At 71.8% G+C, this 56153-nt stretch carries 55 protein-coding genes and 1 pseudogene (2 of these 56 only partly in view); 31 read left to right on the top strand and 25 right to left on the bottom strand.

The features are described from left to right. Window positions 1-1090, bottom strand: the 5' portion of a protein-coding gene (locus ACQF4J_RS04910; RefSeq protein WP_427164731.1) for an MFS transporter. It extends 170 nt beyond the left edge of the window; only the first 1090 of its 1260 coding nucleotides appear in the window; the start codon lies at window positions 1088-1090; the stop codon falls past the left edge of the window. A gap of 93 nt (window positions 1091-1183) precedes the next feature. Between ACQF4J_RS04910 and ACQF4J_RS04915 the strand changes: the two genes are divergently transcribed. The 7 genes from ACQF4J_RS04915 (at window position 1184) to ACQF4J_RS04945 (ending at window position 8502) form a co-directional block, all read left to right on the top strand. Then, window positions 1184-1861, top strand: a complete 678-nt coding sequence (locus tag ACQF4J_RS04915; RefSeq protein WP_427164733.1) for an ArsR/SmtB family transcription factor — start codon at window positions 1184-1186, stop codon at window positions 1859-1861. A gap of 12 nt (window positions 1862-1873) precedes the next feature. Next, a complete protein-coding gene (locus ACQF4J_RS04920; protein WP_351563792.1) occupies window positions 1874-2395 on the top strand; it encodes a DinB family protein in 522 nt (173 codons plus the stop codon). Between the two features lie 510 nt (window positions 2396-2905). Next, window positions 2906-3232 carry a rhodanese-like domain-containing protein gene (locus tag ACQF4J_RS04925; RefSeq protein WP_351563793.1) on the top strand — a complete coding sequence of 109 codons (327 nt, stop codon included), beginning with the start codon at window positions 2906-2908 and terminating at the stop codon, window positions 3230-3232. A 48-nt stretch (window positions 3233-3280) separates the two neighbouring features. Next, entirely contained in the window at window positions 3281-4510 is a 1230-nt protein-coding gene (locus ACQF4J_RS04930) for an FAD-dependent oxidoreductase (RefSeq protein WP_427164736.1), read from the top strand. Between the two features lie 62 nt (window positions 4511-4572). After that, window positions 4573-5958, top strand: coding sequence for an MBL fold metallo-hydrolase (locus ACQF4J_RS04935; protein ID WP_351563796.1), 1386 nt, complete (start codon window positions 4573-4575; stop codon window positions 5956-5958). A gap of 76 nt (window positions 5959-6034) precedes the next feature. Beyond that, entirely contained in the window at window positions 6035-6640 is a 606-nt protein-coding gene (locus ACQF4J_RS04940; protein WP_427164740.1) for a class I SAM-dependent methyltransferase, read from the top strand. Window positions 6641-6771: 131 nt separating this feature from the next. Next, complete coding sequence (locus ACQF4J_RS04945; RefSeq protein ID WP_427164742.1) at window positions 6772-8502, top strand: aminotransferase class V-fold PLP-dependent enzyme; 1731 nt, start codon at window positions 6772-6774, stop codon at window positions 8500-8502. 76 nt (window positions 8503-8578) lie between these two features. On the opposite strand, the gene ACQF4J_RS04950 is transcribed toward ACQF4J_RS04945, so the two are convergent. Then, window positions 8579-9166: a rhodanese-like domain-containing protein gene (locus tag ACQF4J_RS04950; RefSeq protein WP_351563802.1), complete on the bottom strand. Its 588-nt coding sequence runs from the start codon at window positions 9164-9166 to the stop codon at window positions 8579-8581. A gap of 79 nt (window positions 9167-9245) precedes the next feature. Between ACQF4J_RS04950 and ACQF4J_RS04955 the strand changes: the two genes are divergently transcribed. Beyond that, on the top strand, window positions 9246-9533 hold the full coding sequence (locus tag ACQF4J_RS04955; RefSeq protein ID WP_142145811.1) for a metal-sensitive transcriptional regulator: 288 nt from the start codon (window positions 9246-9248) through the stop codon (window positions 9531-9533). A 21-nt stretch (window positions 9534-9554) separates the two neighbouring features. On the opposite strand, the gene ACQF4J_RS04960 is transcribed toward ACQF4J_RS04955, so the two are convergent. The 3 genes from ACQF4J_RS04960 to ACQF4J_RS04970 are packed head-to-tail and all read right to left on the bottom strand — an operon-like array spanning window position 9555 to window position 12107. Continuing rightward, window positions 9555-10301, bottom strand: a complete 747-nt coding sequence (locus tag ACQF4J_RS04960; RefSeq protein ID WP_351563804.1) for a sulfite exporter TauE/SafE family protein — start codon at window positions 10299-10301, stop codon at window positions 9555-9557. After that, window positions 10298-10684, bottom strand: a complete 387-nt coding sequence (locus tag ACQF4J_RS04965) for a rhodanese-like domain-containing protein (RefSeq protein ID WP_351804759.1) — start codon at window positions 10682-10684, stop codon at window positions 10298-10300. Before ACQF4J_RS04965 ends, ACQF4J_RS04960 begins: the two co-directional genes overlap by 4 nt. Window positions 10685-10742: 58 nt before the next feature. Next, window positions 10743-12107, bottom strand: a complete 1365-nt coding sequence (locus tag ACQF4J_RS04970) for an MBL fold metallo-hydrolase (RefSeq protein ID WP_351563808.1) — start codon at window positions 12105-12107, stop codon at window positions 10743-10745. Window positions 12108-12249: 142 nt separating this feature from the next. Between ACQF4J_RS04970 and ACQF4J_RS04975 the strand changes: the two genes are divergently transcribed. Beyond that, window positions 12250-12654: a DUF302 domain-containing protein gene (locus tag ACQF4J_RS04975; protein ID WP_427168563.1), complete on the top strand. Its 405-nt coding sequence runs from the start codon at window positions 12250-12252 to the stop codon at window positions 12652-12654. On the opposite strand, the gene ACQF4J_RS04980 is transcribed toward ACQF4J_RS04975, so the two are convergent. Continuing rightward, a complete protein-coding gene (locus tag ACQF4J_RS04980; protein ID WP_427164746.1) occupies window positions 12632-14242 on the bottom strand; it encodes a hypothetical protein in 1611 nt (536 codons plus the stop codon). The genes ACQF4J_RS04975 and ACQF4J_RS04980 overlap by 23 nt on opposite strands. A 335-nt stretch (window positions 14243-14577) precedes the next feature. Between ACQF4J_RS04980 and ACQF4J_RS04985 the strand changes: the two genes are divergently transcribed. Beyond that, window positions 14578-15822: a cytochrome P450 family protein gene (locus ACQF4J_RS04985; protein ID WP_351804753.1), complete on the top strand. Its 1245-nt coding sequence runs from the start codon at window positions 14578-14580 to the stop codon at window positions 15820-15822. Here ACQF4J_RS04985 and ACQF4J_RS04990 read toward each other — a convergent pair. Further along, window positions 15799-16233 (bottom strand): annotated as a pseudogene (locus tag ACQF4J_RS04990) (MFS transporter); the annotation flags it as partial. The gene ACQF4J_RS04985 and the pseudogene ACQF4J_RS04990 overlap by 24 nt on opposite strands. A 195-nt stretch (window positions 16234-16428) precedes the next feature. Beyond that, the gene (locus ACQF4J_RS04995) at window positions 16429-17244 is read right to left on the bottom strand and encodes an SAM-dependent methyltransferase (protein WP_351563814.1); all 816 of its coding nucleotides are present in this window, start codon (window positions 17242-17244) and stop codon (window positions 16429-16431) included. 204 nt (window positions 17245-17448) lie between these two features. Here ACQF4J_RS04995 and ACQF4J_RS05000 point away from each other — a divergent pair, with 204 nt between their 5' ends. Together ACQF4J_RS05000 and ACQF4J_RS05005 are read left to right on the top strand one after the other, a co-directional pair. After that, window positions 17449-18480 (top strand): ArsR/SmtB family transcription factor, encoded by a 1032-nt coding sequence (locus tag ACQF4J_RS05000; protein WP_351563816.1) that lies wholly within the window; start codon window positions 17449-17451, stop codon window positions 18478-18480. A 109-nt stretch (window positions 18481-18589) separates the two neighbouring features. Continuing rightward, a complete protein-coding gene (locus ACQF4J_RS05005; RefSeq protein ID WP_427164748.1) occupies window positions 18590-19045 on the top strand; it encodes a hypothetical protein in 456 nt (151 codons plus the stop codon). 65 nt (window positions 19046-19110) lie between these two features. Here ACQF4J_RS05005 and ACQF4J_RS05010 read toward each other — a convergent pair whose 3' ends face one another. Further along, window positions 19111-19806, bottom strand: coding sequence for a DUF899 domain-containing protein (locus ACQF4J_RS05010; protein WP_351563820.1), 696 nt, complete (start codon window positions 19804-19806; stop codon window positions 19111-19113). Between the two features lie 110 nt (window positions 19807-19916). Then, window positions 19917-20357 carry a flavin reductase family protein gene (locus tag ACQF4J_RS05015; protein WP_427168564.1) on the bottom strand — a complete coding sequence of 147 codons (441 nt, stop codon included), beginning with the start codon at window positions 20355-20357 and terminating at the stop codon, window positions 19917-19919. A 276-nt stretch (window positions 20358-20633) separates the two neighbouring features. Between ACQF4J_RS05015 and ACQF4J_RS05020 the strand changes: the two genes are divergently transcribed. The 5 genes from ACQF4J_RS05020 to ACQF4J_RS05040 all read left to right on the top strand — a co-directional run bounded on the left by ACQF4J_RS05020 (window position 20634) and on the right by ACQF4J_RS05040 (window position 28577). Continuing rightward, on the top strand, window positions 20634-22004 hold the full coding sequence (locus ACQF4J_RS05020; RefSeq protein ID WP_427164750.1) for a lectin: 1371 nt from the start codon (window positions 20634-20636) through the stop codon (window positions 22002-22004). A gap of 27 nt (window positions 22005-22031) precedes the next feature. After that, a complete protein-coding gene (locus ACQF4J_RS05025) occupies window positions 22032-24215 on the top strand; it encodes an RICIN domain-containing protein (protein ID WP_427164751.1) in 2184 nt (727 codons plus the stop codon). 8 nt (window positions 24216-24223) lie between these two features. Further along, entirely contained in the window at window positions 24224-24997 is a 774-nt protein-coding gene (locus ACQF4J_RS05030; protein WP_351803705.1) for an NPP1 family protein, read from the top strand. Window positions 24998-25234: 237 nt separating this feature from the next. Next, window positions 25235-26743 carry a glycoside hydrolase family 43 protein gene (locus ACQF4J_RS05035; protein ID WP_427164753.1) on the top strand — a complete coding sequence of 503 codons (1509 nt, stop codon included), beginning with the start codon at window positions 25235-25237 and terminating at the stop codon, window positions 26741-26743. An 85-nt stretch (window positions 26744-26828) separates the two neighbouring features. Next, the gene (locus tag ACQF4J_RS05040) at window positions 26829-28577 is read left to right on the top strand and encodes a cellulase family glycosylhydrolase (protein WP_351803707.1); all 1749 of its coding nucleotides are present in this window, start codon (window positions 26829-26831) and stop codon (window positions 28575-28577) included. A gap of 43 nt (window positions 28578-28620) precedes the next feature. On the opposite strand, the gene ACQF4J_RS05045 is transcribed toward ACQF4J_RS05040, so the two are convergent. Both ACQF4J_RS05045 and ACQF4J_RS05050 read right to left on the bottom strand, forming a co-directional pair. After that, complete coding sequence (locus tag ACQF4J_RS05045; RefSeq protein WP_427164755.1) at window positions 28621-29676, bottom strand: LacI family DNA-binding transcriptional regulator; 1056 nt, start codon at window positions 29674-29676, stop codon at window positions 28621-28623. A 266-nt stretch (window positions 29677-29942) separates the two neighbouring features. Further along, entirely contained in the window at window positions 29943-30242 is a 300-nt protein-coding gene (locus ACQF4J_RS05050; protein WP_351563832.1) for a hypothetical protein, read from the bottom strand. 244 nt (window positions 30243-30486) lie between these two features. On the opposite strand from ACQF4J_RS05050, the gene ACQF4J_RS05055 reads away from it, so the two are divergent. The 3 genes from ACQF4J_RS05055 (at window position 30487) to ACQF4J_RS05065 (ending at window position 33019) form a co-directional block, all read left to right on the top strand. Beyond that, complete coding sequence (locus tag ACQF4J_RS05055; protein ID WP_427164756.1) at window positions 30487-30885, top strand: OsmC family protein; 399 nt, start codon at window positions 30487-30489, stop codon at window positions 30883-30885. A gap of 128 nt (window positions 30886-31013) precedes the next feature. Next, entirely contained in the window at window positions 31014-32228 is a 1215-nt protein-coding gene (locus tag ACQF4J_RS05060; RefSeq protein WP_351563838.1) for a carbohydrate-binding protein, read from the top strand. 227 nt (window positions 32229-32455) lie between these two features. After that, window positions 32456-33019 (top strand): hypothetical protein, encoded by a 564-nt coding sequence (locus ACQF4J_RS05065; protein ID WP_351563840.1) that lies wholly within the window; start codon window positions 32456-32458, stop codon window positions 33017-33019. 80 nt (window positions 33020-33099) lie between these two features. Here the strand turns inward: ACQF4J_RS05065 and gap are convergent, their stop codons facing one another. The 3 genes from gap to ACQF4J_RS05080 form a co-directional block, all read right to left on the bottom strand. Beyond that, a complete protein-coding gene (gene gap / locus ACQF4J_RS05070; protein ID WP_427164757.1) occupies window positions 33100-34098 on the bottom strand; it encodes a type I glyceraldehyde-3-phosphate dehydrogenase in 999 nt (332 codons plus the stop codon). A 123-nt stretch (window positions 34099-34221) separates the two neighbouring features. Then, window positions 34222-35178: a GlxA family transcriptional regulator gene (locus tag ACQF4J_RS05075; protein WP_351563844.1), complete on the bottom strand. Its 957-nt coding sequence runs from the start codon at window positions 35176-35178 to the stop codon at window positions 34222-34224. An 80-nt stretch (window positions 35179-35258) separates the two neighbouring features. Beyond that, window positions 35259-36668 carry a DHA2 family efflux MFS transporter permease subunit gene (locus ACQF4J_RS05080; protein WP_427168565.1) on the bottom strand — a complete coding sequence of 470 codons (1410 nt, stop codon included), beginning with the start codon at window positions 36666-36668 and terminating at the stop codon, window positions 35259-35261. Window positions 36669-36815: 147 nt separating this feature from the next. Between ACQF4J_RS05080 and ACQF4J_RS05085 the strand changes: the two genes are divergently transcribed. Then, entirely contained in the window at window positions 36816-37247 is a 432-nt protein-coding gene (locus ACQF4J_RS05085; RefSeq protein WP_351563846.1) for a MarR family winged helix-turn-helix transcriptional regulator, read from the top strand. A gap of 25 nt (window positions 37248-37272) precedes the next feature. Here the strand turns inward: ACQF4J_RS05085 and ACQF4J_RS05090 are convergent, their stop codons facing one another. The 4 genes from ACQF4J_RS05090 to ACQF4J_RS05105 form a co-directional block, all read right to left on the bottom strand. Continuing rightward, window positions 37273-37449, bottom strand: a complete 177-nt coding sequence (locus tag ACQF4J_RS05090) for a hypothetical protein (RefSeq protein ID WP_351563848.1) — start codon at window positions 37447-37449, stop codon at window positions 37273-37275. A 116-nt stretch (window positions 37450-37565) separates the two neighbouring features. Beyond that, window positions 37566-38480, bottom strand: coding sequence for an SGNH/GDSL hydrolase family protein (locus tag ACQF4J_RS05095; protein WP_427164758.1), 915 nt, complete (start codon window positions 38478-38480; stop codon window positions 37566-37568). A gap of 175 nt (window positions 38481-38655) precedes the next feature. Further along, complete coding sequence (locus tag ACQF4J_RS05100; protein WP_351563852.1) at window positions 38656-40179, bottom strand: APC family permease; 1524 nt, start codon at window positions 40177-40179, stop codon at window positions 38656-38658. Between the two features lie 169 nt (window positions 40180-40348). Beyond that, window positions 40349-40924 (bottom strand): hypothetical protein, encoded by a 576-nt coding sequence (locus tag ACQF4J_RS05105; protein WP_351563854.1) that lies wholly within the window; start codon window positions 40922-40924, stop codon window positions 40349-40351. A gap of 308 nt (window positions 40925-41232) precedes the next feature. Between ACQF4J_RS05105 and ACQF4J_RS05110 the strand changes: the two genes are divergently transcribed. Next, entirely contained in the window at window positions 41233-41658 is a 426-nt protein-coding gene (locus ACQF4J_RS05110; protein WP_351563856.1) for an ATP-binding protein, read from the top strand. Here the strand turns inward: ACQF4J_RS05110 and ACQF4J_RS05115 are convergent. Genes ACQF4J_RS05115 through ACQF4J_RS05125 form a run of 3 tightly spaced genes read right to left on the bottom strand, consistent with a single transcriptional unit; the run spans window position 41655 to window position 44442 of the window. Continuing rightward, on the bottom strand, window positions 41655-42218 hold the full coding sequence (locus ACQF4J_RS05115) for a hypothetical protein (RefSeq protein ID WP_351803711.1): 564 nt from the start codon (window positions 42216-42218) through the stop codon (window positions 41655-41657). The genes ACQF4J_RS05110 and ACQF4J_RS05115 overlap by 4 nt on opposite strands. Continuing rightward, the gene (locus ACQF4J_RS05120) at window positions 42215-43765 is read right to left on the bottom strand and encodes an ATP-binding protein (protein WP_427164759.1); all 1551 of its coding nucleotides are present in this window, start codon (window positions 43763-43765) and stop codon (window positions 42215-42217) included. The genes ACQF4J_RS05115 and ACQF4J_RS05120 overlap by 4 nt, the downstream gene beginning before the upstream one ends. Further along, entirely contained in the window at window positions 43762-44442 is a 681-nt protein-coding gene (locus ACQF4J_RS05125) for a response regulator transcription factor (RefSeq protein WP_351563862.1), read from the bottom strand. Before ACQF4J_RS05125 ends, ACQF4J_RS05120 begins: the two co-directional genes overlap by 4 nt. Window positions 44443-44582: 140 nt before the next feature. Here ACQF4J_RS05125 and ACQF4J_RS05130 point away from each other — a divergent pair, with 140 nt between their 5' ends. Beyond that, window positions 44583-45440 carry a DUF3152 domain-containing protein gene (locus ACQF4J_RS05130; protein WP_427164760.1) on the top strand — a complete coding sequence of 286 codons (858 nt, stop codon included), beginning with the start codon at window positions 44583-44585 and terminating at the stop codon, window positions 45438-45440. Between the two features lie 4 nt (window positions 45441-45444). Here ACQF4J_RS05130 and ACQF4J_RS05135 read toward each other — a convergent pair whose 3' ends face one another. Continuing rightward, complete coding sequence (locus ACQF4J_RS05135; protein WP_427164761.1) at window positions 45445-46920, bottom strand: MFS transporter; 1476 nt, start codon at window positions 46918-46920, stop codon at window positions 45445-45447. Between the two features lie 305 nt (window positions 46921-47225). Between ACQF4J_RS05135 and ACQF4J_RS05140 the strand changes: the two genes are divergently transcribed. Next, complete coding sequence (locus ACQF4J_RS05140; RefSeq protein ID WP_427164763.1) at window positions 47226-48551, top strand: lipase family protein; 1326 nt, start codon at window positions 47226-47228, stop codon at window positions 48549-48551. 10 nt (window positions 48552-48561) lie between these two features. Here the strand turns inward: ACQF4J_RS05140 and ACQF4J_RS05145 are convergent, their stop codons facing one another. Continuing rightward, window positions 48562-49242: a dienelactone hydrolase family protein gene (locus tag ACQF4J_RS05145; RefSeq protein ID WP_351563871.1), complete on the bottom strand. Its 681-nt coding sequence runs from the start codon at window positions 49240-49242 to the stop codon at window positions 48562-48564. Between the two features lie 194 nt (window positions 49243-49436). Between ACQF4J_RS05145 and ACQF4J_RS05150 the strand changes: the two genes are divergently transcribed. Both ACQF4J_RS05150 and ACQF4J_RS05155 read left to right on the top strand, forming a co-directional pair. Continuing rightward, entirely contained in the window at window positions 49437-50156 is a 720-nt protein-coding gene (locus ACQF4J_RS05150; protein WP_427164764.1) for an FAD binding domain-containing protein, read from the top strand. 21 nt (window positions 50157-50177) lie between these two features. Next, complete coding sequence (locus ACQF4J_RS05155) at window positions 50178-50825, top strand: hypothetical protein (protein ID WP_427164765.1); 648 nt, start codon at window positions 50178-50180, stop codon at window positions 50823-50825. Between the two features lie 16 nt (window positions 50826-50841). Here the strand turns inward: ACQF4J_RS05155 and ACQF4J_RS05160 are convergent, their stop codons facing one another. Next, window positions 50842-51582 (bottom strand): GntR family transcriptional regulator, encoded by a 741-nt coding sequence (locus tag ACQF4J_RS05160; RefSeq protein ID WP_351563876.1) that lies wholly within the window; start codon window positions 51580-51582, stop codon window positions 50842-50844. Between the two features lie 212 nt (window positions 51583-51794). Between ACQF4J_RS05160 and ACQF4J_RS05165 the strand changes: the two genes are divergently transcribed. The 5 genes in view from ACQF4J_RS05165 to ACQF4J_RS05185 are tightly spaced (at most 53 nt apart) and all read left to right on the top strand, a layout consistent with a single transcriptional unit that may run on beyond the window. Beyond that, a complete protein-coding gene (locus ACQF4J_RS05165; protein WP_351563878.1) occupies window positions 51795-52946 on the top strand; it encodes an ABC transporter substrate-binding protein in 1152 nt (383 codons plus the stop codon). Next, entirely contained in the window at window positions 52943-53842 is a 900-nt protein-coding gene (locus tag ACQF4J_RS05170) for an ABC transporter permease (RefSeq protein ID WP_351563880.1), read from the top strand. The genes ACQF4J_RS05165 and ACQF4J_RS05170 overlap by 4 nt, the downstream gene beginning before the upstream one ends. Continuing rightward, window positions 53830-54645: an ABC transporter permease gene (locus tag ACQF4J_RS05175; RefSeq protein ID WP_351563882.1), complete on the top strand. Its 816-nt coding sequence runs from the start codon at window positions 53830-53832 to the stop codon at window positions 54643-54645. Before ACQF4J_RS05170 ends, ACQF4J_RS05175 begins: the two co-directional genes overlap by 13 nt. A 3-nt stretch (window positions 54646-54648) precedes the next feature. Continuing rightward, a complete protein-coding gene (locus tag ACQF4J_RS05180; protein ID WP_427164767.1) occupies window positions 54649-55725 on the top strand; it encodes an ABC transporter ATP-binding protein in 1077 nt (358 codons plus the stop codon). Between the two features lie 53 nt (window positions 55726-55778). Then, on the top strand, window positions 55779-56153 hold the 5' portion of the coding sequence (locus ACQF4J_RS05185; protein ID WP_351803729.1) for an HAD-IA family hydrolase. The gene runs 1092 nt beyond the window's last position; only the first 375 of its 1467 coding nucleotides appear in the window; the start codon lies at window positions 55779-55781; its stop codon lies beyond the right edge, outside the window.

Here is a 56153-nt window from a genome sequence, read left to right on the forward strand (position 1 = left end):
AGGTGCCCAGCGCGTTGGCCCGCCGGCTGGGGTGGGCGTGGTCGGAGACGGAGGCGATGAGGGCCGGGTAGACCATGGCGGTCCCCAGGCCGAGGGCGACGGCGGACAGCAGGCCGGCCGCCAGTGGACGCGACAGCAGGACGAGGGCGAGCACGAAGCCGCCGGCCTGCACGAACATGCCGGTGACGATGAGCGGTTTGCGGCCTATGCGGTCGGCGAGGTGGCCGGTGGGGATCTGCCCCAGGCCCCAGAGGATGGGGTAGAGGCCCTTGATCAGTCCGACGGCCGCGATTCCGAGGCCGTGGTCGGTGAACAGCAGGGGGAAGACACCCCAGGTCAGTCCGTCGTTGAGGTTGTTGACCAGTCCGGCCTGGCTGGCTCCGCGCAGAGAACGGTCGTGCCAGGAGGTGTGCGCGAAGGTGGCCCTCAGGCCGGTGTCCTGGCGGGTGGGCGGCGGCTGGGTGTGCTGGGCGAGTTCGAGCGCGACGTGGGCGGCGGTGTCGCGGACGACGAGCGAGAGGGCCAGTCCCGCGGCGACGAAGACGACGCCGATGAGTTCGGGGGCCGGGCGCAGCCCATGGGCGGTGGCGAGGTAGCCGGTGAACAGGGCGGTGGCACCGACGGCGGTGTACCCGGCGGCCTCGTTGAGGCCGGTGGCGAGGCCACGGCGGGCCGGGCCGACGAGGTCGATCTTCATGTTGACGGTCATCGACCAGGTCAGGCCCTGGTTGACGCCGAGCAGCACGTTGGCGGCGACGATCCATCCCCAGGAGGGCGCCCAGGCGAGCGCGAAGGGGACGGGGACGCCGAGGAGCCAGCCGGCCACCAGCAGTTGCTTGCGGCGGTAGCGGGCCGTCAGCGCGCCGGCGGCCAGGTTCGTCAGGGCCTTGGTGAGACCGAAGGCGATGATGAAGGAGAAGACCGCCAGGTCGCTGGTCAGCCCGAAGGTGCGGGCGCCGATCAGGGGAACGGTGGTGCGCTCCAGCCCGACCAGCCCGCCGACGCAGACGTTGACGATGACGAGCAGGGTGAACTGCAGCCGGTTCTCGCCCAGCCCGAGGCGTACGGTGCTGGTCGCGGCCAGGCTCACGGCAGTCCTCCAGGGTCCGTCAGGGGCGGTGTGGCGAAGCAGCCGACGCTCCGGCCTCATCTACACTATTCCATGGAATGATGGAGGATACTGATGGCGGACACTACGACGGCGGGTTCGAAGGCACGGCTCTACGACGCGTTCGCGGTCAGCGGCAAGGCGCTGGCCAGCGGAAAGCGTCTGGAGCTGCTCGACCTGCTGGCCCAGGGCGAGCGCACCGTCGACGCCCTGGCGAAGGCGGCCGGGCTGAATCTCACGACGGCCTCGGCGCATCTGCAGACCCTCAAGCAGGCCGGATTCGTCGCCACCCGACGCGAGGGCGTACGCATCCACTACCGGCTGGCCGGGGACGACGTGGCCCGCCTCTTCGCGCTGCTGCGCAAGGTCGCCGAGCGCCACCAGCCCGCCGTGCCCGCCGCCCGGGACGCCTACCTGCGCGGAGACGGGGCCGGGGAGATCGGCCGCGAGGAGTTGCGCGCCCGCGTGACGGCGGGAGAGGTGGTGCTGCTGGACGTGCGGCCGTTCGAGGAGTACCTCGCCGGACACATTCCCGGCGCGCGTTCCATCCCGGTCGGCGAACTGGGCGACCGCATCACCGAGTTGCCCGAGGACTCGGAGATCGTCGTGTACTGCCGGGGCGAGTACTGCGTGCTGGCCCACGACGCCGTACGACTGCTCACCGACCACGGACGGCGAGCGATCCGCATGGACGACGGCATGCTGGAATGGCGACTGGCCGAACTGCCCGTCGACTCGGCTGATCCCACCTGACCGGGAGGCCCCATGGACCGGAACGTCGTGCGCGCGGAACTCCGGGAGGCCGGTGCGGCCTTCCACGCACTACTGGACTCGGCGAGCGACGAGGACCTGCGCCGCCGCAGCAACGGAACCCGTTGGACCAATGAGCAGTTGCTCTACCACATGCTGTTCGGCTACATCGTCGTACTGGCCCTGCTGCCCCTTGTACGGCTGTTCGGCCGCCTTCCGCCGGGCGCGAGCCGTGCCTGGGCGCGCCTGCTGAACGCTTCGACGCGCCCGTTCGACGTGATCAACTACTGGGGAGCCGTGGGCGGTGCCCGGGTGTACGACCACCGCCGCATGGGCGCGAAGTTCGATCGCACTGTCGCGGCCCTCTCCCGGCGCCTGGATGCCGAACGGGACACGGAGTTGGCGCGGACGATGCACTTCCCCGTGCGGTGGGACCCGTTCTTCGCGGACACCATGACGCTCGAAGACGTCTACCGGTATCCCACCCGGCACTTCGACTTCCACCGCGCCCAGCTCAGCCTGGACACCCCCTCCTGATTCACTCGCCGGCGATCCAGTGGCCGAAGGCCTCCTTGTGCTGCTCCGAGGCGGCGAGCAGGTGGGTGTACACCTGGCGCGCGTCCGGGGCGGTGAGTCCCGGCAGGGCCTCGGTCAGTGCGGTGATGTCGTCGCCCTCGACCCTCCGGACAGGCTGTTCTGCCCCTGCTTCAGGAGCCGGTCGTAGGCGGCCTGGACGGCGGGGTCGGTGAACATGCCGGCTCCTCGGCTCCGCGGGAGGGCCCGTGCCGTTCCGCACCGTCGTCAAGGAGCTCGTCACCGCTCACGGCGGCACCGTCGCCGCGGCCTCCGGCCCGGACGGCGGGACGCGGATGACTCTTCGGCTGCCCAGGGCCGCGCCCCGGAGCGGATCACGGCTCCTGCGAGGACCCTCCGCCGAGCGGCGAGTTGCCTCGCGGGCAAATACCCCCAGGGGTATTTGACGCTCCACCCGGAGGCCCCGTACCCTCGCGACAAGACACCCCCGGGGGTATTTGAGGAGGCAACGACATGGCCCGTGAAGCAACAGTCGACGAGCTGGCGGCCGCGTGGACCGACGGCGGGCTCGTGATCGACGTACGAGAGCCCGACGAGTACGCGGCCGGGCACGTCCCGGGCGCCCGCCTGATGCCGCTGCGGACCGTGCCCGGCCGGTGCGGTGAACTGCCCGCCGATCGCCCGGTGTTCGTCATCTGCGCCAGCGGCAACCGCAGCAAGAGCGCCGTCGACTGGATGACCTCCCGCGGCATCGACGCCTACTCCGTGGCCGGCGGCACCGGCGCCTGGGCCCGCGGCGGCCGCCCGATCGCCGTCGGCCCCGCCGAGCGCGCGGCCTGACACCCGACCCGAACCCGCACCACCGGCCAACCGGAAAGGAGCACCGCCTTGGCCGCCACCCCCTCTCCCTCCGACGCACCGCTCGACGGCCGTCACCGCGTCGCCGTCATCGGCGGAGGCAGCGCCGGGATCAGCGTCGCGGCCCGCCTCAGGCGCGCCGGAGTCACCGACATCACCCTGATCGAACCGTCCGACACCCACTGGTACCAACCACTGTGGACCCTCGTCGGCGGCGGCCAGGCCCCGCTGAGCGGCACCCGGCGCCCCGAGGGCTCCGTCATACCCGACGGCGTCCGCTGGATCCGCCGCCGCGCCCTCGCCGTGGACGCCGAGGCCCGCACGGTAAGGCTGTCCGGCGGCGACGACCTGAGCTACGAGTACCTGGTCATGGCGCCCGGCATCCAGCTCGACTGGAACGGCGTGCCGGGCCTGGCCGAAGCGGTCGGCCACGACGTGGTCAGCAGCAACTACGCGCCCGAGTACGCCCCGCGCACCTGGGACCTCATCAAGCGGATGCGGTCCGGCACGGCCGTCTTCACCCACCCGGCCACCCCGCTGAAGTGCGGCGGCGCCCCGCAGAAGATCGCCTACCTGGCAGCCGACCACTGGCGTCGGCACAAGGTCCTCGACGACATCCGTGTCGTCCTCGTCATCCCCGACCCCGCGATGTTCAAGGTGCCCGCCTGGTCGCAGGTCCTGGAGAAGGTCGCCGCCCGCTACGGCATCGAGGTGCGGCTGCGCTCCGAGATGACGGCCGTCGACGGCGACGCCCGCGAACTCACCGTCACCGACCACGCGAACGGCACGAAGGAGACCCTCGGCTACGACTTCCTGCACGCCGTGCCGCCGCAGAGCGCGCCCGACTGGGTCAAGGAGAGCCCGCTCGCCGACCCCGCCAGCCCGCAGGGCTTCGTCGCCGCCGACAAGCACACCCTCCGACACCCGGTCCACGGCAACGTCTTCGCCCTGGGCGACGTGGCCAACCTGCCGACCTCCAAGACCGGCGCGGCCGTGCGCAAGCAGGCCCCGGTGGTGGCCGACAACCTGGTGGACGTCATGAACGGCCGTTCCCCGTCCCACCGTTACGACGGCTACACGTCCTGCCCGCTGGTGACGGCCCGGGACCGGATGCTGCTCGCCGAGTTCGACTACGACCTCAAGCCCACCCCGACGTTCCCGCTGCTCGACCCCTTCAAGGAACGACGCACCATGTGGCTGTTCAAACGGTACGGACTGCCGCCGGTCTACTGGCACGGCATGCTCACCGGCCGACTCTGAAACGGACTCCTCGAATACCCCCTGGGGTATCAACACCCCATCCTCACGGAGGTCACCCGACCATGTTCTTCGCCCAGTACTACCTCGACTGCCTCTCCCAGGCGTCGTACATGATCGCCGACGAGACCACCGGCAAGGCCGTCGTCGTCGATCCGCGCCGCGACGTCTCCGAGTACCTCACCGACGCCGCCGCCCACGGTTTCACCATCGAGGCCGTCATCAACACCCACTTTCACGCCGACTTCCTCGCCGGCCACCTCGAACTCGCCGACCGCACCGGCGCCTGGATCGGCTACGGACAGCGCGCCGAGGCCGAGTACCCCATCCGCAAGCTGACCGACGGCGAGCGCATCAGCCTCGGCGACGTGCAGCTGCAGATCCTCGAAACGCCCGGTCACACCCCCGAGTCGATCAGCGTCCTGGTCCGCGAGCACGCCGACGACGCGGTGCCCTACGGGGTGCTCACGGGCGACGCGCTGTTCATCGGCGACGTCGGACGGCCCGACCTGCTGGCCTCCATCGGCGTGACCGCCGACGAACTCGGCAGGATGCTCTACGACACCATCCAGCACAAGCTGATGGACCTGCCGGACGCGGTACGGGTCTTCCCCGCCCACGGCGCGGGCTCCGCCTGCGGCAAGAACCTCTCCACCCAGCGCCAGTCCACCATCGGCGAGCAGCGCGTCACCAACTACGCCTGCCGGCCCATGAGCGAGGAGAAGTTCGTGGAGCTGGTGACCGCGGGGCAGCCCTCCGCGCCCGCCTACTTCGTCTACGACGCCATCCTCAACCGCAAGGAGCACGGCCTGTTCGACGCGGCGGCCGCGCCCCTGCCGTTGTCCGTCGAGGAGTTCATGCGACGCCGTGCGGAGGGCGCGGTCGTCCTCGACGCCCGCTCCCCGCAGGACTTCGCGGCCGGCCACCTGCGCGGCTCGGTCAACGTGCCCGCCGACGGCCGCTTCGCCGAGCAGGCCGGCATGGTCGTCGCACCCGAGCAGGACGTCGTGGTCGTCGCGCCGCAGGACCGGGAGGAGGAGATCGTCACCCGGCTGGCGCGGATCGGCTTCGACAAGGTCGGCGGCTATCTGCGGGAGCCCGAGGGCGCCTTCCCGGCGCTGGCCCAGGAAATGGCGCAGGCCAGTCGCCTCACCGCGGACGAGCTGCGCTCCGCGCTCGCCGGGGCCGAGCCCCCGCTGGTCCTGGACGTGCGCAACACCGCCGAGCGCGAAGAGGGCTTCATCGAGGGCTCCGCGCACATCCCGCTGGCCGAACTCGCCCGCCGTATCGAGGAGATCCCGGCCGACCGTCCCTTGGTCGTGCACTGCGCCGGAGGCCACCGCTCCGCCATCGCCGCCAGCCTGCTGCGCCACGCGGGCCGCACCGACGTCTCCGACCTGCTCGGCGGCTACGGCGCCTGGCTCGCCCTGCCGGCACCGGCCGACGTGTGAATCCGCCGCGACCGGCCCTGTAGCGGCGACAGTGGGAGCGAGGCTTCCACACCGACCGAGGAACGAGGTGCCCACGGTGGACGCAGCGGACTGGGACCAGCGGTATCGGGGCAGCGAACTGGTGTGGCGGGCCGAGCCCAACCGGTTCGTCGAGGAGGAGCTGCGCGATCTGCGACCGTCCGGGCGGGCGGTCGACCTCGCCGCCGGCGAGGGCCGTAACGCGGTCTGGCTGGCGGAACGGGGCTGGGAGGTCGACGCCGTGGATTTCTCCGCCGTCGCGCTCGAGAAGGCGGAGCGGCTGGCCGCCGACCGCGGTGTGCGGCTGCGCACCGTCCGGGCCGACCTCACGGCCTGGACGGCACCGCCGGCGACGTACGACCTCGTCCTGATCTCCTATCTCCACCTGCCGTGGCCTCGGATGGCCGGGGTGCTGTCCCGGGCCGCCACCTGTGTCCGCGCGGGCGGAACACTCCTGCTGGTAGGCCACGACGCGGCCAATGCGGCGCGCGGCCACGGCGGCCCGCAGGACCCGGGGGTGCTGTACACGCCGGAGCAGGTCGCCGACCTGTGGCGGCCGTCGGCCGACATCGTGCGGGCCGAGACGGTCGCCCGGCCGGTGACCGACGCCGAGGGAGTCGGCCGCACGGCCCTCGACGCGCTCGTACGCGCCGTGCGCGACTGACACCCGCGCGGAACTCATGGTCGCCCTCCGGCCAAGAGCGTCCCGGCACCGGGCGCCGACCGGCCGACTGTGAGAAAATACCCTCCAGGGTATGGGGGGGCAGTGGCCGGCACCGGCGAAGGGACCCGACGATGAGCGACATCACCCCGCTGACCGTCGGCACGGATCTGTTCGCACCGGCCGCGCCGACGCTGGTCGAACGGATCAGGGCCGGCCTCATCGGCGACGACGAGGTGCTGGAGGGGCCCTACGGCCCGAAACTCATCGTCTACGCCGACTACACCGCGTCCGGCCGCTCGCTGGACTTCGTCGAGGACTTCATCCGCGAACAGGTGCTGCCGCGCTACGGCAACACCCACACGGAGAGCTCCAGCACCGGCCTGCAGACGACCCGGCTGCGCGAGGACGCCCGCCGGATCATCCGTGACGCGGTCGGCGGCACGGCCGACGACCTGGTGATCTTCTGCGGTTCCGGCGCGACCGCCGCGGTCAACAAGCTGGTCGGCATCCTTGGGCTGTGCCGCCCCGACACGCCGGAGCCGCACAGGCGTCCGGTGGTCTTCGTCGGCCCGTACGAGCACCACTCCAACGAACTGCCGTGGCGCGAGTCGGCCGCCGACGTCGTGGTGATCGACGCGGATACCGACGGCCACATCGACCTCGGCCGGCTGGAGGCGGAGCTGCGGCGGCACGCCGACCGACCGCTGCTGATCGGCAGCTTCTCCGCCGCGTCCAACGTCACCGGCATCCTCACCGACACCGACCGCGTCGCCGCCCTGCTGCACGCGCACGGCGCCCTGTCCTTCTGGGACTACGCGGCGGCTGCGCCGTACATCCCCATCCGGACGGCCGAGAGCACACCGGGGGCCGGGGACCACAAGGACGCGCTGTTCATGTCGCCGCACAAGTTCGTCGGCGGCCCGCAGACCCCGGGAGTGCTCGTCGTGCGCCGTGAGCTGGTGCGCAACCGGGTGCCCACCGTGCCCGGCGGTGGCACGGTCTCCTTCGTCGACCCCCTCGGCCACCGCTACCTCGACGACCCCGTCGCCCGGGAGGAGGGCGGCACCCCGGCGATCGTCGAGTCCGTCCGGGCCGGTCTGGTCTTCGCCCTCAAGCAGGCGGTCGGCACCGACACCATCCAGGCCGCCGAGGAACGGCACTGGCGGCACGCCCTCGCCCGCTGGGACCGCAACCCCGGCATCGAGATCCTCGGCGACCACCACGCCCGGCGGCTGTCCATCGTCTCCTTCCGCATCCGCCACGGCGAACAGTCCTATCTGCACCACCACTACGTCGCCGCCCTGCTCAACGACCTCTTCGGCATCCAGGCCCGCGGCGGCTGCTCCTGCGCGGGCCCCTACGGCCACCGCCTGCTGGCCATCGACGCCGTCACCTCCCACGCCCTGCGCGACGAGGTCGTGCACGGCTGCGACGGCATCAAGCCCGGCTGGATACGCCTGAACTTCAACTACTTCATCAGCGACACCGTCCGCGACTACCTCGTCGACTCGGTCGACCTGATCGCCACGCACGGCCACCGGCTCCTGCCCGACTACCGCTTCGACGCGCACACCGGGCAGTGGCGCCACCACAACGGACCCGCCGAACCTCCGCTGCGGCTGACGGACGTGCGCTTCGGCGCCGACGGGCTGATCACCGCCCCGGCCGTCCGCCGCCCGCGACTGGGTGAGGAGGCACTGGCCGGCCAGCTCGACCGCGCCCGCGAGACGCTGGCCGCTCGCCCCGGCCCTCTCGACGCCGGTCCGACCGGACTGCCCGCCGACTTCGAGCGGATGCGCTGGTTCCCGCTGCCGCCCGCCTGCGTGGAACAAACCCGGCCCGGAGCCGGTTGCCCCGACTGAATACCCCGACCGGTATCAACGACCCGCTACGGCCGGGGCACCCGCGCCGGCCGCACGGGTGCCCCGGATCGTGGCTTCAGCGGGTGCGCAGAACAGTGAGGGCGGCGTCCAGATCGGCCGCGCGCGGGCGGTTGTGCGGCAGCTTGCCGAGCACGACCGCCATGCCGCACGTGTTGGTGAGGGCGGAGAAGACCAGGCCGCCCGCCATGCCGGCCGAAATCAGCAGGAGGGCCGGATGCACGAGCACCCCCAGGGCGAGGCCGAGGAGGACCAGCGTGCCGACGGTGAAGCGCACCTGGCGCTCCATGCTCCAGGCGGAGCGGGTCGCGCAGGCCGCCGGCGTGTGCAGGTCGTGCCCCTCGGCCGCCCAGGCACCGGTGCCGCCGGCGAGGGTCGCCGTGGCGATGCCCTCCTCGGCCAGCAGCTTGCAGGCGTTCTCGGAGCGGGCCCCGGAGGCGCACACGACGAGGACGTCACCGCGCTCGGCGACGTGCCGTATCTCCGGCAGCGCCCGCCGGACGTGGTCCAGCGGGATGTTCACCGCCCCCGGGAGGTGACCGGAGGCGTACTCGGCGGGCGTGCGCACATCGATGACGGTGAGCTCCTGCAGCCGGGTGCGGGCCTGCTCGGGGTGGAGGGAGAGGGGGGAGGAGGGGTGGGTCATGACAGGTGTGATCCTTAATGGTCGACGCCGTCCCGAACCGGGACGTACAGTACCCCTAGGGGTATTTCAAGGAGTGATCGTGGAACTAGAACTCGAGGGCGCGGATCTCAAGGCCGTGCTGAACCGGCTGCGCCGCGCACAGGGTCAGATCTCCGGGGTGATCCGGATGATCGAGGAAGGCCGTGACTGCGAGGAGGTCGTCACGCAGCTCGCCGCCGCGTCACGCGCGCTGGACCGCGCCGGTTTCGCGATCATCGCCACGGGGCTGCAGCAGTGCCTGACGGACATGGAGTCCGGGCGCAAGAACGGCGAGGACCCGGAGGCGATGCGCGCCCGCCTGGAGAAGCTGTTCCTGTCCCTGGCCTGAGGGCGCTCGCCGCGCGGTCGCTCACCGCAGCGCGTCGACGAGCATGAAGGCCGCCACGGCCAGCAGCACCACCGCGAAGATCCGTTGGAGCGTGTGCCCGGAGACCTTCGCGGACAGCCGCTTGCCGTCCCAGGCACCGAGGACGGCGGCCGCGACGAACGGCCCGACGACCGTCCAGTCGAGGGTCTCGACCGTGCCGGCGCGCATCGACAGCGCGGCCAGCGAGTTGACGGTGATGACCAGCAGGCTGGTGCCCACCGCGTTCCGCATCCGCATCCCGAGCACCCCCACCAGCGCCGGGACGGCGAGGAAGCCACCGCCGACGCCGAGGACGCCGGTGACCGCGCCGAGGCCGGCACCGGCCGCCGCGGCCCGCCCGGGACGCACGGTCACTGTGCCCGCCGCGGCCGGCCGGGAGCGCAGCATGCGCACGGCGGCCACCCCCGCGACCACGGCGAAGGCCGAGGTCAGTACGGCCGCCGGAACACTGCCGGCGAGCGCGCCGCCCAGCATCGCCGGGCCGATCCCGGCCGCCGCGAACAGCAGCCCCGTACGCCAGCGCACATGGCCGTCACGGGCGTGCGCGACGAGCGCGGTCACCGAGGTGAGGGTGACGATGACCAGGCTCGCGGTCGTCGCCCCGACCGGACTGAAGCCCAGCAGGTAGATCAGCGCGGGGACGGCGAGGACGCTTCCGCCGCCGCCGAGCGCGCCGAGCGCCAGGCCGATCACGGCTCCTGCGGCCAGGGCGAGTATGACCGCGCTCACGCTATCGTGCCGTTGCCGCCGCGGGCGTCCACCACCGGCAGCCCCGCCGCGGCCCAGTCCCGCATCCCGCCGATCACGTCGACGGCCTGCGAGCCGCGGGCCACGAGCAGTTCCGCGGCCTGCCGGGAACGGTTGCCGGAGCGGCAGATCACGACGAGGGGCTGTGCCTGCGCGCGGGCGGGCAGTCCCGCGCCGGCGGCCAGCGCGGACAGTGACAGATGCACGGCTCCCGGCGCGTGCCCGGCCTGCCACTCGTACGGTTCCCGTACGTCCAGCAGTACGGCGTCGGCGCCGCCGTCGCCCTCGCCGTGACCGGTGCGTGCGGCCGCCACCTGCACATTCACCCGGCCCGGACCGGACCGTTCCCGTCGGAGGATGCTCATCTCGGTTTCTGGCTCCTGTTCTCGCGTGTCGTTCGGAAGTTCGGTACGCCGTACGGCGTCAGGGGGTCCGGACGGCGAGTCCCGCCTTGCCGGCCGCGTCGAAGGAGTCGTCCACCGCGACGACGTCCCGGCCGGCGGCGTCCAGCAGGGAGGCCGCGACGGCGGCGCGCATGCCGCCGGCGCAGTGCACCCACACCTCGCCGTCGGGGATCTCGTCGAGGCGGCGGGGCAGTGTGTGGATCGGGATGTGCACCGAGCCCTCGACGTACCCTTCGGACCGCTCCGACGTCCGGCGCACGTCGACGACGACCACGCCGTCCGCGGACCGTCCGGCCAGGTCGGCGAAGGTGCCCCGCGCGAAGGCGGCCGGGGCTTCGCCCTCGCGCAGCCAATCGGCCGGTCCGCCCGTGGCCGCGGCCGCCGGACGGTCGATGCCCACCCGCACCAGCTCGCGCTGTGCGGCGGCGAGCTGCTCGGGCGACTCGGCGAGCAGGGTGACCGGCTTGCCCCAGGGGATCAGCCAGGCCAGATAGGTGGCGAGCTGCCCCTCGGCCTCGAAGTTGAACGAGCCGGCGACGTGCCCTTGGGCGAAGGCGACCCGGTTGCGCAGATCCACCACCCACTCCCCCGCGGCCAGCCGGGCGGCGATCTGCTCGGCGTCGGCCGTCTCCGGCGGGGTCAGATCGACCGGCGCCGGACCGGCGGCGTTGGCCGGTCCCATGTGGGTGTAGTAGGCGGGGACGTCGTCCAGGCCCGCCAGCAGGTCGGCGACGAAGACGTCCACGTCCCGGGTCAGGGCCTCGTTGGACACCTTCTCCTTGCCGATGGTCGTGTCGCCGCCCGCGGACTGCGTGGACGAGCAGAAGCTGCCGAAGCCGTGGGTGGGCAGTACGGCCGTCTCGTCGGGCAGCTCGGCGGCCAGGCGGTGGGCGGATGCGTGCTGGGCGCGGGCCAGGTCCTCGGTCAGCCGGGGCTCGACCAGGTCGGGGCGGCCGACGGTGCCGATCAGGAGCGAACCACCGGTGAACACGGCGATCGCCGCGCCGTTCTCCTCCAGTACGTAGGAGGTGTGGTGCGGGGTGTGTCCGGGCGTGGCCAGCGCGCGCAGGACCAGGCCCGCCTCCGCGTCGATCTCGGTACGGTCGCCGTCGCCCACCGGCACCCGTTCGAAGGAGACGCGGGCCGCGGCGGGCACCAGGTAGGCGGCTCCGACGAGCCGGGCCAGCTCGAGGCCGCCGGTGACGTAGTCGTTGTGCACGTGCGTCTCGACCACGTGCGAGATCCGCACCCCGCGCCGGGCCGCCGCCGCGATCACCCGGTCGATGTCGCGGGGTGGGTCCACCGCCACCGCGGTCCGCTCACCCCCCGCGAGATAGCTGCGGTTGCCGAGCCCGGCGACCTCGATCGTGTCGACGAAGAACACGAGGTACTCCCTTCCGGTGAAGATTTACCCCTGGGGGTATATCAACGACGGTAGCATGAGTACCCCGGGGGGTATTTAGAGGGGCAGCAAAACCCCAGGAATGAGAACGGACGCGAGCGTCCAGAAAGAACGGATCACCACCATGCGCTACGACCGCACAGTCCGCCTCGACGCCGACTTCGCCACCGCCGTCATCCGCACCCGTGACGCCCTCGCCGAGCAGGGCTTCGGCATCCTCACCGAGATCGACGTCACCGCCACGCTCAAGGCCAAGCTGGATCACGACATGGAGGACTACGTGATCCTCGGCGCCTGCAACCCGCCCCTCGCCCACCGCGCCCTGGACACCGACCGCTCCATCGGGCTGCTGCTGCCCTGCAACGTGGTCGTCCGCCGCGACGGCGACGGCACCGTCGTACAGGCCCTCGATCCGAACACGATGGTGGCCCTCACCGAGCTCGACGCCCTGCGCCCGGTCGCCGAGGAGGCCACCCGCCGCCTCGACGCCGCCCTCGCCGCGCTCGTCAGGACGGACGGGGGGAACTGAGGCCTGTCGACGAGGACGGGGTGACGGCGGTGGCCGAGGAGTCGGGCGTGCCGGCACTCGGGGCCGTCGAGACCCCGTCCGAGGCGGGTGGCGCGGAGGCGGGGACGCCCGTCGTCGCCGTCGCCGAACCGCCGTTCGCGGTGGGCGACGAGGCGGTCGGCGCCGCGGACGGCGAGGTGCCCTGGGTCGCACCGGCGGGGCCGGGTGACGCGGACGGCCGGCCGAGGGGCGTGAGTACCGCGTCGGTCACCAGGCCCTGGCCGTCCGTGGTGAGCATCACGGGGTTGCCCGAGTGGAGCAGCCGGTCGCAGCCGAGGTTGGTGAAGGTCTGGTTCGCGCGTGAGGCCAGGAAGCCGAAGAGGTTCGGTGCGGTGCCCGGGTCGGGCGAGGGCGCGGCCCGCAGAAGCGCCCGGTCCTGGAAGACGCGGCGGATGCCGGACGGCTTGGTGAAGAGCGTCCTGCAGTAGGCCGCTCCGTTCCCGTCGTCGCCCGCTCCGATCGGGGGCATGTCGACTCCGGCGCGGTAGAGGTCGGTCTTGCGGACACTGGCGTGGCCGTCGACGAGCGTCATCGGGTCGTTCTGCGGGATCAGCGCGATCGGCGCCCGCTGTCGGGCGGCGGCGGACAACTCGTCCAGTGGCAGGGCCGACGAAGCCAGGCCGTCGCTGGACTGGTCGGGCGCGGTGAAGGGCGTGCAGCCGAGGGCGGGGTCGATGAAGTGGGTGAGCAGCCGGTTGTCGCTGCCGTTGGTCAGGTCCGTGGGCTTCGCGCCGGCCCTGCGCAGGGCCGCCCTGCTCGCGGCGTTGTTCTGGGCGACGCGTCCCTGGGCGTCGGCGAGATAGTGGGTGACCACGTTGTCGCTGCCGTCCTGGTCCACGACCGAGAAGTCCCGCGTGGTGGGACAGGGCAGGCCGTCCTTGGCGGTCCCCAGCGCCGGGATCTTGAGGTGCTTTTCGGCCGTCTGCGCGTTGGCGGCGCGGAAGAAGGCGGGTGCGTTGCAGTACGCGAACTGACCGAAGGCGGAGCCGGGCGTGCCGTTGACGCACCTGCCCTGCGCGAGGCTGTGGGAGAGGCCGCTCGACTTCAGGGTGAGCTGGGTGGCGTTGAACCCGAACCATATGCCGACCGTCGAGCCCCTCGGCACCCTGGGCCGGACGGTGCTCGCGGCCGGCCTCGTCCCTTGGTCGATCACCAGAGGGTCGTAGACGGTCAGCTTGCCGTCCTTGGTCAGGATCGCGGCCTCGACGAAGGCGGCCTGGTCGGGATTGGCCTCGTGGCAGGGGCCTTGGCGCGGGTCCGTCGCGACGAGCCGGTAGGGCGTGGCCAGCCCTCGGGCGGTGAGGGGGTGCTCGGGAACCACCAGCGTGCAGTTCGGATCGGGGTCGGCGGCCTGCGTCGGCTGCGCGGAGGCTGCCGCGCCGGGCGGACCGGCGTGCCCGTGGTGGACCCCTGCCGCGAACACCGAGCCGGCGACGACGGCCAGGATCATCGGCCCTCCGACCACGGCGAGCGACCACTTGGACCGCGCACGGCGGCGGGCATGCTCGCGCCGTACGGAATGCGGCGCCTGCGACTTCTTCCGGGGCACTGGTCTGCTCCTCACTCGCCTTCCCACCCCCGTCGGCCAGCGACGTTAACAGCGCGCACCTGGACAACCGACAGCACTTTGCCAACGAAACCAACGGCGGGCAATGCGACAGGCGAGTCACGGCTGTCCTGAAGTCGGTTCTGCGCAAGAGGGGTTCAGCTGGTACCGGACGAGGTGGGCGGTGAGAAACGGGGCGTGGAAGACGCGGCGAATTTGCGGTGGCGACATTACCTGCGACGGGCCTGAAGAGGGCGCCGCCGTCCACTGCCCCTGTTCCGGACGACCGCGGAAGGCGAGGATGAGGGTGACGGACCAAGACGACGGACAGAGGCCAGATGACGCAGACGGACACCACGCACACCGCTGACGGCCCGGTCGACCTCGGCGCCCTGGGCGAGGACTTCACCCGCGACCCGTACCCCGTCTACGCGCGGCTGCGTTCCCGTGGGCCGGTGCACCGGATCCGGATGCCCGGAGGCGCGCAAGCGTGGCTGGTCGTCGGATACGAGACCGGGCGGGCGGTCCTGGCCGATCCACGGCTGACGAAGGACTGGGACAAGGCCTCGCCCGCACTGGGAATGACCACGGTCGCGGCAGGCCGTCACATGCTCTCGTCCGACCCGCCCCACCACACCCGGCTGCGCAAACTGGTCGCCAGGGAGTTCACCCCACGCCGCGTGCAGGCCCTCGAGCCATGGGTACGGCGGATCACCGACCGCCTGCTCGACGCCATGCTGGCAGCCCCCGACGGGCGCGCCGACCTGGTGAGCGCCCTGTCCTTCCCGCTGCCGATGTCGGTGATCTGCGAGCTCATCGGCGTACCGGCCCTGGACCGGGAGGAATTCGCCGCCGCGTCGAACACGGCTGTGTCCTCCCCCGATCCCGCCGAGCAGCGGGAAGCGGCGCGGACGACCTCCCGATTCATCGGGCAGCTCCTGGAGGACAAGCAGCGCGACCCCGGCGACGACCTGCTCAGCGCGCTGATCCGCACTTCGGACGAGGGCGGTGACCGCCTCACCGCGAACGAACTGACCGGAACCGTCTGGTTATTGCTGGTCGCCGGGTTCGAGACCACCGTGAACCTCATCTCGAACGGAGTGCTCGCGCTGCTGAGCCACCCCGACCAACTGGCCCTGCTCCGCGCCGAACCGTCCCTGATCGACAACGCGGTCGAGGAGATCCTCCGCTACGACGGCCCCGTCGAGACGCCCACGTACCGCTTCACCACCGACGCCGTGGACATCGCCGGCACGACCGTCCCCGGGGGCGGCGAGCTCGTCCTCGTCGCCCTCGCCGACGCCGACCGGGACCCGGCGCGCTTCCCCGGCCCCGACCGGTTCGACATCCGCAGGGACGCCCGCGGACACGTCGCCTTCGGCCACGGCATCCACTACTGCCTCGGCGCCCCGCTGGCCCGGCTGGAGGCCAGGGTGGCGATCGACGCGCTGCTCCGCCGGTGCCCGGACCTCGCGCTCGACATCCATCCGGCGGCGCTGACCTGGCGGGGCGGAGTGCTCATCCGCGGCCCGCTGCACCTTCCCGTGCGGTTCTCCGCGTCAACGCAGACGCGAGTGGGCTGACGACTCCGACCGCGGGCCGTCTTCGCGCTGTTGCTCGGAGACCCGGTACAACTCCTGCGAGGTGGTGATCAGTTCCTGCCGCTCCGCACGCGAACCGACCATCGGCTGCGAGCCGTTGAGCGGAACCTGTGCGGTCTCCGGCAGGAACTTCACCGTCACCAGGCCGCTCACCCCGGCCGGCATCAGGTAGCAGGCGGGCATCAGATCGTCGCCGGTGACGTGGACCAGGGCTTCGGTGACGAGCGGGGTGGTGCCCCCGAACGCCGCGACCGCGATGTTGAAACCGATGCCCATCGCGGCGTACCGGACGGCCGTCGGGAACAGCGCCGGCAGGGTGGCGGCGCTCGGCGCGGCGAAGCAGGCGAGCAGCGTGGAGAGGATCAGCACGCCGAAGATCGGCGGCCATGTTCCGGACATCTGAAACCGGTGACCATGTAGTTGGTGACCTTGCCCGTGATCGCTGAGGTCACACGTGTGAGCTCGCCGCCCGGGGCGACACCGCGCGGACCCCTGGCGCACTGCAGCGGCGCAGAGGGCAGGGTCTGGGTCGCGCGGAGGTCAGCCCCGGGGGGCGTGGGTTCCGTCGTCGCGTACGGCCGTCGCCGGTCACGGCTTGCGGGCGAGACCTCCGTGCTCGGCGATGACCTCGGGTGTGGGTGAACCGGGGTCGGGGCGCCACTGGGTGACCGACACCACGCCGGGATCGACGAGTTCCAGTCCGTCGAAGAACCGGGTGATCTCCTCGACGGTGCGCAGGTTGTACGGGACGGCTCCGCTTTCGTTGTAGGCGTCCTGAGCCTCTTCGAAAACGGGGTCGATGCCGCGGGAGCCGTCGTTGATGGAGAGGTAACTGCCGGACGGCAGCGCGTCCATGAGCCGGGCGACGATGGCGCGGGCCTGGTCGTAGTCGGCGACGTGGCCGAGGATGTTGCTGAGGATGAGCGCGGTGGGGCGTTCGAAGTCCAGCGTCTCGGCGGCCGCCGCGAGGATGCGGTCCGGGTCCGTGACGTTCGCGTCGATGTAGGCCGTCGCGCCCTCGCGGGAGGAGTAGAGCAGGGCGCGGGCGTGGGCCAGGACCATCGGGTCGTTGTCGACGTAGACGATCCGCGTCTCGGGGGCGATCCCCTGGGCGACCTCGTGGGTGTTCTGGGCGGTCGGCAGGCCGGTGCCGACGTCGAGGAACTGCCGGATGCCCGCCTCGGCCACCAGATGGGTGATGTTGCGGCGCAGGAAGGCCCGGCTGCTGCGGGCGATGGTGACGATGCCGGGGAAGACGGCGGTGTAGGCGTCGCCGGCCTCCTCGTCGACGGGGTAGTTGTCCTTGCCACCGAGCCAGTAGTTCCAGATCCGGGCCGAATGCGGAACCGAGGTGTCGATCGTCTGGCTCAGAACTTTGTCGGGCCTCGCCCCGGGGTCGGTCATCAGCCGCTCCGCCTTTCACCACAATGAGATCCGGTCACAGCACAACCTACGCCCCAACACCCCCCGCTCGCCTGTGGGTTCGATGGTTGGTCGCGGCGCCGCAACCAACCATCGGTACGTCTCAGTCGTCACCCATGACGACGTGTACCGACTTTCACGCATTCCACCCTCGGCCAACCCCCCACAGCCCATGAGAGAGGCCGCATGCTCCGCATCCACTTCACGCCCGAGGACTTACAGAACATCCGGATCTCCCGTCGCCCCGATCCCCTGTGGGAGCTGGTCTGCGCGACCTGTCGGCTCCCCACGCACCAGGGGCCGCTGGAGTTCGGGGCCTGGCGCCGCTCCGTCCGTGAACGGCTGGCCACCGACCCGACGTCGCAGCGCGCCGTGCTCGCCCTGCAGACGCTCGTCCCACCCGTCGGATACATCCCCGACTTCCTCACCCCGTCGTCCGTCCCGGAGGGAGGTCTGCCCGCGGCGCTGGAGGAGGTGGGGGCCACTGCCCCGAGCCGTCTGCGGCACGAGTTGGCCAGGCTGGGCGCGGCGCGACCGCTGCCCGCGTGGACCACGGCACTCGGCCGACCGGACGGCCGCGGCATGCGCTCCCTGGTCAAAGCCCTCGAGATCTCCTCCAAGGCGCTGCTCGAACCACGCTGGCCCCACGTCCGCAGGGCCATCCACGACGAGATCGACGTGCGCTCCCGCATACTCCTCGACGGCGGCGTTCTCGCCCTGCTGGAGAGCCTGCGTCCGCTCGCCCAGTGGAAGGCCCCTGTCCTGGAGGTGGACTACCCCACCCACCGTGAGCTCCATCTGGAGGGCCGTGGCCTGCACATCGTCCCCTCCTACTTCTGCTGGCGCAGGCCCACCGCCCTCGCCGACCCCACCCTCGGCCCCGTCCTCGTCTACCCCGTCACCGCACGGCCGCTCGACGTGACCGGCCTGCGCCACGACGGACTGGACCGCCTGCTGGGCCGTACCAGGGCCTCGGTCCTCACGGAGGTGGCCCGCGGACGCGCCCGTACCACCTCCGAAGTGGCCACGGCCGTCGGGATCGCCCTGCCCAGCGCCAGCTACCAGCTCACCGTGCTGCGGGACGGAGGACTTGTGGCGAGCCGGCGCGAGGGGCAGTACGTCCGCCACTCGGTGACGCCCATGGGCCACCGGCTCCTGGACGGGGACGCGGAAAGACTGCAGGTGACGGGGGCGGCTTCGGGGCGCGGCCGGGCCTGAGCAGCGCGCTGCGGCGCCGGCGCTTCGAGCAGCTTCGAAAGGCTTCCACCCCGCCGGGCGTTCGGCAACCATCACCGACGGAACACATCACAGATCAAACGGGGGAACCATGAGTCCGTTCCGCGAACACCGCCTTGCCCGTCGCGCCGCGACGGCAGGTGTCACCCTTCTGACGGCCGCTGCCCTGGGAACCGCCGGAGCGACCGCGTCCAGCGCCGACACCACGGCGCCCCAGACCCGGCAGATCGCCTCGTCGGTGCTCGGCAGCACCTACAAGATCACCCTCACGGCGGTGCGGTCGACGCAGGACGAGTACGCCGCCTCGGTACGGATGCAGGTGTACACGCACACCACCGGCGCCTGGAAGGAGTCCGACCGGGTCACCGTGGGCGAGACCGACGGCTGGTTCTGGTACCCGCTGACCGGCGACGGGGCCGTCTGCGAGTTCTCGACCGCGAGCACGGAACCCGCGCCGGTCGCGGTCAGCCTGCTGGTCACGCCGTCCATCGGCTGCTCCGGCTCGGCGCACTACGTGGTGAAGCAGGGCAAGGTGTACGCCGGCTGAACGGTCGTCGGGGGTCGGTCGGTGCGCGGGGCGACATGTCGTCCCGCGCACCGACCGTTTCGCGCTCAGGTGCCGACGGTTCCCTCGCCGTAGAGCGCCGCGATGTCCTTCGATGTCGCCCACCGGCTGTAGGTGGGTGACTGAGGCCAGCCCTCGGGCGAGTCCTGCCACTCCTCCTGCCGCCCGTAGGGCAGGAGATCGATCAGCGCGAACGTGTGACCGAGCTGCTCGGTGCCCCGGCCGTCGGTGTGCCAGGTCCGGTGGACCCGGTCGCCGTCCCGCAGGAAGACGTTGACCGCGAACCCGCCGCCGGGCGCTGCCCCGACGTCGGCACCGAACGGGCTGTCGGCGGTCGAGTACCAGGTCATACGGTTGCCGACGCGCCGCTTGTAGGCCAGTGCCTCCTCGATCGGGCCCTGGGTGACGACGACGAACCGGGCGTCGTAGTTGTCCAGGAACTCAAGGCGGGTGTACTGCGAGGTGAATCCCGTGCAGCCCGGGCACTGCCATTCCTGGCCGGCCGACCACATGTGGTGGTAGACGATCAGTTGCCTCTTGTCCTCGAAGACGTCCACCAGCCGTACCGGACCGTCCTCGCCCTCGAGGACGTAGTCGGGCATCTCGACCATCGGCAGACGCCGGCGCTCGGCGGCGATGGCGTCGAGCTCCCTGGTCGCCGCCTTCTCGCGGGCCCGCAGTGCCCGCAGGCGGTCTTCCCACGTCGCGGCGTCGACGACCGGGGGTAGTGCGTGGGCTGTCATGGTTCCCTCACAGATCTCGTGGCGCTTGTCCTCCGGAGTGGGTAGACCCCGGCCGACCGCGGAACTCATCGGTCGGCCCGCCCCGGGGACGGCGGACGAGGTGACGGGGGTCAGTCCACCGGATGTCCGGGGGCGATGTCGAGCGCCTCGCGCAGCCGCAGCAGTTGCCCCTCGGTCCGCCCGCCCCACTCAACGGGCGCGAGAACGAAGCCCACGTGATCACCGTCCTCGACACGTCGTACGACGGTGCCGACGAACCACGCCGCGGCGTCCTCCAGCACGACCGTCCCGCCGTGTCCGCTCCGCCACCGCACACGCGCGAACTTGTCGGTCCGCGCGCCGCACTCCCCGCCGAACAGCTCGGCCAGGTCGTGCTGTTCGCGGTCCAGGAGGTGGACGGCGAGGAAGTCCGCGGCCCGGGCGACCTCGTAGGTGTGATTGGCCGTGGACACCCACACCATGAACCGCACGGGCCGGATGGAGCACTGCGAGAAGAAGCCCACCAGGCACCCCGCCCGCCGCCCCTCGGCGGCGGCCGTGACCACGCACATCTCCGGGTTCAGCCGGTCCGTGAACGAGTCGGCGCCGTCCACCTGCCATCACTCCCGTCCCTGCCGGTCGGTCCCTTCGTCCGGTGTGTCGGACCTTTCGGTACCAGCTCATCACACTCGTGCCCTGCCTACCCGACCCTTCACTTCCCGAAGCGGCCCAAGGAATACGTCCAGGCGACAACTCGCTTCCCTCAACTCTTACTTCACACCTTGACGGAAGTGGTCCGTACCTTTAGTTTCACCGGGCGACCCACCCCCCACGAAAGGCCGCCCGCCATGGCCAGACCCTTCCCCCTGCCCGCGTCCGCCGTTCTCGCGGTCACCGCTCTCACCCTCTCCGGCGGTCTGCTCGCCGCCTCCCCGGCGCAGGCCGCCACCGGCACCATCACCGGTCTCGCCGGCAAGTGCCTCGACGTGGCCGGCGCCAACTCCGCGGACGGCACGGCCGTTCAGCTCTACGACTGCAACGGCACCGCCGCGCAGCAGTGGACCGTCGGCAGCGACGGCACCGTCCGCGCCCTCGGCAAGTGCCTGGACGTGACCGGCAATTCGACCGCCGACGGCGCCAAGGTGCAGCTGTGGACCTGCACCGGCGGCGCGAACCAGAAGTGGACGGTCACCGCCGCGCACGACATCGTCAACCCGCAGGCGAACAAGTGCCTGGACGTCACCGACAACTCCTCCGCCAACGGCGCCCGCACCCAGATCTGGAGCTGCACGGGCGCGGCCAACCAGAAGTGGACGGCGCCCGCCGCCAGTGGCGGCGGCACCCCGGACGCACCCATGGCGGTGGCGCCGTATCTGTACAACGGCTGGGGCAGCCCGCCGAGCCCGACCACCATCACCAACGCGACCGGCGTGAAGTGGTTCACGCTCGCCTTCGTGCTCAGCAACGGCTACTGCAACCCGCAGTGGGACGGCAGCCGTCCCCTGACCGGCGGTGTCGACCAGCAGACCGTGAACACCGTGCGGGCGAACGGCGGTGACGTCATCCCGTCGTTCGGCGGCTACAGCGGCAACAAGCTGGAGAGCTCCTGCTCCAGCGCGGGCGAACTCGCCGCCGCCTACCAGAAGGTGGTGAGCGCCTACGGGCTGAAGGCGATCGACATCGACATCGAGGCCGACGCCTACAGCAACCCCACCGTCCAGCAGCGCACCGTCGACGCGCTGAAGACCGTCAAGGCCAACAACCCCGGCCTGAAGGTGTACGTCACGATCGGCACCGGCCAGAGCGGCCCCGACACCAGCCTCATCAACAGGGCCGCCTCCTCGGGCCTCGCCGTCGACGCCTGGGCCATCATGCCCTTCGACTTCGGCGGCGCCGGCCAGAACATGGGCAACCTCACCGTGCAGGCGGCCGAAGGTCTGAAGAACGCACTGAAGAACGCCTACGGCTACAGCGACGACCAGGCCTACCGGGACATGGGCATCTCGTCCATGAACGGCGTCACCGACAACAACGAGACGGTCACCGTGGGCGACTTCCGCACCATCCTCGCCTACGCCCAGCAACACCACCTGGCCCGGCTGACGTTCTGGTCGGCCAACCGCGACCGTCCGTGCACCGGCGGCCCGGCCGACAGCTGCTCCGGCGTCGGCCAGTCCGACTGGGACTACACCCGCGTCTTCGCGCAGTACACCGGCTGACACCCCCACCCCAGGCCAGGAGACCCCATGTCTTCCCTCCCTCACCGCGGCAGATCCCTCGCCGCCGCGGTCGTGGCCGTCACGGCCGCGTCCCTCCTCGGCACGGCCCCCGCGCACGCCGCGGCGTCCGCCCTGCCCGCCGGCTTCGCCACCGTCATGAACGCCGCGAGCGGCCGCTGCCTGGACGCCAAGGCGGCCGCCACCGCCAACGGCACCGTCGTCCAGCAGTACGGCTGCAACAGCACGAACGCCCAGCGGTGGAGCTTCACCGCCACCGACAGCGGTTATGTGCGGATCAACAACGCCAACGACACGGGCCAGGTCGTGGACGTCGCCGACGTATCCACCGCCGACAACGCCCAGGTCCACCTGTGGAGTTACGGCGGCGGCGCCAACCAGCAGTGGCTGCCGGTGGGCGACGGGGGCGGCGCCTACCACTTCGTCAACCGCAACAGCGGCAAGTGCCTTGACGATCCGGGCGCCTCGACCGCCGACGGCGTGCAGTTCGTGCAGTACACCTGCAACGGCACCGCCGCCCAGCGGTTCCAGGTCGTCCCCGTCGACCAGTCGGCCGCCGCCCCCGACCTCGGCCCGAACGTCCTCGTCTTCGACCCGTCGATGTCGTCCTCGACGATCCAGAGCCGACTGGACTCGGTCTTCCAGCAGCAGGAGACCAACCAGTTCGGCTCCCAGCGCTACGCCGTGCTGTTCAAGCCCGGCTCCTACAACGCCGACGTCAACGTCGGCTTCTACACCCAGGTACTGGGTCTGGGCCTGTCCCCCGACGCGGTGACCGTCAACGGCGCGGTGCACGCCGAGGCCGACTGGTTCCAGGGCAACGCCACCCAGAACTTCTGGCGCGGTGCGGAGAACCTGTCGGTCAACCCGACCGGCGGCAAGGACCGTTGGGCGGTCTCGCAGGCGGCGCCGTACCGCCGGATGCATCTGCGCGGTGGCCTCGCCCTCGACGACGGCGGCTGGTCCAGCGGCGGCCTGCTCGCCGACAGCAAGATTGACGGACAGGTGAACTCCGGCAGCCAGCAGCAGTGGCTGACCCGCAACTCCCAGCTCGGCAGCTGGACCGGCTCCAACTGGAACATGGTCTTCACCGGCAGCACGGGCGTGCCCTCCACCACCTTCCCCAGTCCGCCGTACACCACGGTGGCGCAGAGCCCGGTGACGCGCGAGAAGCCCTTCCTGTACGTCGACGGAAGCGGCGCCTACCAGGTGTTCGTCCCGTCCGTGCGGTCCAACTCCACCGGCACCAGCTGGGCGGGCGGCAGCCCCTCGGGCACCTCCCTGTCGCTCGACACCTTCTACGTCGTCAAGCCGGGCGCCACCGCCTCCCAGATCGACTCCGCGCTCGCGGCGGGCAAGAACCTGCTGTTCACGCCGGGTGTGTACCACCTGGACCAGACCCTGCAGATCAACCGGGCCGACACGGTCGTCCTCGGCCTGGGCCTGGCCACCCTCGTCCCCGACAACGGCGTCACCGCGATGAAGGTCGCCGACGTCGACGGCGTGAAGATCGCGGGCCTGCTGTTCGACGCGGGCACCACCAACTCGCCCTCCCTGCTGGAGGTCGGGCCCGCCGGCTCCGCCGCCTCCCACGCGGCCGACCCGACCTCGCTGCACGACGTCTACTTCCGCGTCGGCGGCGCTGGCGTCGGCAAGGTCACCACCAGCCTGATCGTCAACAGCGACAACGTCATCGGCGACCACATGTGGATCTGGCGCGCCGACCACGGCAGCGGTGTCGGCTGGACCAGCAACACCGCGGACACCGGGCTGATCGTCAATGGTGACGACGTCACCATGTACGGCCTGTTCGTGGAGCACTTCCAGAAGTACCAGACGATCTGGAACGGCAACGGCGGCCGCACGTACTTCTTCCAGAACGAGATGCCGTACGACCCGCCCAACCAGTCCGCCTGGATGAACGGCTCGACGCAGGGGTTCGCCGCCTACAAGGTCTCCGCCTCCGTCACCAGTCATCAGGCCTACGGCCTCGGCAGCTACTGCTACTTCAACGTCAACCCCTCGGTCGTCGCCGCCCACGCCATCGAGGCGCCGAACACCTCCGGGGTCCGCTTCACCAGCATGGTGACCGTCTCCCTCGGCGGCACCGGCACCATCAGCCACGTCGTCAACAACACCGGCGGGCCGTCCAACTCCGGTACCAACGTGGCCAACCTGACCAGCTACCCGTAGGAGTCGACGTGCGTCATCCCTTCTCCCGGTCGGGGAGGTCCGCGCTCGCCGCCGTGCTCGGCGCCCTGGCCCTGGTCCTCGCCCTGCCCGCCCAGGCGAACGCCAACGTGCTCACACTCCTGCCGCAGAACGCCGACGGCCTGGAGCAGACCTTCTCCCCCGCCTACGACTACGACGGCGACGGCTGTTACGCGACGGCCGCCATCGGCGCGGACGGCACGATCAACCCCGGCCTGAAGCTCGGCGGCGACGTCAACGGGCACTGTCACGACTACGCCCAACTCGCCAACGCCAACACGTACTCGCGCGAGAAGTGCAACAACGGCTGGTGCGCCGTGATGTACGCCAGCTACTTCGAGAAGGACCAGGCCACGCTCGGCCCCGCGGCCATCGGGCACACCCACGACTGGGAGCACGTGGTCGTGTGGATCAACGACAACCAGGTGCGGTACGTGTCGGTGTCCCAGCACAGCGGCTACCAGGTGGCCGCCGCCTCGTCCGTCCGCTTCGACGGCACCCACCCCAAGATCGTCTACCACAAGGACGGTGTCTCCACCCACGACTTCCGCTTCGCCAACGGCAATGACGACCCGCCGGAGAACGTCACGGGCGGCTGGTTCTATCCGCGCCTGGTGGGCTGGAACGGCTATCCCGCCGGCTACCGCGACAAGTTGCTGAGCGCCGACTTCGGCGCCGCCACCATCAAGATCAAGGATGGCGACTTCCCGTACGCGCTCGCCCACTCCATGCCGTCCGGCATACCTTTCGACCCCAACGCCTGACACTCGGCCCCAAAGACCGCCGGTCCTCGACGGACCGGCGGTCTTTTGCGTGCCCGGCACCAGGTCGAACTTCCGAAGTGTTGAAGCGCTTCGACGGTGCCACCGGCGGCACGGGGCTGTCAATGCGCGGTCAGGAAGAAAGTTTCGCGGCGCTATGGCTCTTGTTTCGTCAGAAACATGTCATTAACGTTCGCGGGCAGATGAAGCGCTTCGACGATCCAGAACGGAATCGACCGAGTGTCAGACAAGCAGCAGGCGCACACCACCGTGGCCAACCCCGTGATCCCCGGGTTCCACCCCGATCCCAGCATCTGCCGGGTCGGCGAGGACTACTACCTCGCGTGCTCGAGCTTCGAGTACTTCCCCGGCGTGCCCGTCTTCCACAGCCGGGACCTGGTGCACTGGACGCAGGTCGGCAACGCCCTGGACCGGCCGGGCCAACTGCGCCTGCCGCTGGACTCGCCGTCGTCGGGCGGGATCTACGCGCCCACCCTGCGCCACCACGACGGCCGGTTCTGGCTCATCGTCACCAACGTCAGCGCCGACGGCAATCTGCTGGTCACGGCCACCGACCCGGCGGGGCCGTGGTCGGACCCGGTCCTGCTGCCCGGTGTGCGGGGCATCGACCCGGACCTGGCCTGGGACGAGGACGGAACGTGCTGGTGCACGGTCGCCGGCGTCTCCCAGATCCGTCTCGACCCCACGACCGGGGAGACCTCCGGCCCCTCGCGGAGGCTCTGGTCCGGCATGCCCGGCGCCAAGGCCCCGGAGGCGCCGCACCTGTACCGGATCGGCGACTACTGGTATCTGCTCATCGCCGAGGGCGGCACGGAGCGCTGCCACGGTGTCTCCATCGCCCGCGCGCGCACGCCCGAGGGCCCGTTCGAGCCCTGCCCGGCCAACCCGGTCCTCACCCACCGCGGCACCGACCACCCCGTGCAGAACACCGGGCACGCGGACCTGGTCCAGGCACCCGACGGCTCCTTGTGGATGGTGCTGCTCGGGGTGCGCCCCGGCGGCGGCACCCCCGGCTGGCACGTCCTGGGCCGCGAGACCTTCCTGGCACCGGTGACCTGGGCGGACGGCTGGCCGGTCGTCGGCGAGGTGGCACTCGACCTGCCCGCGCCCCCGTGGCCGCTCGTGCCCGGGCCGGTGGAGCCCGTCCGGGACGACTTCGACCTCGGCGAGCTGCGGCCGCAGTGGGTCTCCCTCCGGGACCGTCCGGCAGAGCTCTGCACGACGAAGGAGCGGTCCGGCTGGCTCACCCTGCGCGCCCGGGGCGGCTCGCTCGACGAGCCCGACGTCGTCTTCGTCGGCCGCCGACAACAGCACCTGACCTGCGAGGCACGCACCCTGATCGACCCGGCACAGGGGCGCGGCGGGCTCGCGGTGCGGCTGGACGAGGAACACCACTACGAGATCGAGGCGTCCGAGGGGGAGGTGCGGCTGCTCAGCCGCATCGGCCCGCTGCGCTCCGTGGTGGCATCACGGGCGGTGCCCGCCGGACCCGTGGTCCTCCGCGTCCGGGTCTCCGCCATCCCGCTTCGGGACGCCCGCACCGGCCCGGACGCCGTCACGCTCGGTATCGAGGAGGCGGACGGCACCTTCACCGGGCTCGGCACCCTCGACGGGCGCTATCTGTCGACCGAGGTGGCCGGCGGCTTCACCGGCCGGGTCATCGGCATGTACGCCGCCGCCGGCACCGTCCACTTCGACTGGTTCGACTACGAGCCCCTCACCCCCTGACACGACCCGCCCCCTATCTCGGCCCCCTGTCCTCACCATCCCCCCACGGGCGGAACTCCGCTCGGCCAACACAGAAAGGTCGGAGATGAAGGGAACGAAATACCCCGGTCACCGCAGACGCGGACCCGGCCGTGCGCTCGGCCTGCTCCTGGCGCTGGTCGCCGCGATCGGGCTGACCGGCACCACCGCGCTCGCCGCGACGGGTCACGCCGGGACGTCCGCGGCGGCCACGCCGCGGACGCTCGGCCCGAAGGGCGTCGTCGCGGCGATGCAGCCCAGCTGGAACCTCGGCAACACCCTGGACGCCATCCCGGACGAGACCTCCTGGGGCAATCCGCCGGCAACGAAGGCCCTGTTCGACACCATCAAGGCCCAGGGCTTCCGCAGCGTCCGCCTCCCTGTCACCTGGAGCGGTCACCAGTCCTCCACCGCCCCCTACACGATCGACGCGACCTGGCTGAGCCGCGTCAAGCAGGTCGTCGACTGGGCCCTGTCCGACGGTCTCTACGTGGTGATCAACGTCCATCACGACTCGTGGCAGTGGATCTCCTCCATGCCGACCGACCACGACAACGTCCTGGCCCGCTACAAGGCCACCTGGACCCAGCTCGCCGCCGAGTTCAAGGACTCACCGCAGGCCCTGCTGTTCGAGAGCATCAACGAACCGCAGTTCGACAACACCACCGACACGCAGGGCAACCAGTACCTCGACGAACTCAACACCACGTTCCACACGGTGGTGCGCCAGTCCGGCGGCAACAACGCGACCCGACTGCTGATGCTGCCCAGCCTGGGCTGCACACCTTCCCAGGAGCGCATGGACCCACTGGTCGCCGAGATCGGCTCGCTGAACGACCCCAACCTCGTGGCCACGGTGCACTACTACGGCTGGTATCCCTTCAGCGTCAACATCGCAGGCGGTACGCAGTTCGACGCCACCTCGCAGAAGGACATGAGCGACACCTTCACCCGGATCGGCAACACCCTGATCGCCAAGGGAATCCCGGTCTACATGGGCGAGTACGGCCTGCTCAGCTACCCCGACTACAACCACCCCCCGCGCGTCGAACAGGGCGAGGGCCTCAAGTACTTCGAGATGCTGGGCTACGAGGCCCGCACCACCGGGGTGACCACGGCCCTGTGGGACGCCTTCAACTTCCTGAACCGCACCACACTGCAGTGGCGCGACCCCGACCTGGTCAACCAGATCAAGTCGGCCTGGACCACCCGCTCGGGCACCGCCTCCTCGGACCGGGTGTTCCTGGCCAAGTCGGACGCGATCACGGCCAGGACACTGACCCTGAACCCCAACGGCCTGACGTTCAAGGGGCTTTGGCAGGGCGGCACGAAACTCGCCCAAGGCAGGGACTACACCGTCTCCGGCAGCCGGCTCACGCTGACCGCCTCCGCGCTGACCCGGCTGGCCGGCAACCGGGCCTACGGCACCAACGCGACCGTCGAGGCCAGGTTCTCGGCCGGCCTGCCCTGGAAGATCTACGTGACCACGTACGACAGGCCGGTGCTGTCGAACGCGAACGGCACCACCGGCGGACTCACCCTCCCCACCCGGTTCCGCGGTGACCTGCTGGCGACCATGGAGTCCACGTACGCCGACGGCAGCAACGCCGGCAACACCAGCTGGACGCCGTACCAGGAGTTCAACGCGGCCTTCTCACCCGACTACCCCAACGACGCGATCACCCTGACCCCCGACTACCTCAACGCCCTGCGCGACGGCGCGCAGGCGACGCTCACCTTCCATTTCTGGAGCGGGGCCACCGTCACGTACCACGTGACCAGGTCCGGTGGTTCGGTGACGGGCACCGCCGCCTGACGGCCGCCCCGGGTGCCGCACGGCCGGCACCCGGGGCGACCGGTCACCTCTTCGGCGGAGCAGTGCTCTCGCGCACGGTGAGCGTGGTCGCGATCTCCACCCCGACCTGGGGCACGTCCTCCCCGCGGCCCAGCGCCAGGGCCAGTTCGGTGGCGGCCACCGCCATCTCGGCGAGGGGCTGGTGGACCGTGGTCAGCGGCGGATCCACCCAGGCCACGGCCGGTACGTCGTCGAAGCCCACCACGCTCAGGTCGTCCGGGATGCGCAGCCCGAGCTCACGGGCGGCCTGGTAGACGCCGAGGGCCTGCATGTCGTTGGCGGTGAAGACGGCGGTGGGGCGATCGGCCCGGGAGAGCAGGTCATGGGCCGCGGTGCGGCCGTCCTCACGAGTGAGGAGGGTCTTGACCACCAGGTCCGGGTCCAGCGGCAGACCGGCCTCGGTGAGTGCCGAGGTGTAGCCGGCGTTCCGTGCGAGGCAGAACGGATGGTCGGGGCCGGTGATCATGGCGATGCGCCGGTGCCCCAGTTCGATCAGGTGCCGGGTCGCGGCCTGGCCGCCCCTCCAGTTGGTGGCACCGACGAACGGCACGTCGTCGGGGAGGTCCTCGTTCGGGTCGAAGACGACGAACGGGATGCCCTTCGCCCTCAGCTGCTCCCGTTCCGGCTCCGACAGCTGTGCCACCGACAGCACGCACTGCGGGCGCCGCCCGAGGGTGTCGTCGATGGTTCTGGCCGGTCTGTCCTGGAGGCCGAACTCCGAGACCAGCACGCCCACTTTGTTCCTGCGGGCCACCCGCTCGACGCCGCGGATGATCTCCACGGCCCACATGCTCTCCAGCTCGCGGAAGACCAACTCCACCAGATTGCTGCGGTTCTTCGGGGGCTTGCGGTATCCGTACCGGTGGATCAGTTCCTCGATACGGGCCCGGGTCTCGTCCGAGACGCCGGACCGCCCGTTGAGCACCTTCGAGACGGTGGGTACGGAGACGCCGGCGGACTCGGCGATGTAGGCGATGGTGACGGCCGCCGGGCCTGCACCGCCCGCGCCGGGCTCTTCGGTCTCCTGAGCGGAGAGTGCTTCCGATCCGTCGTCCGGCACGTCGCCCTTCCCCGTCCCCTCGCCCGCTGAAGCCCCTCGTGGCGGCACCCCTCGCCCTCCCGAAGGTGACGAAAGCATACCCGGGCTTTCGCGGGGCGGCGGAAGCCGTGAGACCGGCTCGCACAGGCCAGTTGAGCAGGCACTGAGCTGATCGCGGCCGCTTCCGACACATCTCTTGGACACCGGAGCCGGACACGACACTTTCGCTCGATCCGGGCCTTGCTCCGGGGCGGGCGACGCTCCGCCCCGGAGCAGGGCACGAGGACTCAGGCCGCGCCGGTCACTCCCGGAGCGACGAAACGCCTGTGCAGCGGGGCGAACTCGCTCTCGGGTTCGCCCACGATCCCCGCCTTCTCGACCGCGGGGGCGAGCCGTTCGACGAAGAAGGCCTGGAATGCCTGCTCCGACTCCCACACGTCCACCACGTGCAGCCCCGCCGCGTCGAACCAGGCGACGTGCAGTTCGGCGCCGGCCGGCGCGGCCTCCTCCCAGCCCACCGCGTCCCGCACCAGGTCGTACTGCTCCGGCGTGACCCCCGCCCACCTCATCGACAGCACCACAGCCATGCCCCACCCCTCTCGTCGTGTTGCGAGCTCAGGCATCGTCCCCCCGGAGGGCGTCGCCGACGAAGAGCGCACCGGGGTGCGCGGCGGCCCGCCCGCGTCCCCTCACGCCCGGCGCACGGGCCTGCGAGCCTCGGCACGGGCCGCTTGAATGGCCACGGGCTGTTTGAATGAGCAGGGGTTGTGTGAATGACATGCCGCGGCGTTCCGCCGGGAACGCCGTCCGACGCTCACCGAAGGACCGCCCATGGCTGACGATTTCGGCGTCGTGGTCAGTGCCGGGAGCCTGCGCTCCGACGACGGGCACGCGGTGCGCTTCCCGCATCGCTGGACGCCGGAGGGCGTCACCGTCGAGGCCGACTTCACCGGGGCGCACCTGCTGCATCTGGCAGCGGCGGGCTGCGTGCTCAACGATCTGTACCGCGAGGCGGCGGGCCTGGGGATCATCCTCGACGGGGTACGCGTCACCGCGTCCGGAGCGTTCGACACCGACAACTGGGCGTCGACCGGCATCGGTTACTCAGTGACGCTGGACTCGCCGGCCCCCGCCGCGGACCTGGACCGGCTGCTCGCCGTCGTGGACGAGGTCGCCGAGATCCCCAGGGCGCTTCGCGCGGGCGCGCCCGTCAGCCGTCGTGCGCGGTGAGGCGCAGGCCACGCAAAGAACTCGTATGGTCTAGACCAAAAGGAGGTTTGGTCTAGACCGAAGCGTGGACGGGGGCCGTGCGGCGGCACGAAGCTTGGGCTCCTCCCCCACCCCACCGGAGGCACACCGTGAGACGTCTTCGCGCATGTCTCGGCGCAGCCGCTGCCGTCGGGCTCACCGCCGCAGGGACCACGGCGCTCGTGGCGGGCAACGCCTCGGGCGCGACCACCGCGCTCAGCAACCGCTGGTACGCGGCCGCCCCCTATCTGATGCCCCTCGACAACGACCCCCCGGACCCGGCCGCGATCATGGACGCGACCGGCCTCAAGGCCTTCCAGCTCGCCTTCGTGCTCGCCCCCAACGGCGGTGGCTGCTCCCCCACTTGGGGCGGCACCGCCCCGGTCTCCGCCGACACCGCCGTGCAGTCCGTGATCGACTCCGTCCGCGCCAGGGGCGGCGACGTGTCGATCTCCGTCGGCGGTTACGGCGGCACCAAACTCGGCCAGACCTGCGCGGACGCGGCCGCCACCGCCGCCGCGTACCAGCAGGTCATCACCAAGTACGGTCTCCACGCCATCGACTTCGACCTGGAGGAGCCGGAGTACGAGAACACCGCGGCGATCAAGAACGAGATCGGGGCCGCCAAGATACTCCAGCAGAACAACCCCGGCCTGTACGTCTCCGTCACCACGGCCGGCACGGCCGACGGCACCGGCTGGTTCGGCAAGCAGATGCTGTTGGAGGCCAAGTCGCAGGGCTTCACGCCGAACAACTTCTCCATCATGCCGTTCGACGGCGGCTTCAACGGCGCGGCCTCGCAGACGAGCGCGCTGACCAACTTCAACTCGATCCTCCAGTCGACCTTCGGCTGGGACCAGGCGACGGCCTATGCCCACGAGGGCTTCTCCGGCATGAACGGGCGCAGCGACTCCGGCGAGATCTTCTCCCAGTCCGACTTCCAGACCGTCCTGGACTACGCCACCGGTCACAACATGGACCGGTTCACCTTCTGGTCCCTCAACCGAGACCGCCAGTGCACGCCGGTCGACAACGGCGGGCGGACCTCGGGCACCTGCTCCAGCGTGGCCCAGAACTCCTGGGATTTCGCCAAGTACTCGGTCCGGTTCGCGGGTGCCACGCCGCCGTCCACCACCCCCACCCCGACGCCCACCCCCACTCCGACGCCGACGGGGTGCAAGACCGCCTGGAGTTCCACCGCCGTCTACACCGCCGGTGACGAGGCCTCGTACAACCACCACAACTGGAAGGCCAAGTGGTGGACGCAGAACGAGACGCCGAGCGCCACCGACTGGGGTCCGTGGCAGGACGAAGGAGCCTGCTGACGGCCCTGACAGCGTGACGGCCCGCGCTCCCCCCGGGGGGGAGCGCGGGCCTTTCCGTCCCCCTGCCCGTGCTTCCGTGCGCCCGCGCGTGTGACCGAATCGCTCCATGGGATCGAACAACCGGTCCCCCGCTGGGTATCTCTTCAACACGGTTGGAAGCAGGCGGTGTTGAGGGGGCTGGCACTGTGGCGCGCCGATCCAGCTCGTCCGGGCCGACGTTCCGTGACGTGCTTCCCGCTCTCGCGGTGGTCGTCGTGGCGGTGTGCGCGCTGGCGGCCGCGCTCGCGGCGGGCTACCGCGCCGCCGGAATCGGTGTGCCCCTGGCCGGTGTCGTCCTGCTGCTGCTGATCACCACGGTGGCGGTCCGGCGCAGGCGCCCCGGAATGCGGCGCCGCCTGGGGTACTACACCCCGGACGAACTCCTCGAACTCGACACCCAGGGGCTGGCGTTGGCCGTCGCGCGCATGCTGCGCCGGGACGGCTGGCGGGTACGCCTGCTGCCCGCCCCGGACCGGCCGCGCTTATGCGCCCAGGACCGCGGCGGCCGTCAACTGGACGTGGTCTTCCGCCCGGTGGCCGAACCTCTGCCCGACGAGGATCCTCCGCATCCGCACCGCCATCGCGGCAACACGGAGAAGCCGCTCCAGCTGATCGTGCACCGGGGCAACTTCCGCGCACGGGACGTCCAATGGGCCCGACGCCAGGGCAACACCCGTCTCCTCGACGGCTCCGCCCTCAGGCGCTGGGCCCAGGGAACGTACTTCGGCGAACTGTTCTCGCCCGGGTCGTGAACCGCCGCCCCGGGGGCGAAAGGCCGCGGTGGCCCGAGGCGCGGTCGCGTCTCGGGCCAAGCGGCGGGAACGACTCCGTGTCAGCCGGCGGCCAGGAGTTCGAGGGTGTCGATCACGCGGTTCGAGAAGCCCCACTCGTTGTCGTACCAGGCGACGACCTTCACATGGCGGCCGTCGACCCGGGTGAGGGCCGAGTCGAAGATCGACGACGCCGGGTTGCCCGTGATGTCGGAGGAGACGAGCGGGTCCTCGGAGTACTCGAGAACGCCGGCGAGCGAGCCCTCGGCCGCCTTGCGGTACGCGGCCAGGATGTCGTCGCGCGTCACCTCACGCGCGACCGTGGTGTTGAGCTCGACGATCGAGCCCACCGGAACGGGCACGCGGATCGAGTCGCCGGACAGCTTGCCGTCCAGGTTCGGCAGCACGAGGCCGATCGCCTTCGCCGCGCCCGTGGTGGTCGGCACGATGTTGACCCCGGCCGCGCGGGCCCGGCGGGCGTCACGGTGCGGGCCGTCCTGCAGGTTCTGCTCCTGCGTGTAGGCGTGGACGGTCGTCATGAAGCCGTGCTCGATACCGGCGAGCTCGTCGAGCACCGCGGCCAGCGGTGCCAGCGCGTTGGTCGTGCACGAGGCGTTGGAGACGATCGTGTGCACGGCCGGGTCGTACGCGTCGGTGTTGACCCCGTACGCGAGCGTGACGTCCGCGCCGTCCGACGGGGCGCTCACGAGGACCTTCCTCGCACCCGCGTCCAGGTGGGCCCGGGCCGCCTTGGCCGAGGTGAACCGGCCGGTGGCCTCCAGCACGATGTCCACGCCCAGTTCGGCCCACGGCAGCTGCGCCGGTTCGCGCTCGGCGAGCACCGTGATGCGTCGGCCGTCCACGACGAGGGCGTTCCCGTCGACGGTCACCGGGCGGCCGAGCCGGCCGGCCGTCGAGTCGTAGGCGAGCAGCCGCGCCAGCGTGGCGGGTTCCGTGAGGTCGTTGACGGCAACGATCTCCAGGCCGCTGTCGCGCTCCAGCAGCGCGCGCAGCACATTGCGTCCGATGCGGCCGAATCCGTTGATGGCGATGCGAGTCATCAGCTGTGTCCCTTTCGTTCGCCACCAGGTTCGCTCGCCGTGTCGGCCGCTGACAGTGGCGCGATCGCCACGGTTCAAAAGGATCGCGCCAACGCGTGGGGACGCGACGGCGGTGGGCGCCGGCTACTCGCCCTGGGCGAAGGTGCGCCGGTATTCGCTGGGTGTCGTGCCCAGGATGCGGTGGAAGTGCAGCCGCAGGTTCGCGCCGGTGCCCAGACCGACGTCGGCGGCGATCTGCTCCACGCTGCGCTCCGAACGCTCCAGCAGTTCGCGGGCCATGTCGATACGGGCCCGCATCACCCACTGCATGGGCGTGTACCCGGTCTCCTCCACGAAGCGGCGCGAGAACGTGCGCGGCGAGACCGCCGCCTGCCGTGCCAGTGTCTCCAGGGTGAGGGGCTCGTCGAGATGGTGCAGCGCCCACTCCCGGGTCGCGGCGAACCGCTCCCCCAGCGGTTCGGGCACACTGCGCGGCACGTACTGCGCCTGACCGCCGCTGCGGTAGGGAGCCGCGACCAGGCGCCGGGCGGCGTGGTTGGACGCGGCGACTCCGAGGTCGCCGCGCAGGATGTGCAGGCACAGGTCGATGCCCGAGGCGGCGCCGGCCGAGGTCAGCACGCTGCCCTCGTCCACGAACAGCACGTTCTCGTCGACCCGGACGAGCGGATGCCTGGCCACCAGCGCGCGCGTGTAGTGCCAGTGCGTGGTGGCCCGCCTGCCGTCGAGCAGGCCCGTGGCCGCGAGCGCGAAGGCGCCCGTCGAGATCGCGGCCAGCCTCGCGCCCCGGGCGTGGGCGGAGCGCAGCGCCTCGACGACGGTCCGCGGCGGGTCCTCGCGGTCGGGGAAGCGGTAGCCGGGGACGAAGACGATGTCCGCCCACTCCAGTGCCTCCAGGCCGTGGGCGACGTGGTACGACAGCCCGTCGCCTCCGGTGACCAGGCCGGGCGCCGCGCCGCACAGCCGCACCTCGTACGGCATGCTCGCGCGCGTCGTGAACACCTGCGCCGGGATGCCGACGTCGAGCGGCTTGGCTCCTTCGAGCACGAGGACGGCGACGCGACGCAGACGGGAGGCTGACACGCGGACACGATACGCAGCGCGCGCCGTCCGGCCCGTACGAGGCCGTACGGGCCGTGTCGGCGCTCGCGCGGGGGCCGGTGTCAGCGCGTCCGTGCCCCGCGGGACCGCAGGGGCACCGAGCGCCTCGAGACCGTGGTGGTGCCGCCCGCGGCCGCGCGGGCCGGGGCGTCCGGCACGGTGAAGGCGAAGACGGCGGTCACCGCCGCGATGGCGGCCAGCACCAGATAGGCGTGCTGGTAGGCGCTGACGGGCGGGTGCGCGGCGGCGGCCGCGGGGGTGTTCAGGACCAGGGCCGTGGTCACCATGGCCGGGGCGAGGGCGCCTCCGGTCTGTCGTACGACGGTGTTGAGCGTGGAGGCCTGTGCCAGGTCGCGCCGGTCGACGGTGGCGAGCGAGGCCACCGTCGTGGGCATGAAGACGCCGCCCATGGCGATGCCGAGGAGGAACATGTAGGCGCGGAAGGTCCACAGGCCGGTGTGCTCGTCGCAGGTGGCGAAGAGCAGCAGGACCAGGGTGACGCCGGTCAGGCCGCAGCCGACGATGACGCGGGGGCCGACCCTGGCGTAGAGGATGCCGGCGACCTGGACGGTGAGCAGGACGCCGAAGGCCTCGGGGAAGGTGCTGGTGCCGGATTCCAGGGCGGTGCGGCCCTGCGCCTCCTGGAGGAAGAGCGGGCCGAGGAACATGGCGCCGAGGATCGGGACCAGACCGACGAGGTTGATCAGGTTGGTGTCCCGGAACAGCCGGTTCGCGAACAGGCGCAGCTTCAACAGCGGTGTGGGCGTGCGCAGTTGATGGACGGCGGCGGCCACGAGCAGGATCGCGCCGGAGACCAGGGCCGTGACCACGACCGTAGAGGACCAGCCGCGGTTGGGGCCCTCGCAGACGCCGAACATCGTGGTCCCGAGCGCCGCGGCGCTCAGCAGCAGGCCGGGCAGGTCGAAGCGGGGCGGCCGGTGGCCGCGGTGCCCGGCGAGGAACAGGGCCCCGAACAGCACGGCGGGCAGTCCCACCGGCAGGTTGACGTAGAACACCCAGCGCCAGGAGAGGTGGTCCACCAGCAGACCGCCCAGGACGGGAGCCGCCGCCGGGGCCATCTGCTGCGGGACGATCATGTAGCGGGCGACGCGTACCTGTTCGGCGGAGCTGAAGGTGGAGTAGAGCAGGGCGGCCGAGGCCGGGAAGAGCACGCCGGCGGAGAGGCCCTGGACGGCGCGGGCGGCGACGAGTTGGGACAGGTCGGCGGCCGCACCGCACAGCAGCGAGGAGCCGAGGAACGCGGTCAGCGCGGTGAGCAGGACGCGTTTGGCGCCGAGACGTTCGACCAGCCAGGCGGAGGCCGGAATGGCCATGGCCAGGCAGACCGGGTAGACCACGACCACACCGTCCAGGGCGGCCGTGGTGAGCCGGAACTGGTGGGCGATGGAGGGGAGCGCCACCGTGGTGATCGCTCCGTCGACGATGGCGATGAACGTCACGCTGACGCACATCACCGGGACGACGAGACGCTGGTCCAGACGGGAGGACAGGGCGGACAGACGGGTTCGGCGGGGGAACGACAGCACATGCTGAGCATACTCACTATGTGCGTGCTCATAGAATCGGGTTTTCCGGTGGAGCGTGGAACGGGGAGCGGCATGGCAGTGCAGGGCAGCAGCGACATCCTGATCGACGAGCTCTACGAGACGACCCACCAGCTGCGCAACTTCGTGGAGGCGCGGCTGCGGACCGGCGGCGCCTCCGTCGCCCGCCTGCGCACCATGCGCATGCTCGCCCGTGCCGAACGGCCGCTGCGGATGCGGGACCTGAGCGAGATGACGGGCGTCGCGGCGCGGACCACGACCAGCATCGTCGACACGCTGGAGCGCGACGGCCTGGTGGAGCGGGTGCGCCATCCCCATGACCGCCGCGCGTTCCTGCTGCGTCTGACCGACGAGGGCCTGCGCTGCCACCGCGAGGCCGAGGAGGTCGACCGCCTCGCGCTCGCGGAGGCGACGGCGGGGCTCGACGACGAGGACCGCGAGCGGCTGCGCGCCTTGCTGGCACGCATCCGCAGCGCCACCTCCTGAGGCCGGCCCCCTCAGCGCACGCGGGTCAGCGTCTGCGGCCCCGCACGTTCCAGCCGCTGCCGACGCCCGCCAGGTGCAGGGCGAGCGCCGTGAGGCCGAGCAGCATCACGTTGGTCGACGTGAAGGTGTCGTTCGTCGAGATGTCCGCGGCGTTGATGAGGAAGGCGATGAAGAACAGGATCGCCGAGACGATGGCCAGCATGATGGGCGTCCTTTCGACCGGTGGGGTCCCCGCGGGATGTGGGTTCCGGATGCCCCCAACTCGGCCGTACACACCGGCGAGCGCCTGGGTGAGGAACGCGGTCGTTCACTCGCGGCTCAGTGGCCTCGCCCGCTCTCCAGCCGGTCGAGGACCGCCTGCGCCATGGTGGCCTCGCCCTTGGCGTTGGGGTGGGCGGGGGCCGCGGGTGAGGCCGGCCGCAGCGGCTCGATCCAGCGGTCGGCGGGCGCCTTGCACATGTCGTGGCCGCGGGTGGGCCCGTAGGTGTCGACGTACTCGGCGCGGTTGAACGCCGCCGTCAGACGGAGCATCAGGTTGAGGCGTTTCTCGGTGTCGCGCAGGTAGGGGAAGTCCTTAGCGGCGAAGGGCACCGAGGGGTAGCAGCCGCTGCCGTCGTCGGGCAGGAGGTCGGGGTATCCGACGACCACCACGCGCGCGTGCGGCGCCCGGTGGTGGACGGCCCTCAGCACCTGGGTGATCTTCGGTGCCGTTCGCAGGACGGCCAGCGCCAGCTCGTCGATGCCGGAGGCCGTGTAGTGGCTCTGGCACGGGTTGCCCGCGAGGTCCTGCGGGGCGAGCTGGGCGCAGGTGGCGATGATGGAGCCGAACCCGACGTCGTTGCCGCCTATCTGGACCGTCACCAGGTCGGTGTCCCGGTCCACCGCGTCGAGTTGGGGCGGGTTGGTGCCCTGGGGCTTCCACATCTCCTCGGTGGTCGCTCCGGCGCAGCTCACGTCCTCGAGTACGGTCGCCGTCCGCTGCGCCGCCACCAGGGAGGGGTAGTTGTGGTCGGAGCGGGCGCAGTTGGCGTCCACCTGCGTCGGGATGAGCGGCCCCGAGGTGTAGGAGTCGCCCAGGGCCACGTACTGGCGCTCGTGACCGCCGGGTGAGCCGTGCGCCAGGGCCGGTGTGCCCGCGGCCAGGACCATGGCACAGCCGCTGACCGCCGCCGCGGCCGCCCTCGCCCGTCGACGTCTTCGCGGCCCAGCGGCCGGGTGCGTGTCACGCATCATCGAGAGCCTCCTCCTCGCGGCCGTCGCGTCGGGGCGTGCCCCCGTACGGCCGTCACCGGTTCAACTGCGCCTGTATACCCGCGAGTAGCGCATACGGGCCAGAGCCGTACGACAACCAATTTCCGGGGATGGGCCGCGGGTGCGGAGGAGTTGGGCGGATCGCCGTCGGCCGCGCTCAGTCGGCGGCGGAGGTGCGGGTCGGCTTGCCCAGGGCCCAGAACAGCACGCCGAGGAGCATGAATCCGACGAGCGGGACGGCCTCCGTGAGCAGGTACTGCAGGCGCTCGCCGTGCGTCCAGCCGTCCGGCGCGTAGGCGGAGCCGAACCAGTGGTCGCCGGCGCCGGGGGCGACCAGCTGCACGGTGGCGAACAGGACGAGTGCGGTGAGCACCACGCTGATCGCGAGCGGGAAGGGCGCCCGGTAGGGGCGGTGCACGTCCGGCGCCTTGCGCCGCAGGACCGCGAGCGCCGGGAAGATGCCCAGGTAGCTGACGAGGGTGGTGGAGACGGCGAGGCCGAGGACGGCGCCGAAGAGCTTCGCGGCGCTGCCGTGGGTCAGCTCGTGGGCCAGGATCAGTACGAAGGTGGAGACCAGGCCGCTGAGGACGTTGACGCGGACCGGGGTGCCGAACCGGCTGGAGATGACGCCGAGGAAGCGCGGGGCGGCGCCGTCGTAGCCGGAGACGGCAAGGGCCCGGTCGGAGCCCATGACCCAGGTGACGCCGGAGGACAGCACCGTGAGGATGAACATGATCGCGGCGAGGTCGCCGAGCAGGCTGCCGGCTCCGCTGAGGGTGGCGGTGCCGTCGGCGGCGACATGGCCGCCGTAGACGGTGAAGACCTGGCGGATCGCGTCGATGAACCCGCCGAGACCGGTGATGGCCTTCACGGGCAGGACGAGCAGGATGCCGAGGATCGGCAGGGCGTACAGCGCGATGGCGAGGCCGGCGCTGCGGAAGATCGCGAAGGGGACGTCCTTCTGGGCGTCGGTCATCTCGTCGCCGGCGGTGTTGGGCAGTTCGAAGCCGACGTAGTTGAACATCAGGACGGGGACGAGGGCGACGAATCCCGCGTACGACGGCGCGAAGTCGACGAGGCCGAACCCGTGCAGGCCGTGCCGGACGCCGTAGATCGCGACGGTGACGGTGAACAGGCCGAGCAGGAGGAAGCGGCTCCAGGCGCCGATGGTGGGGATCCACTTGCCGATGTCGAAGGAGAGGATCGCGGCGAGCACGCCCACCCACACGAAGAGGAGGGTGAAGGCGTAGAAGGCGGGGGTGCTCAGGTCTTTGCCGTCGTTGAAGAAGGTGGTGTACGCGGTGACGGCCGAGACGGAGAGGGTGCCGCCGAGCCAGACGGGGTTGGTGATCCAGTAGAGGAAGTTGTTGACCGCGCCGGCCAGGCGGCCGAAGGCCCGGCTGGTCCAGATGTAGGGGCCTCCCTCGTCGGGGAACGCGGCGCCGAGTTCGGCGGTGAGCAGCGCGGAGGGCACGAAGAACACGGCGGCCAGGACGATGAGCCAGGTGAAGGCCTCGGCCCCCGACGCGGCCACCGTGCCGATGGTGTCGACGCCGACGATCGTGCACAGCAGGAAGAAGAGGATGTCGAAGCGGCCGAAGTGCTTGCGCAGCTTCTGGCGCTCGGTCTGCGCGGCTGCCGGCGTGCCGGCCGATTCGGGTGCTATGGGGCCAGCGGTCACCGGGCGCTCCTGTGTGCTTGTGCCGGGGCGAGATTCGGCCAATGATCCGTGGCGCCCCAGCACCGCACAAGCGCCGCTGTACAAGTTTTGACCATCGCTTCGCAGTATCAATACGGCGGAAACCGCATGGAAACAGAGCATCCGGCACCACCTGTGCCGGGGGCGTCGATCAGCCCGGCAGGAGGTAGTGGGAGAGACGGGCCTCGGCCGCGGCCGGGGTGATGCCGAGCCCCCTGCCGATCGTCTCCGGCGCGAGTTCGTCGGCCCGGGCGGCGTAAGCGGCCTCCTGGCCGATGCGGCGGGCGAGACGTTCCAGGGCGGCCACCGACTTCAGGGCGGCGACCGGGGCCTGGTCGGCGAGGACGGTCAGCCGTTCGTCCAGCCGCCGTATCAGGTCGGTGACTTCCTCGGGCAGGGGCACCGTCAGCCGTTCGACCGCCCGGACGTGCTCGCGCCAGTCGTCGAAGGCGGCCGAGGTGTCGAGGTCGTCCAGGGGGTCGTCCGGAATCCGCTGCCCGTCGAGGGGATGGCTCTCGCCCCGCCAGCCGCACGCGCAGACGGCGCGGAAGGCGGCGGCCTGGGGCCGGCCCAGCCGCCCGTCGTAGGCCCACAGCTCGCGGGTCTGGCGGCCCTCGCCGCCACCGCCGATGTCGAAGTACACCGGCGGAGGCTCGCCGCCGTCCGCGAGGACCGCGCCCACGATGCCCTCGTGCGAGTCGCCGAACTCCTCGGTGCGCCACCCCACGGCCGCTCCCCTTCCTCCCGGGGCCGCCCCACGACTCCCGGAGATCCGAGAATGCCGCAGGCCGCCCGCGGGCGTGGCGGGATTTCCGGCAACCGGGCGAACAGCCGGGCCTCGCCCACCGTCCGGTCGGGGCCCGTCAACTCCGCACGAGGTCACGGGAATCGGGCGCGGCAGGACGAAAGGGGTTGACGATCTCCCGCTCGGGGCATCAGGACTGGACAGGGCCGGCCGCGCGCGAGGTGCCGCGGCCCCGGTGGGCGGACAGACCGCGGGGATACCGGATGCGCCTGGAGGGGATGTGATCCGCGATGCGTGCGCAGGGGCGTACCCATCGGCGTTCCGTACGAGTGGAGTACCTGCTGCCCGACGAGGCCGCGTCGGCCGGCCGGGCGCGAGGGCTGACCTCGAGATTCCTGACCCATTCCGGTCATCGGGCGACGCGGGTCACGGCCGAGCGGATCGACGACGTGAAGCTCGTCGTGTCCGAGCTGGTCGCCAACGCCACCGAGCACGGCAGGAACGGCTGCCGCCTGCGCCTGCAGGTGACGGACGGCCAGGTGACCGTCGAGGTGTACGACGACAACCCGGTCCCGCCACGGATCCGTCCGTTCACCGCGGAGGGCGAGAGCGGGCGCGGCCTGGCCATGGTGCGCTGTCTGGCACAGCGCCTGGACGTCAGGTCGGTCACCGGCGGCGGCAAGCGCGTGCGCGCCGTCCTGGCCCTTCCCGTCTAGCCGGCGGGACACCGCCGTCCGGTGGCCTCGACGCGCCGGCCGTGCGGGTCCGTGACGGTGACCGGGCGGGGTGTGGTGGTGGGAGCGGCGATGCGCTGGGCGTCGAGGGCCGTGCAGGCGATCTGGTCCGCCGCGAGGCCGTCGACGCTGCCCAGCGGCACGGAAACCTCGATGTTCACCCGGGAGTCGTCCGAGGTCACCGTCACCGCGTCCGAGAGATCGCTGCCCGCGGTGGGCGGAGCGGGAGTCGCGCCGTCCGTGGGCGTCGGGGCTTCGACGGCCTCCTGGCTCGGCAGGAGGGTCGTCAGGCGCCGGGCCCGCTCCTCGGCGGTCGGTCCCTGGAACAGCAGTCGTACGGCCGCCTCGACGCCGACCGGATCGGCGGTCTGGCGGAGCACGGGGACCAGGGCGTCGTCGTGCACGAAGTACACCCGGACCCTCGGCACGACACCGCCGGCGGGCCCGCCCGCCTCCACCACGCCGGTCGTGGGGATGCCGCAGGAGGTGAGCCCGGCGAGCGCCGCGAGGAGCAGCAGCGCGGATCGGCGTACGGATCTCATCGCCGGGTCTCCTTCGCCGGTACGTCCATGGTCGGCCCGTCCTGCGCCGACTCCTCCGCGTGCAGCGGGAGTTCGACCGTGAAGACGGCGCCGCCCTCCGGCCGGTTCGCGGCGCGGACGGTGCCGCCGTGCACGCGGACGTTCTCCGCGGTGATGGCGAGGCCCAGGCCGCTGCCCTCGGTGCGGGTACGGGCGCCGTCGGACTTGTAGAACCGCTCGAAGACATGGGGCAGCACGTCGTCGGGGATGCCGGGTCCGCTGTCACGCACCTCGATGACGGCCAGCCGGCCCGTCCGCGGGGTGCCGCCCTCGGTCAGGCTCAGACGGACCGGCCGGGCGCCGTGCCGCAGGGCGTTGCCGACCAGGTTGGCGACGACGACGTCGAGGCGGCGCGGGTCGACGCGGCCGCGCAGTGCGTCGGGCGGCGGCAGACGGGTGTCCACGACGTCCGTCCAGGCGCGGGCGGCGAGGGTGCGGCGCAGCGACTCGGCGAGGTCGATCTCGTCGAGATGCAGCACCGCGGCGCCGGCGTCGAAGCGGGAGATCTCCATGAGGTCGTCCACCAGGCGGGCGAGCTTCACGGTCTCCTCACTGATCAGCCGGACGGCGGTGGCGGTGTCCGGGTCGAGGCGGGCGGCGTCCTCGTCGAGGACGTCGGTGACCGCCGACATGGCGGCCAGCGGGGTGCGCAGTTCGTGGGAGACGTCCGCGGCGAACCGGCGCGCCCGGGCCTCCATGCCGCGCAGTTCGGCCACGGACGTCTCCAGGGCGGCCGCGGTCTCGTTGAACGTGTGCGAGAGGTCGGCGAGTTCGTCGGAGCCGTGGACGGCGAGCCGGGTCTCCAGGCGTCCCTCGGCGATGCTGCGGGTGGCGCTGCGCAGGGCCCGCACCGGCCGCAGGACCCCGCGGGCCGCGAGCAGCGCGAGCAGGACGGCCAGCGCGAGGGCGGGGACGGTGGCGCGTTCGACGGCGGTGACCAGGGCGTCGACATAGGCCTGTTCGGTTCTCTGCGGCACGGTCAGGAAGATCTGGACGCCGGTCGCGGTGGCGCCGGGGTCGGCGAAGGTGAGGGACATGCCCACGACGAGGGCGGTGTGGTCGCCGCTGCGCACGCGCTGGAAGACGGTGGCGCGGCTGGAGTCGACGGCCCGGCGCAGGGCGGGCGTGACCTCCTCGAACCGGTCGCCGGGGACCGAGGTGGCCCGCGCCCGCCCGTAGGTGACCAGCACCCGCCAGGTCCCTGACGGTTCGGCGTCCGCCACATCCGCGGCGAAGCGCCGCAGGTCACCCTCGTCCGGCGGCATGACCAGGGACGAGGCGAGCCGGTCGGCCCGGCCGCGCAGCAGTGAGATCACCGTGTCCTGGCTCTGCTGGAGCACGCCGGTGCGGGCCTCGCGGAAGGTCAGGGCCCCGGTCGTCATGGCGGTGAGCGCGGCCACGAGGGCGAACGCCACGACCAACCGGGTGCGCAGCCCGCGCAGTTGGGGCACTCCGAGGCGGCGGATCGGCAGCGGCCGTGCGGTGCGGGCACGGGGTGCGGGCCTCATCGGGCGGCGAACCGGTAGCCGAAGCCGCGGACTGTCTGGATGTAGCCGGAGTCGCCCATCTTGGCGCGCAGCCGCTTGACGCAGGCGTCCACCAGGCGGGCGTCGCCGTGGTAGCTGTGCTCCCAGACGGACTCCAGGAGTTGCTGCCGGCTGAAGACCCGTCCGGGCGAGGCGGACAGGGTCAGCAGGAGCCGCAGTTCGGAGGGGGCGAGCGGCACGGGGGTCCCGCGCAGGCGGACCGTGAGGCCGGCGCGGTCGACGCTCAGGTCTCCGTAGGTGTCGATCTTCGGTATGGCCGCGTCGGCGCCGGAGGCGGCCACCCGGCGCAGGACGGCGCGGATCCGTGCGTCGAGCACCCGGGCCTGCACGGGTTTGACGACGTAGTCGTCGGCTCCCGCCTCCAGGCCCACGACGATGTCCTCGTCGTCGCCCCGGGCGGTCGCCATGAGGATCGGCAGGGTCTGGTCGAGGGCGCGCATCCCGCGGCACACGTCGAGGCCGGGCATGCCGGGCAGCATCAGGTCCAGCACCACGACGTCGGGCCGGAAGGACCGCAGGGTCCGCAGTCCCTCCTCCCCCGTCTCGGCGGCGGCGACCTCGTGCCCCTGTCGACGCAGGGCGAGGGCGACGCCGTTCCGTACGGACCGGTCGTCCTCGATCAGCAGTACGCGTGGCATGGGCTCAGTATCCGTACGCCGTACGCCTGTTCGGGGTTCTGTTACCGGATGATCACATTCGCCACCCGGGCGCCGGGCGTTATCTCTTCGTTATCGTTCGCGCCAGATCCGATCACATCCCGATCACAACCTGAACGACCATGACCGCGCACAAAGCAACTCCCGCTCGTGGCCGTCGTCGTGGAAGGGGTCCCGGGCATGCCGTCGTCCGGCGCAGGAAGGGGTCCCTCTGGGGAGGCCTGGCGGCGCTGACGGTGCTCAGCGTCACCGGTCTGGCGGCCGTCGGCTGGACGTCCGCCGGCTCCGGCGGATCCCGCGCCGACGCCCGGGACACGCCCACCGGACCCACGCACGGCTCCGCGCCGGCACCCCGGGGCAAGCCGACGCCGAGCCGGTCCGCCACGGCCTCCCCCACTCCCCCGCGGCCGGACATCCCGGCCACCGGGCCGGGGACGTACGTCACCGCGCCCGGCGGCGGCGCCGCGGTCGGCAAGGGGAAGGTCCTGCGCTACCGGGTCGTCGTCGAGAACGGCATCGACCTGTCCCCCTCGGACGTGGCGCACCAGGTGGACCGCATCCTCGCCGACCCGCGCGGCTGGACGGCCGACGGCCGCTCGGCGTTCCGCCGGGTGTCGGGCGGGCCCAGCGACTTCGTCGTGCGCGTGGCGACGCCCGGGACCGTGGACCGGATGTGCGCGCGCCACGGCCTGGACACCGAGGGCCGGTACAACTGCAGCGTCGACGGGAACGTGATGGTCAACCTGCGCCGCTGGCTGCTCGCCACGCCGGTCTACGCCAAGCATGTCCGCACCTACCGCGCCCTGATCATCAACCACGAGGTCGGCCACTTCCTCGGCCACGGCCATGTGGACTGCCCGGGACCGGGCAGGCCGGCCCCCGCGATGATGCAGCAGATCAAGGGCATGCACGGCTGCGTCCCCAACGTGTGGCCCTACGACGCCCACGGCACCTACCTCACCGGGCCGCCGCTCTCCTGAGCCCTCACCCCTGGCCCGCGTGCAGATGGCTGTGGGACACCTCCGGCGGGCACGGCGTGTCCTCGCCCCGGCGGTCGCGCCGCCAGTCGTGCGCCGCGAGGGCGAGTGAGCACAGCACGGGCAGGACGCCGACGCCGACGGCGGTCGCCACGGCGAGGTGGAAGTCGTGTCCGCGGGCGCCCAGCACGACGTAGAACAGGCCGGGCAGCGCGGCCGTGCCGACGGCCCCGCCCAGCCGCTGCCCGGTCTGCAGGGCGCCGCCGGCCGCGCCCGCCATGCGCACCGGCACGTCCCGCAGCGTCATGGTGACGTTGGGCGAGATGACACAGCCGCTGCCCAGGCCGCCCACGAACAGCACGGGCGGGGTGAGCCACACGGCCAGTCCCTTCGGTGCCAGCCACAGGATCAGCGCGGTTCCGCCCAGGCCGAGGGCCACGCCGGCGAGTCCGCAGACGGTCAGCAGCCGGCCCAGCCGGTCCACCAGCCGGCCCGCCACCGCCGCGGCCAGCGCCGAGCCCAGCGCGAACGGCGTCACCGCGAGACCCGACCGCAGCGGCGAGTAGTCCAGACCGTTCTGGAAGAAGAGGGCGAAGACCAGCCACACACCGCTGAAGCCGACGAAGTAGAGGGTGGCGATGGCGGCGCCGACGGCGTAGCCGCGGGTCTCGGTCAGCAGCCGCGGGTCCAGCAGGGGCCGGCCCTCGCGGGCCGCGACCCGGCGTTCCCACCGGGCGAAGGCCACGAGCAGCGCGGGGCCCACGACGAACAGCCACCACAGCCGTCGTACGCCACCGGACTCGGCCAGGACCAGCGGCAGCATCAGCGCCAGGACACCGCAGCCCAGGAGCGCGACGCCGCCGAGATCGAGGCGTTCACGGCGGCCGGGGACCGCCCTGGGCAGCAGGCGGATGCCGAGCAGCAGGGCGATCGCGCCGACCGGGACGTTGACGTAGAAGATCCAGCGCCAGCCCTGGGGGCCGTCGGCCAGGGCGAGGATGAGTCCGCCGACGACGGGGCCGACGGCGCTGGAGATGCCCACGGTCGCGCCGAACAGGCCGAAGGCGCGGCCGCGTTCGGCTCCGCGGAACATCTGCTGGATCAGTGCGGAGTTCTGCGGGGCCAGGCAGCCCGCGGCGACGCCCTGGGCGATGCGGGCGGCGACCAGGAAGGTGATGGTGGGAGCGGCGCCGGCCGCGGCGCTGCACAGCACGAAGGCGGTGAGGGCCAGCAGGAAGATGCGGTGCCTGCCCACCGCGTCGCCGATGCGCCCGGCGGTCACCAGGACCAGCGCGAAGGCGAGGGCGTAGCCGGAGACCACCCATTGGATGGCGGGCGCGCTCGCGTGCAGGTCCCGCTGCATGGACGGCAGCGCCACGGCGACGATCGTCACGTCCAGCAGGCTCATGAACCCCGCCACCAGGGTCACCCACAGGGCCCTCCACCGCCTGGGGTCGCTCCCGCCGTCCGTCTGTGTCGGCACGGTGCCTCCTCGCCCGATCACGTACCCGATCCGGTGAAGGGTTCCCGTATCCGCCGCGAATCATCGGCCCGGGCGCGTGTGCGGCCACGCAGGGCTCGTCCGGCGCCATATTACTGAAACGTAACCTTCCGAGGGCTACCCCCGGTAACAACGGCCTCGGTACCGTCCTGACACTTCGTCTAAGAACGGCGCGAGGTGCGGTGGGACGACCGCGCTCTCGTGCCGTCGGCACCTGCCCCACCAGGCCATCAGCCGCCCGAGCCGAAGACCGAGGCTCGGCCTCCACCCCGCACCGGAGGCTCGTCATGCCCGTTTCCCCACGCCAGCTCGCCGTGGCCGTCACCACCGCCGCGTGTCTCGGCGCCACCGCCGTGCCCGCCGCATCGGCGGCGCAGACCGACGCCGTCGTCTCCCGCGGCGTCACCATCCCGGAGTTCTACAACCCGCCCGCCGGCCTGCCGTCGGCCGACGGCGCCCTCGTGCGCAGCGAGCCGCTCCCCCTCGCGCTGAGCCTGCCGGGTGTAGACGGGCCGCTGCCGGGGAGGGCGACCCGGCTGATGTACAAGTCGACGGACTCCACCGGCCGTCCGATGGCGGTCACCGGCGCCTACATCGAACCGACCGCCGCCTGGAAGGGCAGCGGCGACCGGCCACTGGTCGCCCTGGCGCCCGGCACCCTGGGGCAGGGCGACCAGTGCTCGGCCTCCTACGGCCTCGAGCACCCGCTGCTGCTCAACGGCCAGACGGTGTCGGTCGCCTACGAGGACCTGGCGGCCTACCGCCTGCTGTCCGAGGGCGTCGCCGTCGTCGTCACCGACTACGCCGGACTCGGCGCCACCGACCGGCTGCACACCTACGTCAACCGCGTCGACGAGGCCCACGCCGTGCTCGACGCCGTCCGCGCGGCACGCTCCCTCCCCGGGGCCTCTATCACCTCCGCGTCACGCGTGGGCCTGTACGGCTACAGCCAGGGCGGCGGCGCGACCGCCGCAGCCGCCGAACTGCAGCCCTCCTACGCCCCCGACGTCACCCTCTCCGGCACCTACGCGGGCGCCCCGCCGGCCGACCTGGTCGAGGTGACCAGAGCGATCGACGGCAGCGAACTCGCGGGCGCGCTGGGCTGGTCGGTCAACGGCTTCCTGCAGTCCGACCCCGCGCTCGTGCCGATCGCCGACGCCCACCTCAACGCGGCGGGACGGGCGGCCCTCAAGGACCTGTCGACGATGTGCGTGGGGGACGCGCTGTTCTCCTACGGCGGCGCGCACAGCACCATGTGGACCACGGACGGCTCGTCGCTCAGCGACATCATCGCCTCGGAACCGGCCCTGCGGAACTTCCTGGCCGACCAGCGCATCGGCACGATGAAACCGGCCTCCCCGGTCCGGGTGGCCACCGGGACCAAGGACAACCTCGTCCCGCACGCCCAGGCCCGCCGGCTCGCCGTGGACTGGTGCGCCAAGGGGGCCGACGTGACGTACAAGCCGATCGGCCAGCTCGACCTGGGCAGCGCCCTGCTCAATCACCTCACCCCGCTGCTCACCGACCAGGGCGACGCCATCTCCTGGCTGACCGACCGGCTCGACGCCAAGCCGGCCACCTCCAACTGCGCTGATCTGCCCGGCCTTTCGTGAGGCACCCGTACTACAGCAGTACGGCGCCGTCCGCGGCGCAGGCCTCGGCGGCCAGCCCGCCGGGGCCGGGGTCCGGCCGCAGCATCTGGGCGACCAGCTCGGCCGTGACCCGGTGCCAGGCGCCGCTGCGCCGCAGCATCGCGTGGTCCCCGCCCCGGACGGTCACCATGCCGGCCGGGGTGCCCGCGGCCCGGGCCCGGCGCACGAAGTCCGCCGACTCGGCGGGCGCACACACCCGGTCGTGGTCGCCGTGGACGAGCACGATCCGCACCTCGCCGAGGTGGGCGACGGGGTCCGCGGGCGGGCACCAGGGCGCCAGGGCCAGCACGCCCCGCACCAAGGGGTGGGAGGCGGCGCGCAGGGCGGCCCTGGCCCCCATCGAGTGCCCGACCAGGACGACCTGCGGGGCCTCGGCCAGCTCAGCGAGTTCGTCGAGCGCGCGCAGGGCGTCGTCGGCCGGGTCACCGGTGTTCCAGCCCCGGTAGCGGTAGCGGACCTGCCCCAGCAGGGCGTCCGGGGGTGCCGCAGCGGCGGCCGCCCGCAGCACCGGATGCATACGGAGCGCGGCCGCCTGCCAGGGGCGCACCGCACGGCGGCTCACCTCCTGGCCGCCGTGCAGCGTCACGATCGCGGCGGAAACGGACTGCTGCGGTGCGTGCCGCACGATCAGTGCGGACTCGTTGCGTTGCACCCTCCCACCATGCCCCATCCAGCGGAGCCCCGGCTCCCGGGCTCCCCTCCCGCCCCGGGGTGGGGGCGCACGCACAGACCAGTGAGCCCTGCATGCGCCTCCGCCACCAGGGGGAGGATGTGCCGTGTCGGCGACCGCTCGGCCGGGACATCCCGTACCTGAGCTCAACCCCGTCGAGAAAGCAGGTCGGCTCCGTGCTGTTGCGTCTGCCCGAGTCCGTGTCCGAAGCGCAGGAGTACGTCGCCCAGGGGGCCGTGCCCGTCGGCGGGGCCACGCTGGTGTGGGCGGGCTGGCAACGCGACGGGTTCCCCGAGCAGGCCATGTCCCTGCGCAACCTGCCCGAGGCCAACGTCGTCGAGAGCGGCAGGCTGGGCGCCGCGGTGGTGCTGAACCGGATCGACGAGCGGGTCCCGGAGGTGCTCCGGCAGGCCGCCGCCCGGGTGGGGACCGGTGCCGTGCGGCGGACGGCCACCGTCGGCGGCAACATCGTCGGCAGCACGCTGCGCTGCCTGCTGCCCGCCGCCCTGGTGCTCGACGCCCGCGCGACGGTGCTGGAACGGGACCAGGTCTTCGAGACCGATCTGGCCGAAGTCCTCGCCAAACAGCACCTGTTGCTCAGCCTCCACTGGTCCGAGCCGCTGGTCAGCGGCTACCGCAAGCTGGAGGGGGAGGCCGGCGGTCCCCCGCCGCTGGTCGTCGCGGCCGCGGTGCACGCCGGGGAGGAAGGGCCGGCCCAGGTACGCGTCGCGGTCCGCGACGGCTACGACGTCATCGCCGCCGGTGTCCCGTGCGGCGACGGTGCCGAACCGACCCTGGACGCCCTGCGGGAGACGGCCGTCGGCACGCTGCACACGACGGGCTGGCAGGTCGTGCACCGGCACGTCACCGAGCTGTTGGGGCGGCCGACGGTGTAGCGGCCCCGGCATACTGGGCGCATGCGTCTCGGCGTGGTCACCGCGATCCTCTACTGCGTGCAGTTCAGCCCGGAGTTGGACGACGGCGAGGTCGAGCGCATCGCCGCCATGGTCCTGGAGCGGCCCTTCTACGACCTCACGGTCGAGGAGCAGTACGCCGGTGTCGAAGCGGTGCTTGCCGCAACGGTCTGGGAGGACGATCCGTCCTGGCACCCGCACGGCGAGGCGGCCGTCCGGGACTTCCTGCGGCGGCTGCTCCAGCGCCTGGACGCACTGCGGCCGTGGCAGGAACCGCCGTACCGCAGCCTGGCGCTGGAGCGCTGGGAGGAGTACCGCAGCGGGCGGCTGCTGGCGCACGTGCGGCTGTACGCGCCACCCCAGGACCCGCTGTTCTCCCGTCTGCGGCCCGTGCCCGGGGACGAGCACCAACTGCGTGCGGCCCTGCTGCGGCTGCGCTCCGGGGACGAAGTCGCCCTGGTGGCACCGCCGTTGTCGGGCGCGGGGGACGCGGTGCTGATGGCGCTGGCCCCGCACCGGCCCGCCCCGCAGGTGATCGAGGCGTTCGTCACCCACACCGGGTACGAGCGCGAGCGGGTGTCCCCGGCGGTGCGGCGGTGGTGGCGGCGGCGACCGGTCCTGCCCGCGGGCGTGCGGCCCACCGGGGCGTGAATCCGCGGCCCGGTCGTCAGTCGGCCGTCTTGCGGGCGAGGGCGTTGTTGTCGATGGAGTTGTGCACGCTGAAGCTGACGGCGTCCGGGCGGTAGCGGTCGTCCGACCACTCCACCGGGCGTCCCTCGCGGGTGGTGGTCACGCGGCGCACGCGCAGCAGCGGGCTGGTGCGGCGGATGCCGAGGAGTTCGGCGTCCTGCGCGCTCGCGGCGACGGCGTCGATGACGTGCTCGCCGTAGGCGAAGACGAGACCGGTGCTCTCGTACAGCAGTTGGGTGACGGAGGCCGCGTCGGGGTCGACGGTCTCGACGGCGGGTGAGATCCAGTCGGCGTACACGGTCCGCTCCACCAGGACCGGCTCGCCGTCCAGCCCGCGCACCCGCAGCACGTGCAACACCCGGGTTCCCTGGCGCAGTTGGAGGCGTGCGGCGTCCTGGGCGGTGGCGGGCAGGTACTCCTGGGCGACGACGTGGCCGGTCGCCTCGCGGCCCATCGCCCGCGCCCACTGGGCGAAGCTGCGCAGTTCGGCGAAGCTCTGGCTGCGGCGGCTGGCGAGGACGACCCGGCGGGCGCCCTGCCGGGAGCCGATCAGCCCCTCGGCGGTCAGCGCGGCGACGGCCTGGCGGACGGTGCCGCGCGAGACGCCGTAGTGGGCGGCGAGCTCCGTCTCGGACGGCAGCCTGCCGCCCACTGTGTACTCCTCGCGGTCGATCGCCCGCCGCAGTTCGTCGGCGATCTCCTCGTGTCGCGTCGCCACCGTGCCCCTCCGAGTCTGCTGCTGTGCACAGCGTGACCACCCTAAACGAGGCCGACGATCGATCGCGCTTTCCCCGAACTGTGCAGGGAATGGGAGGTCACAATTTCGCCACTGTTTACGAAGGCGTCACCACAGGCAGCATTACTGAGGCCAACTTGTTCAGACAAGTTCTCAGTCTTCGTGCGTCCCCTGCGCCCCCTTCTGGAGTCCCCGTGTCCCAGCCGAGAACAGCCGCTCTGGCCTGCTCCCTCGCCGTCGTCGCCGCGCTCGCCCTGAGCGCCTGCGGCGCGGCCCCCGACAACGCGTCGACCACCGCCGACGGCAAGAGCGCCGCCACCGCCACCTCCGCCGCCGACTTCGGCGGCATGTCCAAGCTGGTGGCCGCGGCGAAGAAGGAGGGCACGCTGCACGCCATCGCGCTGCCCCGCGACTGGGCCAACTACGGCGCCCTCATCGACGGCTTCCAGAAGAAGTACGGCATCAAGATCCAGGTGGAGAACCCCGACGGCTCCAGCCAGGACGAGATCAACGCCGTGACCTCCCGCAAGGGCCAGGACCGCGCCCCGGACGTCCTCGACCTCGGCTCCTCCTTCGCCCTCAGCGCCGCCCAGCAGGGCCTGCTCGCGCCGTACAAGGTGGCCGCCTACGCCGACATCCCGGCCGGGCAGAAGGACCCGCAGGCCCGCTGGTACAACGACTACGGCGGCTACATCTCCATCGGCTGCGACGCCAAGCGCGTCAAGGCCTGCCCCACCACCTTCGCGGACCTGCTCAAGCCGCAGTACAAGGGCCAGGTCGCCCTCAACGGCAACCCGACCAAGTCCGGTTCGGCCTTCGGCGGTGTGTACGCGGCCGCGCTCGCGAACGGCGGCTCCTTCGACGACGTCCAGCCCGGCCTGGACTTCTTCGCCAAGCTGAAGAAGAACGGCAACTACACGCCCGTGGAGTCCACTCCGGCGACCGTCGAGAAGGGCGAGACGCCGATCAGCATCGACTGGGACTACCTCAACGCCGGCTACGCGGACGAGTTCAAGTCCAAGGGCGTCGACTGGAAGGTGGCCGTGCCGACCGACGGCCAGTTCTCCCAGTACTACTCCCAGGCCGTCAACAAGGACGCCCCGCACCCGGCGGCCGCCCGTCTGTGGCAGGAGTACCTCTACAGCGCCGACGGCCAGAACCTGTGGCTCAAGGGCTACGCCCGCCCGGCGCTGATGACGGCCATGGACAAGGCCGGCACCCTCGACAAGGAGGCCGCGGCCAAGCTGCCGGAGGTCTCCGGTACGCCGTCCTTCCCGTCCGAGGCCCAGCAGAGCAAGGCCAAGACGGTCATCGCGCAGGGCTGGGCGAAGGCCGTCAGCGGATGACGGCGACCCTCACGGGCGTGGACGTGGCGCCGCCGGTCACCTCGGTGAAACGGCGGCGCCGTGCCCCCGGCTGGCTGGCCGTCGTCCCGCTGCTCGTGTTCACCGCGATCGCCTTCGGGGTGCCGGCGATCGCCATGCTCAACGGCGCCTTCAGCGTCAAGGACCAGGCCACCGGCGCCAGTTCGTACAGCGGCCAGAACCTGACCACCTCCCTGCACGGCGCCTATCTGACCGCGCTGCTCGGCAGCGTCAAGCTGTCGGCCGTCTCCGCCGGTATCGGCACCGTGCTCGGGCTGCCCCTCGCCCAGGTCGTGGTCACCTCCCGCTTCCGGGCACTGCGCGACGCCGTGCTGACCGCGTCCGGCGTGCTCGCCAACTTCGGCGGCATCCCGCTGGCCTTCGCCTTCGTCGCCACGCTCGGCAACGCCGGCGTGCTGACCCGGCACCTGGGCCTGACGAAGGCCGGCTGGGACCTCTACAGCTTCTGGGGCCTGGTCATCGTCTACCTGTACTTCCTGATCCCGCTGATGGTGCTCACCATCACGCCGGCCCTGGAGGGCCTGCGCGCGCAGTGGCGGGAGGCGGCGCAGAACAACGGGGCCACGACCGTGCAGTACTGGCTGCACGTCGCCCTGCCCGTGCTGCTGCCGTCGCTGCTGGGCGGGTTCGTGCTGCTGTTCGGCAGCGCGTTCGCCGCGTACGCCACCGCCGCGGCCATGGTGGGCAGTTCGGTGCCGCTGGTGACGCTGCAGATCGCCGACGCCATCTCCGGCAACGTACTGGTCGGCCAGGAGAACGTGGCACTCGCCCTCAGCCTCGACATGGTCCTGGTCGCGGGCCTCGTCATGGCCGTGTACCTGCCCCTGCAACGACGGAGCGCGCGATGGCTCGCCTGAACCCGTGGCGGTGGGTCGTCCTCGGCCTGGCCGCGCTGTACTTCCTGGTGCCGCTGGCCTCGTCCGTGATCTTCACCGTGGACGTGCCCGGCCAGGGCGTCACCTTCGACGCCTACTCGCAGATCGTCTCCGCCGACGGCTTCGTCTCCAGCCTGCTGCTCTCCCTGGAGCTGGCAGTGGCGACCATCGCGATCGTGCTGCTGCTGATGGTGCCCGCCATGGTGGCCCTGCGGCTCGGCGCACCCCGGCTGCGGCCGGTGGTCGAGGTCATCTGCCAACTGCCGCTGGTGGTACCGCCGATCGCCTTCGTCGCCGGGATCTCCACCGTTCTGAAGTGGGGCCCCGACTATCTCTCCCGGACGCCGCTGTTCGAGACGTTCGTGGCGATCCAGAACCCGAGCTTCCCGTTCGTGCTGGTCATGGCGTACGTCGTGATGGCGCTGCCGTTCGTGCACCGGGCGCTGGACGCCGGACTGCGCGCGATCGACGTGCGCACCCTCGTCGAGGCCGCCCGCAGCTGCGGCGCGAGCTGGCCGCAGGCCCTGCTGCGGACCGTGCTGCCCAACCTGCGCGGGGCGCTGCTGAACGCGGCCTTCCTGACCCTCGCGCTGGTCCTCGGCGAGTTCACCGTGGCCCAGCTGCTGGGCTTCCAGCCGTTCGCCGTGTGGATCTACAGCGTCGGCGGCTCGCAGGCCCAGCTGTCCGTCGCCGTGTCCGTGCTCAGCCTGCTCGTCACATGGGCCCTGCTCCTCGCGCTCGCCGGTGTCGGCGGCCGCACCCGTACCGCTTCGTCCCGGGGATGAACCATGACCGCCACCACGCTTGAGAAGGCCGCCGTCGACAAGGCCGCCACCGTCGAATTCCGCGGTCTGCGGCGAGAGTTCGGGGCCACAGTGGCCCTGGACGGGCTCGATCTGACCGTACGCCCCGGGGAGTTCCTGGCGCTGCTGGGCCCGTCCGGGTGCGGCAAGACCACCGCGCTGCGCATGCTCGCCGGGTTCGAACACCCCGACGCCGGTGCGGTGCTGGTCGACGGCAAGGACGTCACCGACGTGCCCGCCCATCGCCGTGACGCCGGGATGGTCTTCCAGTCGTACAGCCTCTTCCCGCATCTGAACGCGCTCGACAACGTCGCCTTCGGGCTGCGCATGCGCAAGGTGGGCGCCGCCGAACGCCGCTCCCGCGCGGCCGAGTTGCTGGAGCTGATCGGTCTCGACGACAAGGGCGACCGGTTCCCGCACCAGCTCTCCGGCGGCCAGCAGCAGCGCATCGCCCTCGCCCGGGCGCTCGCCCTGCGGCCCCGGGTGCTGCTGCTGGACGAGCCGCTGTCCGCGCTGGACGCCAAGGTGCGCCTCACGCTGCGCGAGGAGATCCGCCGGCTGCAGCAGGAACTCGGCATCACCACGCTGTTCGTCACGCACGACCAGGAGGAGGCCCTGTCGATCGCCGACCGGGTCGCGGTGATGCACGCGGGCCGGCTCGAACAGTGCGCCGAGCCCGCCGAGTTGTACGGACGGCCCGCGACGGCGTTCGTCGCCGAGTTCGTGGGCACCATGAGCCGGATACCGGGGCACCTGGCCGGGGAGACGGTCGAGGTCCTCGGGATGCGGCTGCCCGCCGAGGGGACCCTGCCGCAGGCGTCGGAGGTCCACGTCCTGGTGCGGCCCGAGGCCGTACGCGTCGAAGCGGACGCCACCGGCGGGGCGACGGTGATCGCCACCGCCTTCCTCGGCGCCTCCACCCGGCTGACCGTGCGCCTCGCCGACGGCACCGAGGTCAAGGCCGACCTGTCCACGCACGAGGCGGCAACACTGGGCGCCGGGGCCGCCGTACGGGTGTCGCTGCCCGAGCGGCCGGTGCTGGTCGCCGAACGAACGGCGTGAGGACACCCGCCGCCGGCTCCCGGCACATCCCCCCACACACGAAAGAAGAGACCGTGACCCGACCCCCGCTCCAGGCCGTCCTGTTCGACATGGACGGCACGCTCGTCGACACCGAGCGGCTGTGGTGGGACGCGGTGCAGGACGTCGCCACGGGCCTGGGCCGACCGCTGACCGAGGCCGACCAGCCGGAGGTGCTCGGCCGGCCCGTCGAGCACACCGCCGAGTGGCTGGGCCGGATCACCGGCACGCCGGGGCTCGCCGGCCGGCTGCACCGCGAGTTCGGCGACCGCGTCCGCACCGGCATCGTGCCGCGCCCCGGCGCCCTCGCCCTGCTGGACGCCCTCGCCCGCGACGGCGTCCCCACCGCCCTGGTCACCGCCTCCCCGCGGTCGGTCGCCGACAGCGTGCTGGCCGTGCTGGGGGCCGAC

The organism is Streptomyces sp. C1-1, from assembly GCF_050214755.1.
Classification (GTDB): domain Bacteria; phylum Actinomycetota; class Actinomycetes; order Streptomycetales; family Streptomycetaceae; genus Streptomyces.

Coding starts and splice junctions, on each gene's coding strand:
- ACQF4J_RS04915 (WP_427164733.1), top strand. CDS start 1,184: ATGGCGGACACTACGACGGCGGGTTCGAAGGCACGGCTCTACGACGCG.
- ACQF4J_RS04920 (WP_351563792.1), top strand. CDS start 1,874: ATGGACCGGAACGTCGTGCGCGCGGAACTCCGGGAGGCCGGTGCGGCC.
- ACQF4J_RS04925 (WP_351563793.1), top strand. CDS start 2,906: ATGGCCCGTGAAGCAACAGTCGACGAGCTGGCGGCCGCGTGGACCGAC.
- ACQF4J_RS04935 (WP_351563796.1), top strand. CDS start 4,573: ATGTTCTTCGCCCAGTACTACCTCGACTGCCTCTCCCAGGCGTCGTAC.
- ACQF4J_RS04945 (WP_427164742.1), top strand. CDS start 6,772: ATGAGCGACATCACCCCGCTGACCGTCGGCACGGATCTGTTCGCACCG.
- ACQF4J_RS04950 (WP_351563802.1), bottom strand. CDS start 9,166: ATGACCCACCCCTCCTCCCCCCTCTCCCTCCACCCCGAGCAGGCCCGC.
- ACQF4J_RS04965 (WP_351804759.1), bottom strand. CDS start 10,684: ATGAGCATCCTCCGACGGGAACGGTCCGGTCCGGGCCGGGTGAATGTG.
- ACQF4J_RS04975 (WP_427168563.1), top strand. CDS start 12,250: ATGCGCTACGACCGCACAGTCCGCCTCGACGCCGACTTCGCCACCGCC.
- ACQF4J_RS04985 (WP_351804753.1), top strand. CDS start 14,578: ATGACGCAGACGGACACCACGCACACCGCTGACGGCCCGGTCGACCTC.
- ACQF4J_RS04995 (WP_351563814.1), bottom strand. CDS start 17,244: ATGACCGACCCCGGGGCGAGGCCCGACAAAGTTCTGAGCCAGACGATC.
- ACQF4J_RS05000 (WP_351563816.1), top strand. CDS start 17,449: ATGCTCCGCATCCACTTCACGCCCGAGGACTTACAGAACATCCGGATC.
- ACQF4J_RS05005 (WP_427164748.1), top strand. CDS start 18,590: ATGAGTCCGTTCCGCGAACACCGCCTTGCCCGTCGCGCCGCGACGGCA.
- ACQF4J_RS05010 (WP_351563820.1), bottom strand. CDS start 19,806: ATGACAGCCCACGCACTACCCCCGGTCGTCGACGCCGCGACGTGGGAA.
- ACQF4J_RS05015 (WP_427168564.1), bottom strand. CDS start 20,357: ATGTGCGTGGTCACGGCCGCCGCCGAGGGGCGGCGGGCGGGGTGCCTG.
- ACQF4J_RS05020 (WP_427164750.1), top strand. CDS start 20,634: ATGGCCAGACCCTTCCCCCTGCCCGCGTCCGCCGTTCTCGCGGTCACC.
- ACQF4J_RS05025 (WP_427164751.1), top strand. CDS start 22,032: ATGTCTTCCCTCCCTCACCGCGGCAGATCCCTCGCCGCCGCGGTCGTG.
- ACQF4J_RS05040 (WP_351803707.1), top strand. CDS start 26,829: ATGAAGGGAACGAAATACCCCGGTCACCGCAGACGCGGACCCGGCCGT.
- ACQF4J_RS05050 (WP_351563832.1), bottom strand. CDS start 30,242: ATGGCTGTGGTGCTGTCGATGAGGTGGGCGGGGGTCACGCCGGAGCAG.
- ACQF4J_RS05055 (WP_427164756.1), top strand. CDS start 30,487: ATGGCTGACGATTTCGGCGTCGTGGTCAGTGCCGGGAGCCTGCGCTCC.
- gap (WP_427164757.1), bottom strand. CDS start 34,098: ATGACTCGCATCGCCATCAACGGATTCGGCCGCATCGGACGCAATGTG.
- ACQF4J_RS05080 (WP_427168565.1), bottom strand. CDS start 36,668: ATGTGCGTCAGCGTGACGTTCATCGCCATCGTCGACGGAGCGATCACC.
- ACQF4J_RS05085 (WP_351563846.1), top strand. CDS start 36,816: ATGGCAGTGCAGGGCAGCAGCGACATCCTGATCGACGAGCTCTACGAG.
- ACQF4J_RS05090 (WP_351563848.1), bottom strand. CDS start 37,449: ATGCTGGCCATCGTCTCGGCGATCCTGTTCTTCATCGCCTTCCTCATC.
- ACQF4J_RS05095 (WP_427164758.1), bottom strand. CDS start 38,480: ATGATGCGTGACACGCACCCGGCCGCTGGGCCGCGAAGACGTCGACGG.
- ACQF4J_RS05110 (WP_351563856.1), top strand. CDS start 41,233: ATGCGTGCGCAGGGGCGTACCCATCGGCGTTCCGTACGAGTGGAGTAC.
- ACQF4J_RS05115 (WP_351803711.1), bottom strand. CDS start 42,218: ATGAGATCCGTACGCCGATCCGCGCTGCTGCTCCTCGCGGCGCTCGCC.
- ACQF4J_RS05120 (WP_427164759.1), bottom strand. CDS start 43,765: ATGAGGCCCGCACCCCGTGCCCGCACCGCACGGCCGCTGCCGATCCGC.
- ACQF4J_RS05125 (WP_351563862.1), bottom strand. CDS start 44,442: ATGCCACGCGTACTGCTGATCGAGGACGACCGGTCCGTACGGAACGGC.
- ACQF4J_RS05130 (WP_427164760.1), top strand. CDS start 44,583: ATGACCGCGCACAAAGCAACTCCCGCTCGTGGCCGTCGTCGTGGAAGG.
- ACQF4J_RS05140 (WP_427164763.1), top strand. CDS start 47,226: ATGCCCGTTTCCCCACGCCAGCTCGCCGTGGCCGTCACCACCGCCGCG.
- ACQF4J_RS05155 (WP_427164765.1), top strand. CDS start 50,178: ATGCGTCTCGGCGTGGTCACCGCGATCCTCTACTGCGTGCAGTTCAGC.
- ACQF4J_RS05170 (WP_351563880.1), top strand. CDS start 52,943: ATGACGGCGACCCTCACGGGCGTGGACGTGGCGCCGCCGGTCACCTCG.
- ACQF4J_RS05175 (WP_351563882.1), top strand. CDS start 53,830: ATGGCTCGCCTGAACCCGTGGCGGTGGGTCGTCCTCGGCCTGGCCGCG.
- ACQF4J_RS05180 (WP_427164767.1), top strand. CDS start 54,649: ATGACCGCCACCACGCTTGAGAAGGCCGCCGTCGACAAGGCCGCCACC.